Origin of the sequence: Hydrogenophaga sp. R2, from assembly GCF_049843595.1 — a bacterium.
GTDB lineage: Bacteria > Pseudomonadota > Gammaproteobacteria > Burkholderiales > Burkholderiaceae_C > Hydrogenophaga.
This window is the reverse complement of sequence record NZ_JBBHZN010000001.1, coordinates 839,537-897,207: the sequence shown is the minus strand read 5'-3', so window position 1 is coordinate 897,207 and position 57,671 is coordinate 839,537. Positions and strand designations below refer to the sequence as shown.

The following is a 57,671-nucleotide window of genomic DNA, read 5'->3' as shown; positions in this document are numbered from 1 at the left end:
ATGGCTGCCATGAACAGGAAGTAGGCCACCCAGGCCACGGTCAGGCGCGCCCACACCGGGGCGGGCAGGGTGAGCTGGCTGCCCAGCAGGATCTGCAGGAAGTTCTTTTTCCAGATCCACAGGGCGGCGGCCAGCACCACGGCCATGCTGGCGTACAGCACGGTGGGTTTCCATTTGATGAATCGCTCGTCCTGCAGGAAGAGGGTGAGGGCGCCGAACACCAGCACCAGCACCAGCGTGACCTTGTGCAGGGTCTGCAGCTTGCGGTCGATGAGCCAGATGAGCCCGGTCTGCACCACCGTGGCGGCCATGAGCACGGCCGTGGCCACGTAGATGCCCTGCCACTTGTAGGCGGCCACGAACAGGGCGATGGGGAAAAAGTCGATGAGGAAACGCATCGCCGGATTATCGGCCGCGCGGCCGACCCTGCCGGCGTCGGGGAACTGGCGGGGCGGTGGCCGGCTCCATCGGGCACTTTCACGGAGGAACCGAATGAACACCACCGAACAGCAAGCCATCCTCACCATTGCGCTGCTGGCCGCCTTTGCCGACGGCCAGAAGGCCGACAGCGAGCGCGACGCCATCCGCCAGATCGCCGATTCGCTCGGTCACGAGCCCGGCGGCGGCGCTCTGGCCCGGCTGTATCAGGATGTATTGCTGAAGCGGGCTTCGGTGGCCCAGGCGGCCGCGGCCCTGTCCGACCCGGCCCACCGGCAGCTGGCCTACGAGATGGCGGTGTGCGTCTGCGAGGCCGACGGCCAGCGCAGCGCGGCCGAAGCCGCCTTCCTGTCGGACCTCAAGGCGCAGCTGGTGCCGTCGGCCGATGCCGTGGCACCGTTCGAGCGCCAGGAGGCCGACCTGGTGCAGGCCGCGCGCGAGGTGGTGCCGGTGGCCGTGCCGGCCGCGGCTGCCTCGGCCGCGGCGTCCATCACCCCGGTGGTGTCGGTCGATGCCACGCGCGACGCCGCGCTGGACAAGTCCATCCTCAACCACGCGCTGCTGGCCGGCGCGCTGGAGCTGCTGCCGCAGTCGTGGGCCTCCATGGCCATCATCCCGGTGCAGATCAAGCTGGTGCACAGCATCGGCCAGGCCCATGGCGTGTCGCTGGACCAGGGGCACATCAAGGAATTTCTGGCGGCGGCCGGCGTGGGCATGACCTCGCAATACCTGGAGCAGTTCGGCCGCAAGCTGCTGGGGGGCCTGCTGGGCAAGGCGGCCGGGCGCACGACGGGCCGGGTGGGCGGTGCCGCCACCGGCATGGCATTCTCGTTTGCCACCACCTATGCGCTGGGCCAGGTGGCCCGGCGCTACTACGCCGGGGGGCGCACCATGAACACCGCCGTGCTGCGCGACACCTTTCAGGGCCTGATGGGCCCGGCGCGCGACCTGCAGACCCGCTACCTGCCGCAGATCCGCGAGAAGGCGGCCACGCTGGACGCCGGTCAGATCATGAACCTGGTGCGCAACCCGATCCGCTGAGGGCCGCGCGGGCTCAGCCCTTGGGCTGGTGGTCGATGGAGGCCGAGTTCATGCAGTAGCGCAGGCCGGTGGGCGCCGGGCCGTCTTCAAAGACATGGCCCAGGTGGGCGCCGCACTGGCTGCACACGGTTTCCACCCGCACCATGCCGTGGCTGCGGTCCACCAGCTCGGTGATGGCGCCGGGGATGGCCTTCCAGAAGCTGGGCCAGCCGCAGCCGGCGTCGAACTTGGTGCCGGCATCGAACAGGTGGTTGCCGCAGCAGATGCAGTGGTAGCTGCCGTCGGCCCAGACCTGCTCGTACTTGCCGGTGAAGGGCCGCTCGGTGTAGGCGCGGCGGGTGATCTCGAAGGCGCCGGGTTCGGCGCCCTTGGCGGCCAGCAGCTCGCGCCATTCGGCGTCGGATTTCTGGATGGGGAAGTCGGGGGTGTCCGGGTGTTTCATGGAAGCCTCTTGAGGTGTTCAGGACGAGCAGCTGATCTCGATGCCGGCGGCCCAGTCCGGGGGCAGGGCGGCCAGATCGTCCTCGCCTGCTCGTTCGTCGAACGGGGCCTGCAAAGCTTTCAGCAGCCGCTGCACTTCGCTGAAATCGCCCTCGCGGGCGCGGCGGATGGCCAGCTCGGCGAGGTGGTTGCGCAGCACGATGCGCGGGTTGGTGCGCCGCATCTGCTCGCGGGTGGCGGGTGCGTCGAAGCCGGGCTGGCCCGTGAGGCGCTCACGCCAGCGCAGCGCCCAGGCGTCGAAGGCCTCGCGCTGCAGGAACAGGTCGCGCACCGGCTCCAGCGGGCCGTCGGCGGCCCCGCTCAGGCGGCGGAACAGCACGGTGAAGTCGACCGCGTCTTTCGCCATGAGCTGCATCAGGTCTTCCACCAGGGTGTCGTCGCCCGGCTGCACCTCACTCAGGCCCAGCTTGGCGCCCATGCGCCGCTGCAGGGCGGCGGGGAACAGGGTCTTGTAGGGCTCCAGCGCGTCCAGCGCCTGCTGCTGGTCGTCCATGAGCGGCAGCAGCGCCTGGCCCAGGCAGAACAGGTTCCAGTAGGCGATGTTGGGCTGGCGGTGGTAGGCGTAGCGCCCGCCGGTGTCGCTGTGGTTGCAGATGTGGGCCGGGTTGAAGGCATCCAGGAACTGGAACGGGCCGTAGTCGATGGTCAGGCCCAGGATGCTCATGTTGTCGGTGTTCATCACCCCGTGGCAGAAGCCCACGGCCTGCCACTGCGCCAGCAGCTCGGCGGTCCGGGCGCTGACCGCCTCCAGCAGCGCGGCATAGGGGTTGCCGCCGGCCTGTCGGCAGGCCGGGTAGTGGTGGTCGATGACGAAATCGGCCAGTCGGCGCAGCTCGTCGATGCGGCCGGCCGCCGAGAAATGCTCGAAATGCCCGAAGCGGATGAAGCTGGGCGCCACGCGCGTCACCACGGCGGCGGTCTCCACCGTCTCGCGCACCACCGGGGCGGGGGACGCGGTCAGGGCCAGTGCCCGGCTGGTGGGAATGCCCAGGCCGTGCATGGCCTCGCTGCACAGGAATTCGCGGATGGAGCTGCGCAGCACGGCGCGCCCGTCGCCCATGCGGGAATAGGGCGTGAGGCCGGCGCCCTTGAGCTGGATTTCCTGCGGCCCGGCCGGGGTGTCGATCTCGCCCAGCCAGATGGCGCGGCCATCGCCCAGCTGGCCGGCCCAGTGGCCGAACTGGTGACCGCTGTAGACCGTGGCGATGGGCCGGCTGCCCGGCAGCAGCCGGTTGCCGGTGAACACCTCGGCCGCCTCGGCGCTGGCCATCCAGTCGGCCGGCAGGCCCAGGGTGGCGGCCACGTCGGCCGACCAGGCCACCCATTGCGGCTGCGGCAGGGGGGTGGGCGGGTTGTCGGTGAAGAAGGCTTCGCCCAGGGTGGCAAAGCGGTGGGTCCAGGCCAGGGCGGGCGTGGGGACGGGGGCGGTGGAGGCGGCAGTGGAGGCGGCGGGGGCCTCGGGGGTGGCGGGCAGGCTCATGGCCGGATTGTGCGGTCGGGCGCCAGACACGCCGGTGACAGGGTTTCCCCGCCCCGGTGCGGAAGCGGCTGGCTGCACGGTAGGATCACGTCAGCCCCCGGGGGTACCCGGCGACCATCCCGATACCGACACCAACAGGAGACCTCCCCATGCTGGGACAAATGCAAAGCCAGCCGCTGCTGATTTCGGCCCTGATCGTCCACGCCGAGCGCCACCACGCCAGCGGCGAGATCATCTCGCGCCGGGTCGAAGGCGACATCCACCGCAGCAACTGGGCCCAGGTGGCCCGCCGTGCCCGCCAGGTGGCGCGTGCCATCGACGCCACCGGCCTGCCGTTCGGCTCGCGCGTGGCCACGCTGGCCTGGAACGGCTACCGCCACCTGGAGCTGTACTTCGGCGTCAGCGGCACCGGCCGGGTGCTGCACACCCTCAACCCGCGCCTGCACCCCGAGCAGCTGGTGTGGATCGTCAACCATGCCGAAGACAGCGCCCTGTGCTTCGACATGACCTTCCTGCCGCTGGTGCAGGCGGTGGCCGCCAAGTGCCCCACGGTCAAGCACTGGGTGGCCCTGTGCGACGCCGACAAGCTGCCGGCCGACACCGGCATCCCGGGCCTGACGAGCTACGAGGCCTGGATCGGCGCCCAGAGCGACGCCGCCTACAACTGGCCCGAGTTCGACGAGAACAGCGCATCGAGCATGTGCTACACGAGCGGCACCACCGGCAACCCCAAGGCTGCGCTGTACTCGCACCGCTCCACGCTGCTGCACGCGTACGGCGCCGCACTGCCCGACGCCCTGGGCTGCTCGGCCCGCGACAGCATCCTGCCGGTGGTGCCCATGTTCCACGTCAATGCCTGGGGCCTGCCGTATTCGGCCGCAGCCGTGGGCTGCAAGCTCGTGTTCCCCGGCCCGGCCCTGGACGGCAAGTCGGTGTACGAGCTGATCGAGAACGAGAAGGTCACCATGGCCGCCGGCGTGCCCACCGTGTGGCAGATGCTGCTGGGCCACATGCAGCAGAACAACCTGCGCTTCTCCACGCTCAAGCGCACCGTCATCGGTGGCTCGGCCTGCCCGCCGGCCATGATCAATGCCTTCAACGACACCTACGGCGTCGAGGTGCTGCACGCCTGGGGCATGACCGAGATGTCGCCCCTGGGCACGGTCTGCACGCTCAAGAACGCGCAGACGGTGCTGCCGGCGGACGAGCAGCTCAAGGTGCGCCTGAAGCAGGGCCGCGTGGTCTACGGCGTGGACATGAAGATCGTCGACGACGAAGGCCGCGAACTGCCCTGGGACGGCAAGAGCTATGGCGACCTGCTGGTGCGCGGCCCCTGGATCATTGCCAGCTACTACAAGGGCGAGGGCGGTGACCCGCTGCGCTACGACGAGCATGGCAAGGGCTGGTTCCCCACCGGCGACGTGGCCACCATCGACCCCGACGGCTTCATGCAGATCACCGACCGCAGCAAGGACGTGATCAAGTCCGGCGGCGAGTGGATCAGCTCCATCGACGTGGAGAACATCGCCATGGCCCACCCGGCCGTGGCCATGGCAGCCTGCATCGGCATGCGCCACCCCAAGTGGGACGAGCGCCCGATCGTGGTGGTGGTGAAGAAGCCCGGTGCCGAGGTGAGCCGCGAGGAGCTGCTGGCCTTCTACGAAGGCAAGACCGCCAAGTGGCAGATCCCCGATGACGTGGTGTTCGTCGACGCCATCCCGCTGGGCGCCACCGGCAAGATGCAGAAGATGACGCTGCGCCAGCAGCTCAAGGACTACGTGCTGCCCACGGCCTGATCGCGGCCTGTCTGCGGCCTGTTCCACCGGCATGCTCCCCCCCGCCGCCCGCGTCGCGCCGCCCCTGACCGGGCGCCGCCGCTGGCTGGCGGCTGCCGCGCTGGGCGCAGCCGCCGTCGCCTTGCCCGGCTGCGTCCGCCGGCCCGACGTGGTGCGGCTGGCCTACATCGACCCCTTGTCCGGCCCGGCCGCCGACGTGGGCCGCAACGGCCTGCGCACCTGGCAGTTCCTGGCCGAGCGCCTGAATGCCGACGAGAACCCGGCCGGCCTGCGTTTCGAGGTGGCGGGGTTCGACAACAAGGGCTCGCCCCAGGAATCGCTGCATGCCTTGCGGGCGGCCATCGACCAGGGCTTCCGGGTGGTGCTGCAGGGCAACGGCTCGGGGGTGGCGGCCACCCTGGCATCGGCCATCGAGCGCCACAACGAACGTTTCCCGCGGCGCGGCGTGATCCTGCTGAACTACGCCGCCATGGACCCGGCGCTCACCCGCGAACGCTGCAGCTTCTGGCATTTCCGCATCGATGCGGACACCGCCATGAAGACCCAGGCCCTGGTGACCTACCTGGTGCAGGACACGCCGTGGCGCCGGGTGGCCCTGCTCAACCAGAACTATGCCCACGGCCAGCAGGTCTCGACCTGGTTCCGGCGCAAGGCCGAGGAGATGGGCGAGGGGCTGAGCGTGGTGTCGGACCACCTGCACCCGGCCTTCATCCTGCGCGACTTCGCGCCCTGGGTCCGGCGGGTCCGTGAATCCGGTGCCCAGGTGCTGGTCACCGGCAACTGGGGGGTGGACCTGCAGCGGCTGGTCGACAGCCTCAAGGACGAGGGCATCGACCTGCCGGTGTTCGGCTACTACACCCACCTGCCCGGCATTCCTGTCCGGCTGGCCGCGGCCGGGCGGCCCATGGCGGTGTTCCAGGTGGGCGCCAGCCACACCAACCAGCCGGGGCGGCTGGGGGAACTCATGCAGGCGTTTGCCCGGCGCTACCAGGAGGACCTGGTGGTCACCTCGGCCTACGACGGGCTGGTGATGCTGGCCCGCGCCATGGCACAGGTCGGCCGCAGCTCGGCCACCGACATCGCCCGCCAGATGAGCGGCATGGGCTTCGAGGGCTTCGACGGCCCGGTCACGCTGCGCTCGGCCGACCACCAGCTGCAGAAGGGCCTCTACATCAACCGCTGGCAACGCACCGATGCGGTGCATCCGGTGGGTGCCGAAGGCACCGATCACACCTTCGCGCCGGTGCGCCATTTCGATGGTGTGGCGGTGAGCCAGCCGGCGCAGTGCGGCATGGTCCGGCGCTGATCCGGCAGCCGTTGCAAACCCCCGGACATGCAGGTCAGTCTCCAGTGTGATAGGGGCTAGGTGCATTCCCTGAGGCTCCTGTCACGCGGGGCGGATACCCTGCCGACTCCACCCCACAACGACAGGAGACATCCCATGCATTTCGCCCTGAAGACCGTTGCTGCCGCCGGCATCGCTCTGACCATGGCCACCGCCTTTGCCCAGAAGGGCGAGACGGTGAAGATCGCGCTGATTGACCCGCAGACCGGCCTGATGGGTCCGGTGGGCCTGAACCAGCTGCGCAGCTGGCAGTTCTTTGCCGAGAAGTTCACCCAGTCCAACCCGGCCGGCGTGAAGTTCGAGGTGGTGGGCTTCGACAACAAGCTCAGCCCGGCCGAGAGCCTGAACAACTTCAAGGCCGCGCTCGACCAGGGCGTGCGTTACATCGCCCAGGGCAACGGTTCGTCCGTGGCCGGCGCGCTGATCGACGCCGTCAACAAGCACAACGAGCGCAACCCGGGCAAGGAGGTGGTGTTCCTGAACTATGCGGCGGTGGACCCCGACTTCACCAACAGCAAGTGCAGCTACTGGCACTTCCGCTTCGACGCCGACACCTCCATGAAGATGGAGGCCATCACCACCTTCATGAAGGACGTGCCGGACGTCAAGAAGGTCTACCTGCTCAACCAGAACTACTCGCACGGCCAGCAGGTGGCCAAGTTCGCCAAGGAGAACCTGGCCCGCAAGCGCCCGGACGTGCAGATCGTCGGTGAAGACCTGCACCCCCTGGCCCAGGTGCGCGACTTCGCGCCCTACATCGCCAAGATCAAGGCCTCGGGTGCCGATACCGTGATCACCGGCAACTGGGGTTCCGACCTGGCGCTCATGGTCAAGGCCGCCAACGAAGGCGGCTACACCGGCAAGTTCTTCACCTACTACACCGGCAAGTTCTTCACCTACTACACCGGCGTGACCGGCACCCCGTCTGCCCTGGGCACCGGCGGCGAAGGCCGCGTGTACCAGGTGGCCTACCAGCACTACAACATGGGCGGCCAGATGGGCCAGTGGATGGCCGAGTTCCAGAAGCGCTACAAGGACGACATGTACACCGGCGCCATCCCGCTGGCCTACCAGGCCGTGAGCGAGGCCATGGCCAAGGCCAAGTCGACCGATCCGGTGAAGGTGGCGGCCGCCATGGAAGGCATGAAGTTCAAGGGCTTCAACGGTGAAGTGGAAGTGCGCAAGCTCGACCACCAGCTGCAGCAGCCGCTGTTCGTGACGGTGTGGTCCAAGGTCGATGCCAAGAACCCCTACAGCCCGGAGAACACCGGCATGACGCTCAAGCCGGTGAAGGAATTCCCGGCCTTCATCGCCAGCACGCCCACCAGCTGCCAGATGAAGCGTCCCTGAAGCTGAGTCCACCCCCGCCGCGCTGCGCGCGACCCCCTCCAGGGGGCGGCGCGAGCGGGCCGGCGGAGCCGGACCCGCCGCGCCCTCGGGGCTGGCACCTTGCTCCGGCAGGATGGTGGGTGATCCTTCCATCCTGCTCCTTCTCTTCTCCCCACTTCTCTCTGCCTGAAAGGCCTCCATGGAGTTCTTCATCATCTCCATGCTCAACGGCGTCAGCTATGGGCTGCTGCTGTTCATGCTCAGCTCGGGTCTGACGCTGATCTTCAGCATGATGGGCGTGCTCAACTTTGCGCACGCCAGCTTCTACATGGTGGGTGCCTATCTGGGGTACACGCTGTCCAAGTGGGTGGGTTTCTGGCCCGCACTGGTGGTGGCTCCACTGGTGGTGGGGGCCCTGGGCGCGCTGTTCGAGCGGCTGACCCTGCGCAAGGTGCACAAGTTCGGGCATGTGCCGGAGCTGCTGGTGACCTTCGGCCTGTCCTACATCGCCCTGGAGGTGGTGCAGCTGATCTGGGGTCGCACGGCGGTGGAGTTTCCGCCGCCCGATCTGCTCAAGGGGCCGGCCTTCACGCTGGCCCATCTGGCCGATGATTCCCTGCGCTTCTTCTGGGGTGCCGCGCCCATGGAGGTGTGCGCCGCAGCGGGCACCATCTGTTCGCCGTTCCCGGCCACGCGCGGCTTCATGATGCTGGTGGCGCTGCTCATGCTGGTGGCCCTGTGGCTGCTGCTCACCCGCACCCGCATCGGCCTGGTGATCCAGGCGGCGCTGACCCACCCCGAGACGGTGGAGACCCTGGGCCACAACGTGCCCCGGGTGTTCATGCTGGTGTTCGGTGCCGGCACCGGTCTGGCCGGTCTGGCCGGCGTGATCGGTGGCAGCACCTTCGTCACCGAACCGGCCATGGCCGCCACGGTGGGCTCGGTGATCTTCGTGGTGGTGGTGGTGGGCGGCATGGGCTCGCTCTCGGGCGCGTTCCTGGCCTCGCTGCTGATCGGCGTGATCCAGACCTTTGCCGTGGCCATGGACCATTCGCTGGTCAGCGTGGCGCAGCAGATGGGCCTGCAGCTCTCCGAGGGGCTGCGCAACAACTCGGTGCTCAAGCTCACGCTGTCGCAGGTGGCGCCCATCCTGCCGTACCTGTTCCTGGTGCTCATCCTCATATTCCGACCCAAAGGCCTTCTGGGCACCCGCGAAGGCTGACCGACCATGAACACCACCGTGCGCCCGACCCCGGGCTTCAACCGCAACCGCTGGATCATCTGGTCCTCCTTCGCCCTGCTGCTGGCCGTGGCCCCGCTGCTGTTTGGCAGCAACCTGTCCATCACCATGCTCTCGCAGATGGGCATCGCCATCATTGCCTGCCTCTCCTACAACATCCTGCTGGGGCAGGGCGGCATGCTGAGCTTCGGCCATGCCGTCTACACCGGTCTGGGCTCCTACATGGCCATGCACGCGCTCAACGCGGCGGCGGGCGGGCAACTGTCCATTCCGGTCTCGCTGATCCCGCTGGTGGGGGGCGTTGCCGGGCTGTTCTTTGCCATGCTGTTCGGCTACGTGACCACCAAGAAGGCCGGCACGCCGTTTGCCATGATCACGCTGGGCATGGCCGAGCTGGTGTTCGCCATGTCGCTGATGTTCTCCGAGTTCTTCGGCGGCGAGGCCGGCGTGTCGGGCAACCGGGTGGTGGGCGAGGCCTTCTTCGGCATCACCTTCGGCCCGCCGCGGCAGGTGTACTACCTGATCGCGGTCTACACCTTCATCTGCGTGGGCCTGATGTACGCCTTCACCCGCACCCCGCTGGGCCGCATCCTGAACGCGGTGCGCGACAACCCGGAGCGCGTGGAGTTCATCGGCTACAACACCCAGAAGGTGCGTTACCTGGCCTTCATGATCGCCGGCTTCTTTGCCGGTGTGGCGGGTGGTCTGGCCACGCTGAACTTCGAGATCGTCACCGCCGAGGTGGTGGGCGCGGCGCGTTCCGGCGCCTACCTGCTGTTCACCTTCCTGGGCGGCGCGACCTTCTTCTTCGGCCCCATCATCGGCGGCGTGCTGATGGTGCTGGCGTCGGTGCTGCTGTCGGAGCTGACCAAGGCCTGGCTGCTGTACCTGGGCCTGATCTTCCTGTTCATGGTGATGTACGCACCCGGTGGCGTGGCCAGCCTGATCATGATGAACGTGCGGGTGGCCGCGCACGGCCTGCTGGGCCGGCTCTGGAGCAGCTACCTGGTGCTGGGTGTGCTGGGCCTGCTCATGCTGGCCGGCTTCGGCGCGCTGGTGGAAATGATGTACCACCTGCAGCTCAATGCCGGCACCGGCACCGCACTCAACTACCTGGGCCTGCCGCTGGATGCCGGCAGTGCGGCCAGCTGGATCGCGTCGACCGCCGTGGCCCTGGTGGCCCTGGGCCTGTTCGAGTGGGTGCGGCGGCGCTTCCTCAAGGTCTGGAACGAGGTGCAGGTCATCATCGAACAACGCACCGCCCCGAAGGAGGGCGCATGAACATGGCCACCAACGCAGCGGGCACCGTGCCCGCCGTCGAGCTGCGCGATCTGCGCAAGAGCTTCGGCAAGACCGACATCATCCGGGGCGCCAACCTGGTGGTGCAGCCCGGCGAACGGGTGGCCATCATCGGCCCCAACGGCGCCGGCAAGTCCACCCTGTTCAACCTGATCTCGGGCCGCTTCGGCCCCAGCAGCGGCGAGATCCTGCTCAACGGCCAGCGCATCGACGGCATGAAGCCGTTCGAGATCAACCGCCTGGGCCTCTCGCGCAGCTTCCAGATCACCAACATCTTCCCCAAGCTCAGCGTGTTCGAGAACCTGCGCTGCGGCGTGCTGTGGAGCCTGGGCTACCGCTACACGCTGTTCCGCTTTCTGGCCGGCCTGCACGATGCCAACGAGCGTGCCGAGCAACTCATGCGCGACATCCGGCTGGACCGCAAGCGCGACGTGCTGGCCATGAACCTCACCTATGCCGAGCAGCGCGCACTGGAGATCGGCATCACCATCGCGGGTGGCGCCCAGGTCATCCTGCTGGACGAGCCCACCGCCGGCATGAGCAAGAGCGAGACCTCGCGCTTCATCGAACTCATCCGCGAGGTGACCGTGGGCAAGACCCTGCTCACGGTGGAGCACGACATGGGTGTGGTGTTCGGGCTGGCTGACCGCATTGCGGTGGTGGTGTACGGCGAGGTGATCGCCTGCGACACGCCCGATGCCGTGCGGGCCAACCCCCGCGTGCAGGAGGCCTACCTGGGATCGGTGCTGGCCGACCAACAGGCCGCCGGCCACTGAACGGAGAACCCCATGCTCGACATCCAGGACCTCCACGCCTACTACGGCAAAAGCCATGTGCTGCATGGCGTGAACATGACCGTGCGCCCGGGCGAGATCGTCGCCCTGCTGGGGCGCAACGGTTCGGGCCGCTCCACCACCGCCAAGGCCATCATGGGCCTGGTGGAATGCCAGGGCCGCATCCGCTTCAAGGACCAGGACATCCTGGGCAGGAAGCCCTTCGAGATTGCCCACCTGGGCCTGGGCCACGTGCCCGAGAACCGCGACATCTTTCCCAAGCTCACGGTGCACCAGAACCTGCTGCTGGGCCAGAAGGGCAACGGCCGGGGCTCGCGCTGGGGCTTCGACGACATGTACGCCATGTTCCCGCGCCTGAAGGAGCGGCAGCACACCGAGGCCGGCGTGCTCTCGGGCGGCGAGCAGCAGATGCTCACCCTGTGCCGCACCCTCATGGGCGACCCCGACCTGATCATCATCGACGAGCCCACCGAGGGCCTGGCGCCCAAGATCGTGGAGCTGGTGGCCGAGTACCTGCAGCGCCTGAAGGCGCGCGGCATCTCGGTGCTGCTGATCGAGCAGAAGCTCACCATCGCCATGAGCATCTCCGACCGGGCGCTGGTCATGGGCCATGGCAGCATCGTGTTCGAGGGCACGCCCGACGATCTGCGCAACGATCCCGTCACGCGCAAAGAGTGGCTTGAGGTCTGACCCGCCCGCGACAGGGCCGGGTTGCGTTCGGCTGTTTCATTCCTAAAATCGCACGACCGTTCGTTTTTCTGCATCCGGTTTCCGCACACCACAGAGGAGCTTCCATGACCGCTCAGTACCAGGTCCACGGCGACGTGGCCGTCATCACGCTGAACAACCCGCCGGTCAACGGCCTGGGTCTGTCGACCCGCCAGGGCATCACCGACGGGCTGGCCCGTGCCGAGGCCGATGCGGCCGTGAAGGCGGTGGTCATCACCGGCGCCGGCAAGGCCTTCTCGGGCGGCGCCGACATCCGCGAGTTCGGCACGCCCAAGGCGCTGGCCGAACCCAACCTGCTGTCGGTCATCCTGGCGGTGGAGAACAGCCGCAAGCCGGTGGTGGCCGCCATCCACAGCGTGGCCATGGGCGGTGGTCTGGAACTGGCCCTGGGTGCGCATTACCGCATCGCCGCCCCCGGCTGCAACGTGGCCCTGCCCGAGGTCAAGCTGGGCCTGATCCCCGGTGCCGGCGGCACCCAGCGCCTGCCGCGCGCGGTGGGCGTGGAAGTGGCCCTGAACATGATCGTCAGCGGCGAACCGGTGAAGAGCGAGATGCTGGCCCAGATCCCCGGCCAGAAGCTGTTCGACAAGCTGGCCGCATCCGCCGAGTCGCTGATGGACGAAGCCCTGGCGCTGGCCCGCGAGGCCGCCGCCCGCCATGCCGACGGCAGCGCGCTGCCGCTGGTGCGCAACCTGCCGTGCAAGCACAAGGACGGCGACGCCTACTTCCAGTTCGCGCGCAACATGGTCAAGGGCATGGCCAGGAATTTCCCGGCCCCGGGCAAGTGCGTGGACGCGGTGGAAGCCGCCACGCAGAAAAAATTCAACGACGGCATGGCCTTCGAGCGCGAGATCTTCATCAACCTGATGTGGACGCCCGAGTGCCGCGCCCTGCGCCACCTGTTCACCGCCGAGCGCGCCGCCAGCAAGATCCCCGATGTGGCGGACGACACCCCGCAGCGCAAGATCGAGAAGGTCGCCGTCATCGGTGCCGGCACCATGGGTGGCGGCATCTCCATGAACTTCCTCAACGCCGGCATCCCGGTCACCATCCTGGAGACCAAACAGGAAGCCCTGGACCGTGGCGTGGGCGTGATGCGCGGCAATTACGAGGCCCAGGTCAAGAAGGGCAAGCTCAAGCAGGACAAGCTCGATGCCCGCATGGCGCTGCTCAAGACCACGCTCGACTACCAGGACATCGGCGATGCCGACCTGGTGATCGAGGCCGTGTTCGAGGACATGGGCGTGAAGGAGGCCGTGTTCAAGAAGCTCGATGAAGTGATGAAGCCCGGTGCCATCCTGGCCTCCAACACCTCCACGCTGGACGTCAACCAGATCGCCGCCTTCACGAAGCGTCCGCAGGACGTGGTGGGCCTGCACTTCTTCAGCCCGGCCAACGTCATGAAGCTGCTGGAGGTGGTGCGTGGCGACAAGACCGCCAAGGACGTCATGGCCACCGTGATGACCGTGGCCAAGAAGATCAAGAAGACCGCCGTGGTCTCCGGCGTGTGCGACGGCTTCATCGGCAACCGCATGATCGAGCAGTACGGCCGCCAGGGCGGATTCCTGCTGGACGAGGGCTGCACCCCGGCCCAGGTGGACCGCGCCATCGAGAAGTTCGGCTTCGCCATGGGCCCGTTCCGCATGGGCGACCTGGCCGGCAACGACATCGGCTGGGCCATCCGCAAGCGCCGCTATGTGGAAAAGCCGGACATGAAGTACAGCAAGACCGCCGACCTGCTGTGCGAGAGGGGCCGCTTCGGCCAGAAGGTGGGCAAGGGCTGGTACGACTATGTGCCGGGCAAGCGCGACGCCATCCCCAACGCCGAGGTCGAGCAGATGATTGCCGACCACCGCGCGGCCCTGGGCATCAAGCCGCGCAAGATCTCCGACGAGGAAATCGTGCAGCGCCTGGTGTTCTCGCTGGTGAACGAGGCCGCCCACATCCTGGAAGAGGGCATTGCCAACAAGGCCAGCGACATCGACGTGGTCTACATCTTCGGCTACGGCTTCCCGGTGCACCGTGGCGGCCCGCTGAAGTACGCCGACGAGGTCGGTCTGTTCAACGTGGTCCAGGCCATGAAGCGCTTCCAGCAGAACCCGCTGGACGACGCGAAGTTCTGGGAACCGGCACCGCTGCTGGCCCGCCTGGTCGCCGAAGGCAAGAACTTCAACGGCGCGAACTGAAGCCCGGAACCGAATCAGGAGATTTCACATGAGCAACGCCGTCATCGTTTCCACCGCCCGCACCCCCCTGGCCAAGAGCTGGAAGGGCGCCTTCAACATGACCCACGGCGCCACCCTGGGTGGCCATGCCGTGCGCCACGCCATCGAGCGTGCCGGCATCGACCCTGGCGCGGTCGAGGACGTCATCATGGGCTGCGCCAACCCCGAGGGCGCCACCGGCGCCAACATCGCGCGCCAGATCGCCCTCATGGCCGACCTGCCCATCACCGTGTCGGGCATGACCGTCAACCGCTTCTGCTCGTCCGGCCTGCAGACCATTGCCCTGGCCGCGCAGCGCGTGATCGCCGGTGAAGGCGACGTGTATGTGGCCGGTGGGGTGGAGAGCATCTCCTGCGTGCAGCAGGAAATGAACCAGCACATGCTGCGCGACCTGGCCCTGGACAAGAAGAAGCCGGCCATCTACTGGAACATGCTGCAGACCGCCGAACAGGTGGCCCAGCGCTACAACATCGGCCGCGACGTGATGGACGAGTACGGCGCCGCCAGCCAGCAGAAGGCCTGCAAGGCCCAGGCCGAAGGCCTGTTCGATGCCGAGATCGCCCCCATCACCGTGACCGCCGGCGTGGCCGACAAGGTCATGGGCCTCATGACCAAGCAGGTCACCGTGAGCAAGGACGAAGGCACCCGTGAAGGCACCACCAAGGAAGGCATTGCCGGCATCAAGCCCGCGATCCCGGGTGGTGTGGTCTCGGCCGGCAACGCCAGCCAATTCAGCGACGGCGCGGGCGCCTGCGTGGTGGTGAGCGAGCAGTACGCCAGCAGCCACAACCTCCAGCCGCTGGGCCGCTTCCTGGGCTTTGCGGTGGCCGGTTGCGAGCCCGACGAAATGGGCATCGGCCCGGTGTTTGCCGTGCCCAAGGTGCTCAAGAAGCTGGGCCTGACCGTCAATGACATCGACCTGTGGGAGCTCAACGAAGCCTTCGCGGTGCAGGTGCTCTACTGCCGCGACAAGCTGGGCATCCCGGCCGACCGCCTGAACGTGAACGGCGGCGCCATCGCCCTGGGCCACCCCTACGGCGTGTCGGGCCAGCGCCTGACCGGCCACGCCCTCATCGAAGGCAAGCGCCGTGGTGCCAAGCGCGTGTGCGTGACCATGTGCATCGGCGGCGGCATGGGCGCGGCCGGCGTGTTCGAAGTGCTCTGATCCCGTTCACCACCTGCCTGCCATGAGCCTGCGTCCCACCGTCGATTTCCTGCTGCACGACTGGCTCAACGTCGGTTCGCTGCAGCAGCGCGAGCGTTTTGCCGACCACAGCCGCGAGACCTTCGACGCGGTGCTCGACACCTGCGAGCGCATCGCCCGCGAAAAGTACGCGCCGTTCAACCGGCTGGTGGACACCCAGGAGCCGCACTTCGACGGCGAACGGGTGATCCTGCCGCAGGCCACGCACGACGCTCAGCGCGCCTATGCCGAGAGCGGCATGCTGAGCGCGGCGCAGGACTACGGGGTGGGCGGCATGCAGCTGCCCTACACGGTGGAGGCGGCTGCCAATGCCTTCTTTGCCATGGCCTCGGTCAGCATCGGCAGCGGCATGCTGACCACCGGCAATGCCAACCTGCTGATGGCCCACGGCACCGAGCTGCAGAAGCAGGTGTTCGCGCTCAACGAGTTCAGCGGCCGCTTCAGCGGCACCATGTGCCTGAGCGAGCCGCAGGCCGGCTCCAGCCTGAGCGACGTGGCCACCCGTGCCGTCCCCGACGGCGAGGGCTTCGAGGCCGATCCGCTGGGCCCGCGCTACCGGCTCAAGGGCAACAAGATGTGGATCAGCGCCGGCGAGCACGAGCTGACCGAAAACATCATCCACCTGGTGCTGGCCAAGATCCCCGGCCCGGACGGCAAGCTGCCGCCGGGGGTGAAGGGCATATCGCTGTTCATCGTGCCCAAGAAGCTGGTGGGCACGGACGGCCAGCTCACCGGCGCGCGCAACGATGTGGCGCTGGCCGGCCTCAACCACAAGTGCGGCTGGCGCGGCACCACCAACACGCTGCTGAACTTCGGTGAAGGCAAGTACCCGGTGGCGTCGCCGGGTTCGACCCAGGCCGAGGCAGGCGCCATCGGCTATCGGGTGGGCCAGCCTGGCGAAGGCCTGCGCTGCATGTTCCACATGATGAACGAGGCCCGCATCGGCGTGGGCATGGCCGCCACCATGCTGGGCATGGCCGGTTACCACGCCAGCCTCGACTACGCCAGGAACCGGCCGCAGGGCCGGCCCGTGGGCCCGGGCGGCAAGGACCCGGCGCAGCCGCAGATCCGCATCATCGAACACGCCGATGTGAAACGCATGCTGCTGGCCCAGAAGAGCTACTGCGAAGGCGCCCTGGCGCTGGAGCTGTACTGCGCCCGCCTGGTGGACGAGCAGCACACCGGCGGCCCGCAGGCCGCCGACGAGGCCCGCCTGCTGCTGGAGGTGCTGACCCCCATTGCCAAGAGCTGGCCCAGCGAATGGTGCCTGGAGGCCAACAGCCTGGCCATCCAGGTGCACGGCGGCTACGGCTACACCCGCGACTTCCCGGTGGAACAGTACTGGCGCGACAACCGCCTGAACATGATCCACGAAGGCACCCACGGCATCCAGGCCATGGACCTGCTGGCCCGCAAGGTGCTCATGGAAAACGGCCGTGGCCTGCAGCTGCTGGCCGGCCGCATCAACGCGACCATCGAGCGCGCGATCCAGGTGCCGGAACTCGCGGTGCATGCCAACGCGCTGGGTCAGGCGCTGGCCCAGGTGGGTGCCGCCACCAAGGCCGCCTGGGCCACCGGCAACCCCACCGACGCCCTGGCCAATGCCGTGCCCTACCTGCAGGCCTTCGGCCACACGGTGCTGGCCTGGATCTGGCTGGACGTGGCCCTCACGGCCCAGGCCGCCCCCGACAGCCCGGCCCGCACCGGCCGGCTGGCCGCCACGCGCTTCTTCTTCCATTACGAGCTGCCCAAGATCGGCGCCTGGCTGCAGGTGGTGAGCAGCCGTGACCAGACCTGCGCCGCGCTGCCCGAGGAGGCGTTCTGATGCTGCGCCACATCGTGATGTGGACGCTGAAGGACGAAGCCGAGGGCGCGGACCGCGCCACCAACGTGCAGCGCGCCCGCGAGCTGCTGCTGGGCTGCGCGGCCATCACGCCGGGCATCGTGCAGTTCTCGGTCGGCACCGCCACACCGGGCATGGATTGCACCGCCGACCTGGTGCTCGACAGCACATTCACCGACGCCGCCGCCCTGGCGGCCTACCAGAACCACCCGACCCACGTGGCCATCAAGCCGTTCATGAAAGCCGTGGTGCAGAGCCGCCACTGCATGGACTTCGATGTGCCCGACACGAACCACTGAAGGAGGAGACCCCATGACCCGTACCGTCACCCAACTGTTCGACCTGAAAGGCCGTACCGCGCTGGTCACCGGCGGCTCGCGCGGCCTGGGCCTGCAGATGGCCCATGCCCTGGGCGAGGCCGGCGCCCGCGTGCTGATCAGCTCGCGCAAGGCCGACGACCTGGAGGCGGCCACCGCCGAACTGCAGGCCGCCGGCATCGATGCCCGCTGGATCGCCGCCGACTGCTCCAAGGAAGACGACATCCGCCGCCTGGCGGCCGAGACGGCCCAGCGCCTGGGCGACGTGGACATCCTGGTGAACAACGCCGGTGCCGCCTGGGGCGCCCCGGCCGAAGACCACCCGGTCGAGGCCTGGGACAAGGTCATGAACCTGAACGTGCGCAGCTATTTCATCCTGAGCCAGCTCATTGCCAAGGGCAGCATGATTCCCCGGCGCACCGGCAGCATCATCAACACCGCCTCCATTGCCGGCCTGGGTGGCAACCCGCGCGACATGAAGACCATTGCCTACAACACCTCGAAGGGTGCGGTGATCAACTTCACCCGCGCGCTGGCGGCGGAGTGGGGCGCCCACGGCATCCGGGTGAACGCCATCTGCCCGGGCTTCTTCCCCAGCAAGATGACCGCCGGCACCCTGAAGGCCATGGGCGAGGAGCGCCTGGCCGCCCACGCGCCGCTGGGCCGTCTGGGCGACGACGAAGACCTCAAGGGCCTGACCCTGCTGTACGCCAGCGACGCCGGCAAGCACATCACCGGCCAGTGGCTGGCGGTGGATGGCGGTGTTTCCATCATCACGGGTGGGTGATCGCTTGGAATTTTCTGTCCGCATTCCCTTTGTCGAGCTGCTCGGCTTCGAGCTGCGCCGCATGGACGGTGGCGAGGCCGAGATCGCTTTCGATCCGGCCGCCGACCACCTCAATTCGTTCGACGTGATCCACGGCGGCGCCAGCATGACGTTGCTCGATGTGGTCATGGCCCATGCCGCGCGCTCGGTGCAGCCCGACATGGGCGCGGTCACCATCGAGATGAAGACCAGCTTCATGCGCGCCGCACAAGGCCCGGTGGTGGCCAAGGGCCGGCTGCTGCACCGCACCGCCACCATGGCCTTCACCGAAGGACAGGTGTTCAACGCCGCCGGGCAGCTGTGCTGCCACGCCACCGGCACCTTCAAGTTCGTGCCGCGCCTGCCCACCGGGCCGGCCAGCGCGAAAGAACTCAACCGGGTCAGGACCGACTGATCCGGTCCGCCCATTTCACCCTCACCGGAGAACCCTCATGCCCGCCAACCGCCAGATCCTGCTCGACAACCGCCCCCAGGGCGAGGCCACCGTCTCCAACTTCAAGCTGGTCACCACCGAGACCCCGGCACTCGCCGACGGCCAGGTGCTGGTGCGCCACCATTTCCTCAGCCTCGATCCCTACATGCGCGGCCGCATGAACGACAGCAAGAGCTACGCGGCCTCGCAGCCGCTGGGCGAAGTGATGATCGGCGGCACCGTGGGCGAGGTGGCCGAATCCAAGCACCCCAAGTACAAGGTGGGTGATCAGGTGGTGGGCATGGGCGGCTGGCAGGAATACAGCGTGGTCGATGCCAACCAGCCCGGCGCGCTGCGCAAGGTCGACACCACCCATGTGCCTCTGAGCCACTACCTGGGCGCGGTCGGCATGCCCGGCGTGACGGCCTGGTACGGCCTGGTGAAGATCATCGAGCCCAAGGCCGGCGAGACCGTGGTGGTGAGTGCCGCCACCGGTGCCGTGGGCAGCGCCTTTGCCGCGCTGGCCAAGGCCCGTGGCTGCCGCGTGGTCGGCATCGCCGGCGGCCCGGACAAGTGCGCCTACGCCGTGAACGAACTGCACTTCGATGCCTGCATCGACTACAAGCTGCACAAGGACATGTACTCGCTGGCCAAGGCCCTGAAGGAAGCCTGCCCGAACGGCATCGACGGCTACTTCGAGAACGTGGGCGGCATGGTGCTCGATGCCGTGCTGCTGCGCATGAACGCCTTCGGCCGCATCGCCGTGTGCGGCATGATCGCCGGCTACGACGGTGCTCCGCTGCCCCTGGCCAACCCGGCGCTGATCCTGGTCAACCGCCTGAAGGTGCAGGGCTTCATCGTGAGCGAGCACATGGAAGTCTGGCCCGAGGCCCTGACCGAACTCGGTACCCTGGTGGGCACCGGCCAGCTGCGCCCGCGCGAGACCGTGGCCCAGGGCATCGAGTCCGCTCCCGAGGCCTTCATGGGCCTGCTGCGGGGCCGCAACTTCGGCAAGCAGCTGGTCAAGCTGATCTGACACACCGGCCCCTGGCCGCCCGAGGAGCCCGCCATGACGGCCACGCACGAGGTCTTCAACCAGCCTGCGCCGCTGCAGGATGTGAACCTGTTCGACATCCAGAGGCCCCTGCAGGCGGCCCTCCAGCTGCACGCACCCGACCTCGACCTGGCCCCGTTGCAAGCGCTGGGCAGTCTGGCCGGCAGCGCCGGGATGCAGCAGCATGCCCGGCTGGCCAACACCCACACGCCGCAGCTGCACACCCACAGCCGCTTCGGTCACCGCATCGACGAGGTGGAGTTCCACCCCTCGTACCACGCGCTCATGGCGGCGGCCACCGGTGCCGGCCTGCACGGCAGCGCCTTCGGCGCCGAGGCCCGGGCCACCGGCCATGCGCACCTGCAGCGGGCCGCCGGCTTCATGCTCTTCACCGAGCTGGAGCCGTCCATCCTGTGCCCCATCAGCATGACCTACGCCGTCACGCCGGCCTTGCAGTCCAACGCGGCGGTCTATGCCGACTGGGCCCCGGGCCTGACCCGCCGTGCCTACGACCCGGCCCTCAAGCCCTGGCATGCCAAGGCCGGTCTGACCATGGGCATGGGCATGACCGAGAAGCAGGGCGGCTCGGACGTGCGGGCCAACACCACGCGGGCCGAGCCCGACGGGTCGGACGCCTGGGGTGAACGCTGGCGCATCACCGGCCACAAGTGGTTCTTTTCGGCCCCCATGTGCGACGCCTTCCTGGTGCTGGCCCAGACGCCGGGTGGGCTGTCGTGCTTCTTCCTGCCCCGCGTGCTGCCCGACTGGGCCGGTGGCGGGCTCAATGCGCTGCGCATCCAGCGCCTGAAGGACAAGCTGGGCAACCAGGCCAATGCCAGCTCCGAGGTGGAATTCCATGGCGCCACCGCCTGGCTGGTGGGCGAGGAGGGCCGGGGCATCCCGCAGATCCTGGCCATGGGCACCCTGACCCGGCTCGACTGTGCCCTGGGCACAGCCGGCCTGATGCGCCAGGCCCTCAGCCTGGCCCTGCACCACACCACGCAGCGCAAGGCCTTCGGCAAGTACTTGATCGACCAGCCGCTCATGAAGAATGTGCTGGCCGATCTGGCGCTCGAATCCGAAGCCGCCACGGCGCTGGCCCTGCGGCTGGCCCACAGCTTCGACCGGCCCGATGACGCGCACGAGTCGGTCATGGCCCGCCTGCTCACGCCGGTGGCCAAGTTCTGGGTCTGCAAGCGCGGCAGCCACTTCGCGCAGGAAGCCATGGAATGCCTGGGCGGCAACGGCTATGTGGAGGAGGGCGGTGAAGGCGTCATGGCCCGCATCTACCGCGAGATGCCGCTGAACTCCATCTGGGAAGGCGCCGGCAACATCATGGCGCTGGACCTGCTGCGCGCCCTGCGCAAGGCCGATGCCGCCGCCGCGCTGGCGCACGAGCTGTCGCCGGCCCGCGGCATGCACCCGGCACTGGACCGGCTCGCGGCCCAGCTGCCGCTGCGGGTGGAGGAAATGGCCACCGAGATGGAGGCCCGCCGGCTGGCGCAGGACGTGGCGCTGGCGGTGCAGGCGGCCCTGCTGGCCCGCACCGCGCCCCTGGCGGTGTTCTCGGCCTTCTGCGATTCGCGCATCGGCGGGCACTGGGGTTACAGCTTCGGTTCGCTGAACGCCGCTACCGATTTCGATGCCATCATCGACCGGGCCCGCCCCCACTGAACCCGCACCGGAGCACCCCATGGCCGACCTGATCCTGCACCACTACCCCACGTCGCCGTTTTCCGAGAAGGTGCGCCTGATCCTGGGCCACAAGGGCCTGGCCTGGAAGAGCGTGCACATCCCGCGCATCATGCCCAAGCCCGATGTGCTGGCGCTCACCGGTGGCTACCGCCGCACGCCGTTCCTGCAGATCGGTGCCGATGTCTATTGCGACACCGCGCTCATCGCCGAGGTGCTGGACCACCACCAGCCCGAGCCGCCGCTGTACCCGGCGCACGCGCGCGGCCTGTCCCGCGTGCTGGCCCAATGGGCTGATGGCACCCTGTTCTGGGCCGCCATGGGCCACAACCTCAGCCCCAAGGGCGCGGCCGCGCTGTTTGCCGGCCAGCCACCCGAGGCCGCTGCCGCCTTTGCCGCCGACCGGGGCGCCATGCGCACCAACATGACGGTGCTGCGCCCGACCGATGCCACCTCGGCCTACCGCAGCTACCTGCGGCGGCTCTCCAGCATGCTGGACGACCAGCCCTTCCTGCTGGGCGAGATCCCCTGCATCGCCGACTTCGCGGCCTACCACCCGCTGTGGTTCAGCCGCGTGGTCAACCCGGCCATGGCCGGCGTGCTCGACGCCACGCCCGACGTGCTGGAGTGGATGGACCGCATGGCGGCCATCGGCCATGGCCGGCCCGAGGTGATGAGCTCGGCCGACGCCATCGCGCTGGCCCGCAGCAGCACGCCTGCGGCCTTGACCGACGACATCTTCCAGGACGACCACGGCATCGCGCTGGGCAGCCGCGTGACGGTGGCGCCCGAGGCCTTCGGCACCGAACCCACCGAGGGCATCCTGCGTGCCGCCACCCGCACCCGCTACACGCTGGAGCGCACCGACGAGCGCGCTGGCACCGTGCATGTGCACTTCCCGCGCGTGGGTTTCGTGCTGAAGGAAGTGAAGGCTTGAGCCGTCCCGACCCTGCAGCGCTGGTCTGGCGCTGCCTGCCCTTCGACGCCCTGCAGGCCCACACGCTCTACGCCATCCTGCGGCTGCGCAGCGAGGTGTTCGTGGTGGAGCAGCGCTGTGTCTTTCAGGACATGGACGGGGCCGACGCCGACTGCATGCACCTGCTGGGCGAATCGCCCGACCCGGCCCATCCAGCCGGCCCGCCGCTGCTGCGTGCCTACGCGCGGCTGGTGCCGGCGGGGCGGAAGTTCGCTGAGGCCAGCATCGGCCGGGTGGTGAGCGACCCGGCGCTGCGCGGCACCGGCGTGGGCCATGCGCTCATGGCGCAGGCGGTGCAGACGCTGACATCGCTCTGGGGCCGCCAGCCCATCCGCATCGGCGCGCAGGCCCACCTGCAAGGCTTTTACCGCCGGCACGGCTTCGAGACCGCCAGCCCGGTGTACGACGAAGACGGCATCGACCATGTCGAGATGCTGCGCCCCTGACATCCCCCACACACCAGGAGACACACCATGATCCAGGACTTTGCCGGCCGCACGGCCGTTCTCACCGGCGCCGGTTCCGGCTTCGGCCTTGAATGCGCCCGCATCGGCGCCCAGCGCGGCATGAAGCTGGTGCTGGTGGACGTGCAGCAGGACGCGCTGGACCGCGCCACCGCCGAGCTCACGGCGGCGGGCGCCGAGGTGATGGCCCGCCGGGTCGATGTGTCCAGCGCGGCCGAGATGGAGGCCCTGGCGGCCGACGTGGTGCAGCGCTTCGGCGCCCCGCACTTCGTGTTCAACAACGCCGGCGTGGGCTCGGGCGGCCTGATCTGGGAAAACTCGGTGCGCGACTGGGAGTGGGTGCTGGGCGTGAACCTGTGGGGCGTGATCCATGGCGTGCGCCTGTTCACCCCGCACATGCTGGCCGCCGCCAAGGCCGACCCCACGTGGCGCGGGCACATCGTCAACACCGCCAGCATGGCCGGCCTGCTCACCCCGCCCAACATGGGCATCTACAACGTGAGCAAGCACGCCGTGGTGAGCCTGACCGAAACCCTCTACCAGGACCTGCGCCTGGTGTCCGACCAGGTGGGCGCCAGCGTGCTGTGCCCGTACTTCGTGCCCACCGGCATCAGCCAGAGCCACCGCAACCGGCCCGGCGACATGGCCAGCGAGAAGCCCACCCAGAGCCAGCTCATCGGCCAGGCCATGAGCGACAAGGCGGTGAGTTCGGGCAAGGTCACGGCGGCCGAGGTGGCGGCCATGGTGTTCGACGCCATCGCGGCCGACCGCTTCTACATCTTCAGCCACCCGCGTGCCCTGGGCAATGTGCGTGCGCGCATGGAGGGCATCGTGAACGCCACCAACCCGGCCGACCCGTTCCTGGAGCGGCCGGAGATCGGGGACCAGCTGCGGGCCGCGCTGCGCCAGGGCTGAGCCGGCGCCTCAGGGGCCGGCTGACACACCGCGCCAGCGCGGCGGCACCAGATCGCTCAGCGGCGTGGGTTCGCGCTGCCACGGGCTGGCCGACGCGGCCCGGGCCGTGCCCACGCCGGCGGTGCCGGGTTCGATCTGGCTGAGCTGGCGCATCCAGGCAAAGTCCACCTGACCGTCGGCCGTGGGGCGGGAGTAGATCAGCGCCAGCATCTGGCGCGCGGCCGTGTTGCCCTGCGCTTCGGCCTGGCGGTACAGGCGGATGGCCTCGGTGTAGTTGGCCGGCACGCCATTGCCCTGGTGAAAGCGCCGTGCCAGCGCATAGGCCTCGTCGGAGCCCACCGGCCGGCTGGGCATGACGATGGTGTTGTCCATGCCCAGCAGGGTGACGCCCTGGCCGGGCGGTGCGGGCTCGGCAGCCACCATGGGTGCAGGGCCGGCCCGCAGCCGGTCTTCGAGCACCCGCGCATTGGCAGCGGCCGAGGGCAGCGAAGGCGCCAGGGTCTTGAGTTGGGCCAGTGCGTCGCGTTCGCGCGGTCCGCTGGCCTGTTCCAGCGCCAGTTCCTGCCGCGCATGCAGGTTGCCGCCACGGGCAGCGCGTTGCAGCAGGTCGCGGGCGGCCGCTTCGGCCTGGGCGCCGCCCGTGCCGTCCAGCACGGGCGCCCGCTGGCGCTGCAGCCACTCCAGGTAGGCAGCACGGGCGGGGTCGACCCGGCGCAGCGCAGCCAGCGCCTCCCGTGCCTGCGCGGTATCGGGTGTGGAGCCGCAACCGTCGATGGCACACCAGGCCACACCGGCCGGCGCCAGCCGTGCCCCCAGCTGGCGCGCGCGGTCGAACCAGAAACGGGCCTGCGTGTCGTCGCGCGGCACGGAGGCACCGTGCAGGGACAACAGGCCCAGCGTCCAGGCGGCTTCGGCGGCGTCGGTGCGGGCTTTTCCGCGCAGGCTGGCCACCGGCATCGAGGCCAGGGTCTGCAGCCGCGCCAGCTCGGCAGAGAGGTCGGGACGCGCGCCTTGCTGCGGGCTGCCCAGGGCGGGTTCGCTGACCGGCGCCGGCTCGAACACCGGGGCCCCGGTGGCCCGGGTCTGGGCCTGCACCGGGCCAGCCACCCAGACCAGCGCCAGCAGCGAGCAGGCCAGCCAGGCGCGACGGCGTGCTGGCAGCAAGACCATCATCGGGCGGGTGCCTGGGCCGCCGGGGCGGGCGCTGGAGCCGGGGCAGCGGCGGGAGCGGCTGCAGGTGCCGGACGGCGCGGGCCGACCGTCCAGTTCACCCGGCCCAGGCTCACGCCATCGGCGCCCACCGCATCGGTGTAGGCCTTGGCCACCGCGTCCAGACCCCGGAACTCGGGCATGGGCCGCAGGGCGGCACCCTGCAGCGGCACGGGCAGCTTGCCGGTCACGTCTTCGCCGGTGGCAGCGCACAGCACGCCCTCCTGGCCGGGTGCGGTGGTGGCCAGCACGAAGCCGGGGTTGGGGCTCATCCAGTCGGGGATGCGCACCGCCTGGTTGCCGGGCACCACGGCCTGGGTGGCGATCGGGTTGGGGATGAGCCGCATCACATTGCCGGCGGCGTCCGACAGGTAGCAGGCCATGTGCGAGGCCTGCGACACGGTGGCCGACAGGAACACCTGTTCCCCCACCTCGAACACGGTGCGGCCCAGCAGCACGTTCTCGATCTGCAGGTCGATGGTGCGACCCGGTGTCTTTGCGCCATAGGCCAGGCCGGAGGAGGGGATCGGCAGCTCCGGATCGTTCACCGGCTGCACCGGCGTGGGGTCCTGGCTCATCCAGCCGTAGCGCGAGAGCTGGCCGTTGGCGTCCAGGGCCACGAAGTCGCGCAGGGCCCGTTCGTAGGTGGGGAAGTTGACGGTGCCGGTGACGACCATGCGGTGGTCGGCCTGGAAGCGGGCCAGCGCGCGGCGGAAGGCCAGGCTGTTGACCGGCGGGGTGGCTTCGCCGCCCGGCAGGTAGCCCTTGGCCACCAGCGATCGGCGCACCAGGCCCTGGTGCACCTTGTCGCCGCCTTCATCGAACCAGTCGCGCAGCTGGCGCTGGAAGTCGGGGTGGTTCTGCTCGAGCGTGAGGCACTGCCAGTACGGCACGCGGGCCCATTTGCCCACCAGCTCGATCATGGCCAGTTCCACCAGGGTGCGGATGGCCGCCCCGGTTCCCTGCGCATAGTCGCGCCCCACGTTGAACTGCAGGCCGTAGTCGCCGATGCGGCCGGCCACGTCCAGGCCCTGGCCGCCGGTGCCGATGATCACCTCGTTGGCCGAGTCCATGCCCGGAATCAGCGTGCGCGAGCGGAAGTCGCCCAGGTGCAGCTCCAGGCCCACCACGGTGACGTTGCGGTCGCGGCTGTAGCCAGTCTCCAGGCGCGAGGCCGAGGTGCCGGCGTCGAAGCGGTTGCTCAGCACGTTCTGGTCCACGAAGGCGACCGCGCCCGAGATGTACAGCGAGGGCCGCTGCAGCTGGATCTGGTTGTTGTTGAGCAGGATGGTGGTGAGGTTCTGCACCGTGTCCTGGCGGGCGATGTCGACCTCGTAGTCGACATAGCGGAAGGCATTGCTCAGGCGCGACATCTGCGAGAGCGCCGTGATGATCATCTCTTTGGTGGCCACCGGCACCCGCAGCGATGCATCCGGGATGAGCTTGCTGGTGACCAGCGTGGTGGTGATGTTGGCCTCGCGCAGCATCTGGTCCATGCACATCAGCGAGTCCGAGAAGCTGGAGACCGAGCGCACCGGGCGCACGGTGGGGCGCGAGGCCGCGTTGCCGTAGCTCTGGTACTGCGCATCCTTGCGCGCGTCCATGGGGGTGGCGCAGCCGGCCAGCACCAGCACGGTCGACAGACAGGCCATGCCGAGCCAGCGGCTCAAGGGGTGGCGGGGAGCGGGCGAGGCGAGGGCGGTCATGGCGGGGCTCAGTTGCAGATGTTCACCAGGTCGCCGCGCAGCACGACGATCTGGTCCTGGGCTTGCGGGCCGTAGCGGTTGAAGGCGGCGCCGGTGGTCTGGGTGGCGATTTCCTGGGTGCAGGTGCGCCGGAAGCCGTCGTTGGTGGCGGTGGTCACCACATCGGCGTCGGTGTAGATGCCGCTGGTGTTGGCCGACATGGCCTTGGCCGTGTAGCGCGAGACCTTGGCCCGCATCCACGCCGGCAGCTCGGTCGATTTGTCCAGGCCGGTGGACTTGGGCTGGTTGTTGATGGGCAGCCCGTTGGGCGCCACCTTCTTGGTCAGCACCAGCGGGTCCTCGCCGGGTGCGGACTGCGCCTGCGCGGGCCGCATCCACAAGGCGGACAGGGCCAGCAACAGCAACGCGACCAGCCAGCGGCGGTCGCGTGAGGAATGGGGGGTGCCTGTGGCCAGGCGGCTCGGGGCTGGGATCATGGCTGTCTCCAGGCTGTGTTCACAAGGGCCCCGGCCAGTGCCGGGTTCCGGCGTGCAGGGGATCACCCTGCACGGCCGGAGTCCGGTCAGTCTCAGTCGCAGGTGGAGCAGCTGGTGTTGGTGGACACGTTCTGCACGGCGGTGCTGCGGAAGCCGGCCTTGTTGATGATGGCCGAGTTGGCAGCCACGACGGCCTGGATGGACATGGCGTTGATCTCGACGTTGCCGACGTTCGAAGCCAGGTTCTGACGGGCTTCGCCACCCAGGGCGGCGTTCATGATCAGGCTGTTCTTGGCGCCGACCAGCTGCAGCTGGGCGCCGTCCACTTCGACGTTGCCGGCGTTGGTGGCGATGTTCTGCACGGCCTCGCCGCCGTAGGAGGCAGCGTTGATCACGGCGGTGTTCAGCAGCACGGTGGCCTGGATCGAGGGATCGTTGATCTGCGGGCCGCTGGCGGCCGGTGCCGGGCTGGGGGTCGAGGGGCGGTCGCCGCCACGGTCAGCGAAGGCGGCAGAAGCGGACAGGGCGAGGGCGATGATGGCGAGCTTTTTCATGGTGGACTCCTGGGTTGGTCTGGTCAGTGACCGGGTCGGGCACCATGCCCGTCCGGCAGACCTGTCAGCGCTGTTCCCCGATGTTCTGGTTGCGGCGACCTCGCTGACTGGCCTGGGAAGAAGTGTGACTTTCTGTTCATTTGTGACCAATCGTTGCAGTCGCGTAGTTCGATTGAACTATCCGGGCGCTCATCGGATGGATACTTACGGATGAACTGGTGCAAGCGACACGGGATGTGACTGCTCTCAAGTCGGAAGCAGATGGCGGGAAGATCTGCAGTAGTTACGAAGTGTAACTTTGCAATCATGATGAAACATATCTCTGCAAAATGCATGCTTCAGTACGAGCGTGATTCAAAAAATAACGCTCTGAGCCCTCAAAACTAGTCCCAACGTACGCATGAGGCGGCCATCGCCCATACCCCACCACAACGATCCGAGGAGACTCCCCATGCAACCCGCCGACGAAGCCGTCCTCCCGTCCACCAGCCCCCGCACCGCGGCATCCCCCTGGCCCGGTCACCTCGTGGGACAGACGGAGCGCCCGGTGCGTGTGCTGCTGGTCGATGACGATGCCCACCTGCGCCGGGTGGTGGCCGGCGAGCTGCTGGCCGACCACCGCATCGAGCTGGTGGGGCAGGCCCAAAGCCTGCGCGAGGCCCGGTTGATGGCAGCGCGGCATGCCTTCGACGTGCTGCTGGTCGACCTCAACCTGGGCGACGGCAGCGGCTTCAGCCTGATCGAACAGGTGCGGCAGAAGAACCCGCTGGTGGAGGTGGTGGTCATCTCGGCCCTGGCCGACGACCAGCACGCCCTGCATGCCTTCGAACTCGGCGCCATGGGCTACCTGATCAAGCACGACTGCTTCGGCAACTTTGCGCAGGCCGTGCTGCAGGTGGTCAACGGTGGGGCGGCCCTCACCCCCGCGCTGGCCCGGCGGCTCATCCAGCGCATGGATGCCAGGCCCGCAGGGCTGTCCGGGCAGCACGGCACCTGCGAGGCGCTGTCCGACCGGGAGCGCGAGGTGCTCAAGATGGTGGCGGCTGGTTACACCAACCCGGAGATCGGCGAGCACCTGGCCATCAGCGCGCTCACCGTCAATGCCCACATCCGCAACATCAACCGCAAGCTGCAGGTGCGCTCGCGGGCCCAGGCCGTCAGCCGGGCCATGGAGCGCGGACTGCTTTGATGCGGCTTCGCCTGCCCAGGGCCGGCTGGCCCGGCGCCCAGAGCTGGCTGCTGGCGCTGACCGCGCTGCTGGTGCTGCTGGCCAGCCTGCGGCTGGTGCAGTGGCGGTGGACCGTCACCTCGGGCCAGCTGGAGGAGGTGGTGCTGGACCTGGCACTGGCGTTCACCGCGATCGCCTGCCTGTCCGTCGGTGCCTTCACCCGTGGGCTGGAGCGCTGGGCGCCGACCGAAGACCGGGCCGATGTGCGCCGGCGCCTGATCGACCGCAGTTTTGCCGCCCTGTTGCTGGTGGTGCTGGCGTTCAGCCTGCTGTTGCGCTGGTGGCCGGTGGAGCCGGCCGTGCCGGCGCGGGTGGTGACGGCCCTGGCCTATCAGCTGCTGCAGCTGGCGGCCTGTCTGTTCCTGTTGTTGTCCACCCGCGTGCTGCTGCCGGGGGCCGTGGGCATGGCGGTGGGGCAGTGGGTGCTGGGCAGCGTGCTGGCCCTGCTGGGCTTGCTGGATGCCTCGGTGCACGACAACTGCCTGGCGGCCTGGCGCCTGACCAACGCCGTGCTGCTGGGCCTGCAGTTCGCCTTGCTGGCCCGCCATGTCTTCCGCAGCTTCGACCTGTCGGGCGGCCTGGTGCTGGTGGTGGGGCTGATCGGCCTGGGTGTGGCCTTGAACGATCTGCTGCACCCGGACCTGCTGCTGCTGCGCATCGGCCTGACCCACTGCATGCTGGGCGTGTGCATGTTCATGCTGTGGATGCTGATGACCGGGCGGGCCAAGCTGCCCCAGACGCCGCCGGTGGCCCCGGCCACGCCGGTGAACGAGCACCTGGTGGAGCAGGAGCGCAAGCGGCTGGCCCGCGAGCTGCACGACGGTGTGGGCGCCCATCTGGTCAACATCCTCTCCGGTCTGGACCGGTCCCGGCCCGAGCAGCAGGCCCTGGCCCGTGCGCTGGAGGAATGCCTGTTCGAGGTCAAGAACGTGGTCGACGTGATGGACGCCTCCAGCGAGTCGGTCATCGACGGGCTGGGGCAGCTGCGCTGGCGCCTGCGTCCCACGCTGGAGCGCATGGGCATCCAGCTGGACTGGTCGGTCGACATCGACGGCCCGCTGGCGGAGGTGCGCGGCGAGGTGCGCCACGAGGTGCTGCGCATCGCGCACGAGGCGCTGGCCAATGCCATCAAGCACGCCGCGGCCCGGCGCATCGAGCTGGTCTGCCGTTTTGACCAGGCCGCCCACGCCTTGCGGCTGGAGGTGCGGGACGACGGTCGCGGTTTCGTGACCACCCGCAGCGTGCTGCGGGGCAAGGGCGTGAGCGGCATGCGCCGGCGCGCGGCCGGCATCGGCGGGCGTCTGCGGCTGGCGGCCGATCCGGGCGCCGGAACCCGGGTGCTGCTAACCGTACCCGTGCGGCCGCCCGGCCACGGCTGAATTCCTATCTTCTTGTTACACGAGGGGCCCGAAAGGGCCCTTTTTTTCGTTGGTTGTAGTACCTGGGTGGTAGAGAAATTACATAACGTTACAAAAGCAACAATTGCAGATGTTCAGAGATGATTTGCTTCAACTAGGTCGGCTTAAGCGTTGATTCATTGAAGATTCCGGTTTGTACCAATGTATTCATGCGTGCAAAACGTCACTCGGACGAGGGGCGGATGAGTACCAAATGGGTAACCGATCTCGGTATTGCCGTAGTCCTTGGGTAGTAACGACACTGCGGCCCAACGCGAAACAAATAGACACAGAACCGTCTTCGCGTGTGTCCATCCCGTGCCCGAACCCACCCAGGAGTCCGCCATGTCCTTCCATCTGAACCTTGACGACATCACCCGCATCCTCTCGCACATCCAGATCGCGGAGCGGCATGTCGATTCGAACTACGGCGCCCTGACCGACGCCCAGGGCAACCCGCTGGGCAACCTGGTGCCGTTCGGCCTGCGCACGGTGAGCGGCCAGTACAACAACCTGGTTAACACCCAGTACGGCTCGTCCGACCAGATCATGCCGCGCCTGCTGACCCCGGATTTCGACCAGGCCGAGCTCAACCCCCGCACCGGCGCGCCCACCTCCTACCAGCAGACCTCCGGCAGCGTCTACGACTCGCAGCCGCGCGTCATCAGCAACCTGATCTCGGACCAGACCGACAACAACCCGGCGGCCATCATCGCCGCCTTCACCGCACTCGGCTCGGCCGACCCCTACGGTGACGCGCAGAAGTACATGGACGCCCGCGACGCCGCCGCCAACGCCGCCGCCGCCCTGCGCACCCTGCAGCAGTCGGTGGGCAGCACCGTGGACCTGGCCGCCCTGCAGGCCGCCGCCGATGCCGCCGCCAGCGCCGCGGCCCAGGCCACCGCCGACGCCACCACCGCCCGCAACACGGCCAACCAGCTGGCCGCCACCGCCACGGCCGAGTCCACCGACCTGGCCAGCGCCCAGGCCCGGGTGAACGCCGCCCGCACCGCAGAAGCCCAGGCCGATGCCGCATCCGATGCCGCCTTCAACGCCGACCGCGCTGCCGACGCCAGCGTCGTCACCCAGCAGGGCGTCTACAACACCGCCAACGTGCAGCGCTCCATCACGCTGGAGGCCTACATCGATGCCGCCGTGGCCGTGGGCAGCATCCAGGCCGACATTGCCGCCACGCAGCGCCATCTGGACTCGCTGCCGGAAGGCGATTCGCGCCGCCAGCCCCTGGAAGACCACCTGGCCGACATGCAGGAGGCGCTCACCATTGCCGAGGGCGAGCTGGCCACGGCCACGGCTGCCTTCGGCGCCGCCGCCGCCGCCGCCCAGGCGGCGTATGCCAGCCTGGTGACGGCCCAGGCCACTGCAGCCGCCACCCAGGCCGCCCTGGAGGCCGCGCTGCTCGCCGAAAGCGCCGCCAAGGCCGAGCTGGCCGCTGCCGAGGCCGCCCTGGTGACGGCCCAGTCGGAGCAGACCGCTGCCCAGACCGCCGCCACGCAGGCCGACGCTGCAGCCGACTCGGCTGAAGCCACCGCACAGACCCTGCAGGCCGCTGCCGACGCCGCCCAGACCGAACTGACCAACGCCGAAAACGCCGTGGAAGGCAGCGCCGACGCGCTGGCCGCCGCGCAGGCGCTGGCCGCCAGCACCCAGGCCGCCTTCGAAGCCCTGCCCGGGCAGCTGGGCCTGCAGTTCGACGTGGTGGCCAACAACACCGTCTTCAGCGACGAAGCGCCCATCCTCATCCCCAACGTCATGCCCGACCTGGGCGACACCGCTCCGTACAACAGCTTCCTGACCCTGTTCGGCCAGTTCTTCGACCACGGCCTGGACCTGGTCACCAAGGGCCAGAGCGGCACGGTCTACATCCCGATCCAGCCGGACGATCCGCTGTACGTGCCCGGCAGCCCGACCAACTTCATGGTGCTGACCCGCGCCACCAACCAGCCGGGCGCCGACGGCATCATCGGCACGGCCGACGACATCCGTGAGCACACCAACGAGACCACGCCCTGGATCGACCTGAACCAGGTCTACACCTCGCACGAGTCGCACCAGGTGTTCCTGCGCGAATACGTGCGTGTGCCGGACGCCACCAGCTCCACCGGCTTCAAGACCGTGGCCACCGGCCACATGCTCGAAGGCGCCAACGGCGGCCCGCCGACCTGGGCCGACATCAAGGCCCAGGCCAAGAACATGCTGGGCATCGAGCTGACCGACATGGACGTGCACCGTGTGCCCCTGGTGGCCGCCGACCTGTACGGCAACCTGATCACCGGCGCCAACGGCTATGCCCAGCTGGTCACCCAGGTGGACCCGAACAGCGACCTGCGTGGCACCTCCCAGGGCCTGACCCTCATCAGCGGCACCGCCGATGCACCGGTGGCGGCCTCGCAGGCCGTCGGCGCCGGCCGGGCCTTCCTGAACGACATTGCCCACAACGCCACCCCGGGCATGGTCGACCACGACCGCAACCCGGGCACCCCGATGATCGCCACCCAGGCCGACGCCGACAGCGTGGCCGGCAACCAGATCATCCCCAACCAGTTCGGCATCAACCTCACCTACGACAACGAACTGCTCAACGCCCACTACGTGGTGGGCGACGGCCGCGGCAACGAGAACATCGGCCTGACCGCCGTGCACCATGTGTTCCACAGCGAGCACAACAACCGCGTCGACCAGATCAAGGAAGAGATCCTCAAGAGCAACGACCTGGCCTTCATCAACGAGTGGCTGCACGTGGACGTGACCACGGTGCCCACCAGCATCGCCGGCCTGGTGTGGGACGGTGACCGCCTGTTCCAGGCCGCCCGCTTCAGCACCGAGATGGTCTACCAGCACCTGGTGTTCGAAGAGTTCGCCCGCCTGGTCTCGCCGGACGTGGACCCCTTCCTGTTCTCCAACACGGTGGACATCGATCCGTCCATCATGGCCGAGTTCGCCCACGTGGTGTACCGCTTCGGCCACTCCATGCTCAACGAGTCGGTGGACCGCATCGCCGCCGACGGCGTGACCAACGACCACATCGGCCTGATCGACGCCTTCCTGAACCCGGTCGAGTACCAGGCCAGCGGCGCTGATTCCGACATCGCGGCCGGTGCCATCCTGCGCGGCATGACCCGCCAGGTGGGCAACGAGATCGACGAGTTCCTGACCGAAGCCCTGCGCAACAACCTGGTCGGTCTGCCGCTGGACCTGGGCGCCATCAACATCGCCCGCGGCCGCGACACCGGCGTGCCCTCGCTCAACGAAGCCCGTCGCCAGTTCTTTGAAGCCACCAACGACACCATCCTCAAGCCCTACGACAGCTGGTACGACTTCGCCACCAACATCAAGCACCCGGCGTCCATCATCAACTTCATCGCGGCCTACGGCACGCACGCCACCATCCTGGCGGCCACCACGGTGGAAGAGAAGCGTGAAGCCGCCACCAAGATCGTGATGGGTGGCACCGGTGCACCGGCCGACCGCCTGGACTTCCTGAACGCCACCGGCGCCTATGCCGGTGGCAGCCTGGGCGGTCTGAACAATGTGGACTTCTGGATCGGTGGCCTGGCCGAGAAGAAGCTGGCCTTCAACGGCCTGCTGGGCACCACCTTCAACTTCGTGTTCGAAGTGCAGATGGAGAAGCTGCAGGACGGCGACCGCTTCTACTACCTCAGCCGCACCCAGGGCATGAACCTGCTCAACCAGCTGGAAGCCGATTCGTTTGCCGAGCTGGTGATGCGCAACACCGACCTGGGCGACCCCAACGCCACCGCGCTGCCCAGCTCGCTGTTCCTGACCCCCGACTACATCCTGGAGCTCAACCGCAAGCTGCAGAAGGTGGAAGACCCCACCCATGCCGACCCCATCCTGGGCCAGCTCGGCAAGCTGGTGATCCGCGAGGACCTGGACGGCGACAACATCGACGAGAACCTGCGCTACATGGGCGGTGACCACGTGGTCATCGGCGGCACCGAGAAGGACAACATCCTGATCGGTGGCGAAGGCGACGACACCATCTGGGGCAAGGCCGGCAACGACCGCATCGAAGGCGGCAAGGGCGTGGACCACCTGTTCGGCGGCGATGGCGACGACATCATCACCGACAGCGGCAACGACTCCGGCGCGGCCGACGTGATCCACGGCGATGCCGGCAACGATGTCATCAACGGCGGCAACGGCCTGGACCTGATCTTCGGTGGCAGCGGCAACGACTTCATCTTCGGCGGCGTGGACAGCAAGACTTACACCGCTGGCGAAGGCAACGACTTCGTGCGCGGTGCCGACGGCCTGAACTTCATCGCCGGCAACGAGGGCGACGATTGGCTGGAAGGCGGCGAGCGCTTCGACACCCTGGCCGGCGAGAACTCGGAGCTGTTCTTCAACAGCCCGATCATCGGCCACGACGTGCTCAACGGCCGTGGCAACGACAACGACTACGACGCCGAGTCGGGCGACGACATCATGTTCCAGGGCCTGGGCATCCAGCGCAACAACGGCATGGCCGGCTTCGACTGGGCCATCCACAAGGGCGAGGCGCAGGGCGCCGACTCCGACCTGGGCATCCCCATCTTCGTCAACCAGCAGGCCAACATCCTGCGTGACCGCTTCGACCTGGTCGAAGGCCTCTCCGGCTGGGTCCACAACGACAAGCTGACCGGCCGCGACGTGGTCATCGGCGCCTACGACGAGGAAGCACAGGCCGCTGCCCAGTTCGACGAGAACTCCAAGTTCGAGTCGTACTCCAACGCCCTGCTGCAACAGGGTGTGGAGCGTGTGTCCGGCCTGGGCGACCTGGTGGCCCACCTGGAGCGCGTCACGTTCAACGTGGCCGGCCAGACCCACACGGCCGTGGTGTTCGACGAGACCGCCGTGCAGCGCAACGGTGACGGCTCGGTCCGCACCATCTTCGACACCGCTGCCGACATCCTGCTGGGCGGTGGTGGTTCGGACACCATCCAGGGCAACGCCGGCAACGACATCATCGACGGCGACCGCTGGCTCAACGCCCGCATCGGCATCAAGGATGCGCAGGGCAACCTGATCGCCTGGACCGACGACATGTCCGGCAAGGTGTACGCCGCCTCGGTGGACCCGCAGAGCGCCGCCACCGCCACGCCGCTGTACAACGGCCGCACCCTGGACAGCCTGATGTTCGACCGCACCCTCAACCCGGGTCAGCTGTTCATCATCCGCGAGATCCTGGACGGTGACGCCAACAACACCGGTGTGGACGTGGCCGTGTTCCGTGGCAACTACGCCGAGTACGACATCGAGTGGAACGAAGACGGCTCGGCCACCGTGACGCACGCGCGCCCCAATGTGGACCTGCGTTTCGACGACGGCACCGACCGCGTGTTCAACATGGAGTTCCTGCAGTTCGCCGACCGCCGCATCAGCACCGCAGCGGCCGACATCATCGGCACCAACGCCGCCGACCTCCTGATCGGTGACGGCCGCGCCGACCGCATCTTCGGTCTGGGTGGCGCCGACATCCTGCAGGGCAACGGCGGCAACGACTACCTGGACGGCGGTGCCGGCAACGACACGCTGGAAGGTGGTGCCGGCAACGACACCATGCTGGGTGGCGCCGGCAACGACGTGTACATCGGCGTGGACGCCGGTGACACCATCACCGAGCTGGCCGGGCAGGGCACCGACCGGGTGGAGACCGCCCTGTCGGCCTACACCCTGGGTGCCAACCTGGAGAACCTGACCTACACCGGCACCGGCAACTTCGCCGGCACCGGCAACGCGCTGAACAACGCCATCATCGGTGGCGCCGGCAACGACGTGCTGGACGGCGGCCTGGGCACCGACACCCTGACCGGTGGTGCCGGCAACGACACCTACCGCCTGGACGTGGCCACCGACCGCGCGGTGGAACTGGCTGGCGGCGGCACCGACACCGTCATCTACAGCGGCTCCACCAACTACACGCTGGCGGCCAACGTGGAGAACCTGGTGTACACCGGCAACGCACCGGTGGTGCTGACCGGCAACGGCCTGGCCAACGAGATCACCGGTGGTGCCGGCGACGACGACGTCCTGGGCGGTGGCGGCAACGACACCCTGATCGGTGGCGGCGGCAGCGACGAGCTCAATGGTGGCGCCGGCAACGACACCCTGATCGGTGGCCAGGGCAACGATGTGCTGACCGGTGGCACCGGCAACGACATCTTCAGCTTCGGCAGCGGCTTCGGCAGCGACTTCATCCAGGACTTCGACGCCAACCCCACCGGTGGCCAGGACCTGATCGACCTCTCGGCCTTCGGCATCACGGCCGACCAGTTCGCCAACCGGGTGACCATCCAGGGCTTCGGCACCTCCATCACCCAGGTGACGGTGTCCGATGGTGTGGATGCCGGCGGCAATGCCGTGGTCGGCGGTCAGATCACCCTGGTGGGCATCCGCTCCACCAACGTGACCGCTGAAGACTTCCTGCTGTAAGCACAAGGCGCAACGTCATGGCATCCACCCCGACCCCCAGCAGCCGGCCGAGCGAAGGCCGTTGGGCAGGCCTGCGCCTGCCCAACGACGAGATCGGCCAGACCCTGCGCGAGTTTCGCCAGGCCTTCCGCAACGTGGGCATCTTCAGCGCCATCATCAACCTGATGATGCTGGTGCCGTCGCTGTACATGCTCCAGGTCTATGACCGGGTGCTGGCCAGCGGCAACAAGACCACGCTGCTGATGCTCACGCTGATGGTGGTCGGGGCCTTCGTGCTCATGCACGGACTGGAGCTGATCCGCAGCTTCCTGATGATCCGGGTGGGTGCCCAGCTTGACCTCAAGCTCAACCAGCGGGTCTACACCGCGTCGTTCGAGCAGAACCTCAAGCGGGCAGGGGGCAACGCGGGTCAGGCCCTCAACGACCTGAGCACGGTGCGCCAGTTCGTCACCGGCAACGGCCTGTTCGCCTTCTTCGACGCGCCCTGGTTCCCGGTGTACTTGGCCGTCATCTTCATGTTCGACTGGATCCTGGGCGTGTTCGCCGTGGCCGGCACCGCCGTGCTGGTGGCGCTGGCCTGGGCCAACGAGGTGGTGTCGCGCAAGCCCCTGGGCGAGGCCAACTCCTTGTCGGTCACCGCCGGCAACCTGGCCACCAACAACCTGCGCAACGCCGAGGTCATCGAGGCCATGGGCATGCTGCCCAACCTCATGACCCGCTGGCACCGGCTGCACCGCCGCTTCCTGAAGCTGCAGGGCGAGGCCAGCGAGAAGGCCGGCATGGTGTCGGCCCTGAGCAAGTTCGCCCGCATCACGCTGCAGTCGCTGATCCTGGGCCTGGGTGCGCTGCTGGCCCTGGATGGCCGCATCACCCCCGGCATGATGATCGTCGGCTCCATCCTCATGGGCCGTGCCCTGGCCCCGGTGGACCAGCTCATCAACATCTGGAAGGGCTGGTCGTCCACCCAGAGCGCCTACCGCCGCCTGGCCGAGCTGCTGAGCAACAACCCGCCCCGGGTGCGCGGCATGGCGCTGCCCCGTCCGCAGGGCCATCTGGCACTGGAGTCCGTCACCGCCATGCCCCCGGGCTCGCCGGTGCCTGCGCTGCGCAATGTGAACCTGCAGCTGCCGGCCGGCGAGGTGCTGGGCGTCATCGGCCCCAGCGGTTCCGGCAAGTCCACCCTGGCGCGCCTGCTGGTGGGTGTGTGGCCGGCCACGGCCGGCAAGGTCCGCCTGGACGGGTCGGACGTGTACCAGTGGAACAAGGACGAACTGGGCCCGCACCTGGGCTACCTGCCGCAGGACATCGAGCTGTTCGGCGGCACCGTGAGCGAGAACATCGCCCGCTTCGGCATGGTCGATGCCGACAAGGTGATCGCAGCGGCCAAGCTGGCCGGCGTGCACGACATGATCCTGCACTTCCCGCAGGGCTACGACACCGTGCTGGGCGACGGCGGCGCCGGCCTGTCCGGTGGCCAGAAGCAGCGCATCGGCCTGGCCCGCGCGCTCTACGACGACCCGTCGCTGATCGTGCTGGACGAGCCCAACTCCAACCTGGACGACAGCGGCGAGCAGGCCCTGCTGGCCGCCATCCAGCAACTGCGCCAGCGCGGTCGCACCATCGTGGTGGTGTCGCACCGCACCAGCATCCTGCAGGTCACCACCCGGCTGCTGCTGCTGCGCCAGGGCACGGTGCAGGCCTTCGGCCCGACCCGTGCGGTGCTGGCCGAGCTGGCCAAGGCCACGCAACCCCAGCTGGGTGCCCAGGCAGCGGCGGGTGCGGCGCGGCCGCAAGGCCCGGTGGCCGCACCGGTCACCGCACCGGATGCCACCGCCCCTGCCGCCGCCGTGGCCGACAAGCCCAAGACCCCGCGCACCCGCAAGCCCAAGGCGGCGGCCCCGGCCGACGGGTCTGCCCCGGCCCGCAAGCCGCGCGCCCGCAAGGCTGCCGCCCCCGCAGTCGATGCCGCCGCCGACACCACGCCTGACCGCACCTCTGAATCCACCACCGAATCCTCGGTGGCCTGAGTTCCCCCATCACCGTCTGACCCTTCCGTCCTCCGGAGCCTGCCATGACCACCCATCCCAAATCCGCCTACAACGTCGATCTGGACGTGTCCGACTACATGCCGCTGAAGACCGACTCGGTCAAGCACACCCGCCTGGGCTGGTGGATCGTGCTGGCCGGCCTGGGCAGCTTCATGGTGTGGGCCATCATGGCGCCGCTGGACAAGGGCGTGCCGGTGACCGGTTCGGTCACGGTGGCCGGCAACAAGAAGGCGGTGCAGCATCAGACCGGCGGCACGGTCGAAGCCATCCTGGTGCGTGAGGGCGACGAGGTGAAGGCCGGTCAGCCCCTGGTGCGCATGAACGCGGTGCAGGCCGGCGCCAACGCCGCCGTGATCCGTGTGCAGTACCACACCGCCCGCAGCACCGAGGCCCGCCTGCTGGCCGAGCGCGACAACAAGGCCGGTATCAGCTTTCCGGCCGACGTGGAAGCCGCCCGCAGCGATGCCCGCGTGGCCGCCACCATGGCGGTGCAGCAGCAGCTGTTCGCCTCGCGCCGTTCCTCGCTGCAGGCCGAACTGGCCGCACTGGACGAGCAGGTCGCCGGCATCGAGGCCTACAACAAAGGCCTGACCGAGGCCCGCATCGGCAAGCAGGAACAGCTCAAGTTCATGAAGGAGCAGCTCGACGGCATGCGCGATCTGGCCCGCGACGGCTTCATCCCCCGCAACCGCCTGCTCGATCTGGAGCGCACCTACGCGCAGCTGGCCTCGTCCATGTCGGAAGACCTGGGCAACATCGCCCGCGGCCAGCGCCAGATGAGCGAGCTCAAGCTGCGCCGCCTGCAGCGCGCCCAGGAATTCCAGATGGAGGTGCGCACCCAGCTGGCCGAAGTGCAGAAAGAGGCCGAAGCCCTGCGCAACCAGCTGGCCGGCCTGGACCACGAACTCGCCAACGCCGTGGTCAAGGCGCCGGTGGACGGCACGGTGGCCGACGTGAGCATCTTCACCGAAGGCGGCGTGGTGGCCCCGGGCTTCCGCATGATGGACGTGGTGCCGGCCAACGAGCCCCTGATCGTCGAGGGCCAGCTGCCGGTGCACCTGGTCGACTCGGTGCAGCCGGGCCTGCCGGTGGAGCTGATCTTCTCGGCCTTCAACCAGAACACCACCCCGCGCATCCCGGGTGTGGTGACCCAGGTGTCGGCCGACAAGCTGGTGGACGAGAAGACCGGCATGCCCTACTACCGCATGCGCGGCGAAGTCACCGCTGAAGGCCGTGCCGAGCTGGCCAAGCTGCCGGTGCGACCCGGCATGCCGGTGGAGCTGTTCGTCAAGACCGGCGAGCGCACCCTGGCCAACTACCTGATCCGTCCGATCAAGGACAACTTCAAGATGGCGCTGACCGAAGAATGACCGCCATCCCGATCGCATCGGCATCCAGACGAGCACAGAACACAGAGGGAGGCGGCATGCGCAAGGGCCGTTGGAACGAGAAGGCACAGGGCATGGTGGTGCCGGCACTGACCGTGGGACTCACGCTGGCACTGGCCCTGTTCATGACCGGGGCGGCGAGGGCGGCAGACCCCGCCCTGGACCTGATGCAGGCCTACGAGGCGGCCCGCAAGAACGACCCGGCGTTCAAGGGAGCCGTGGCCGAGCGCGATGCCGGGCGGGAGTTCGAGGTCATCGGCCGGGCCCGCATGCTGCCGAGCATCAACGCGGTCAACACCACCAACCGCAACAATGCCAAGGTCTCGACGGCCGGCGGCCCGACCCAGGACCGCGGCCAGTACAGCAGCAGCAGCACCAGCCTGCAGCTGCGCCAGCCGATCTACAACCGGGACGCCTGGGCCGCCAGCGCCCAGGGGCAGGCCCGCACGGCCGCCAGCGATGCGGCCTTCCGCGCCCGCGACCAGGAGCTGATCGTCCGGGTGTTCGATGTGTATGCCAAGGCCGTCGTGGCCCAGGAGCAGGTGGACCTGGTGCAGGCCCAGCTCAAGGCCCTGGACGAGCAGCTGCGCGCCAACGAACAGCGTTTCACGCGGGGTGAAGGCACCCGCACCGATGTGCTGGAAACCGGCGCCAAGCGCGCCCTGGTGCAGGCCCGGCTGATCGAGGCCCAGGATGCGGACCAGAACGCCCGCAACGCACTGCAGGCCGTCATCGGCATGCCGGTGCAGCGCGTGGGCCGGCTCAAGGTGGCCGGGCGCGCGGTCAGCGCCGAGATGGAATCGCTGGACGCCTGGCGCGAGCGCGTGAACGCCAGCAACGGCGAGGTGGAGAGCCTGAAGCAGGCGGTGGAAGTGGCCCGCCAGGAGCTGCGCAAGGCCGAGGGAGGCCACCACCCCAAGCTCGATCTGGTCATGTCCACCGGGCGCACGCAGTCCGACACCACCGCCACCTTCCAGCAGACCTCGCGCAACCGCAGCGTCGGCCTGGAACTGACGGTGCCGATCTACGCCGGCGGCGCCATCTCGGCCCAGGCGCGGCAGGCCGCAGCCCAGCTGGCCAAGGCCGAGGCCGATCTGGAGGCCCGCGTGGGCGAGCTGATGGTGGAACTGCACCGCCAGTACGCCCTGCAGCGCAACAGCACCAGCCGGATCGCAGCGCTGCAGTCGGCGGTGGAGAGCAGCTCGGTGCTGATCGAGGCCACCCGCAAGAGCGTGGTCGGCGGCGAGCGGACCAACATCGACGTGCTCGAGGCTCAGGAACGCCTGGCCCAGGCCGAACGCGACCTGATCGAGGCCCGCAACCAGCAGCTGCTGGCCGGCCTGCGGCTGCGCAGCCTGGCCGGTGTGCTGCAGGAAGCCGACCTGCAGACCGTGGCGCGGGAGTTCGACGCCCGGAAGTAATACTTTTCCAGCGAAAAACCGGGAAAACGCGTGCGGTTTTTCGCTGATTGATGACTTCTGTGTGCTGTTGCTGACATATCTGGTTACAGCCACTGGCATTTTCAGACACTTCGAGATACCTTCACGGGTACCCGTTCAGATCAGGTTCATTTAAGGAACCGGTCCGGACGTCCAGCAGCCGTCGCGCATCCCCGCGCCGGCTTGTTCGGGGGGAGATCCTGTGAAGAGCGCCACGCCAGTCCGCGACACCATCGACAACCTGTTCGGTGTGACCACCCGGTCCACCCAGAACACCGAAACCCGCCACTCGCACGCGTCGATGTGGCCGGACTTCCTCACGACCGAGCCGGGCCGGCTGGTGCGTGTGATCCTGATCGACGACGACCCGCACATCCGCTGCGTGATCGCCGGTGAGCTGGTGTCCGACATGCGCATCGACCTGGTGGGCCAGGCCGACTGCGCCCGCAGCGGCAAGCGGCTGATTTCCAGCACCGAGTTCGACGTGATGATCGTCGACCTCAACCTGGGCGACGGTTCCGGCTTCGAGCTGATCGAGCACATGAAGCGCGTGCGCAACCATGCCGAGGCCATCGTGGTCTCCATCATGGACGACGAGCAGCGCGCCATCCGCGCCTTCGAGCTGGGTGCCACCGGCTACCTGGTCAAGAACTCCTGGTTCGGCAGCTTTGCCCAGGCCGTCCTGCAGGTGTGCAACGGCGGGGCGTCCATCACCCCGAACCTGGCGCGCCGACTGCTGCAGAAGTTCGAGACGCCGGTCTCGGGTGTCGGCCTGACGGCCCGTGCCCCCGCCCCGGCGAGTGCGGCACCGGCATCCGCCGGTCACACCCTGTCGGAGCGGGAGTGCGAGGTGCTGCGCCTGGTGGCCCTGGGCCACACCAGCCCCGAGATCGCGCAACAGCTCAGCCTGAGCGTGCAGACGGTCAACACCCACATCCGCAACATCTACCGCAAGCTGCAGGTGAAGTCGCGGGCCCAGGCGGTCTCCATGGCCGCGCACCAGCGCATCATCTGACCCCCGGTCGCCGACGCGGCTGACTGCACTGCCCTGACATTCCCATGGACCCGGTAGCCCATCAGTTCGGACCCCTGGCCGGACTGGTGGCCATCTTTCTGACCGTATCGGTGCTGGCGGTGGCCGGCCGCCAGCGCGAGCAGCGCGGGCTGGACCTGGTCATGGCGCTGGGCCTGCTGGCCTGGATGGTGTTCCTGGTGTGGCAGCCGCGCTTTGCGCCGTCGCCACCGGGGCCGGTGGACGAATTCGTCGAGCACATGGGCTTCCAGCTGTGCGTGTCGGCCGCCTGCGGCCTGGCGCTGACCGGTGCCCGGGTGCAGGGTCATCTGCCCTGGCTGGTCTGGACCTACCAGCTGGTGGGGGGTGGTGGCGTGCTGCTCGTGTGGACCATCAGCGGCATCCCGTACTGGTTCGATTTCTGGGAGGCCACCAACTGGATCGTGGTGGGCGGGGTGCTGGCGGTGCTGGCCCAGCACTGGGCCCGGCGCCGAGAGCAGCGCACCATGGGCATCCTGGTGCTGTCGGTGGTGCTGCTGGTGTACGGGCTGCTGTCGGATGTGTGGCACCACCCGACCTCGCGCGTGGCCATTGCCGGCATGTTCATCTACCCGGCGGCGCTGGTGGGGCTGTGGTCGCTGGTGTCGGCGCAGGTGCGGGCCGACATGGCGGCCTACCGCAACGGCCAGCGCGAACAGCAACGTCAGCGCATCGCGCAGGACGTGCACGACGGCGTGGGGTCGCAGCTGGTGGCCATCCTGTCGTCGCTCGATCTGCGCCAGCCCGACCAGAAGGCCCTGGCGATTGCGCTGGAGCAGTGCCTGCTCGATCTGAAGATCACCGTGGACAGCCTGCAGCAGGAAACCCCGAGCCTGCTCGACGGCCTGGCCATGCTGCGTTATCGCATCCAGCCCAGCCTGTCCCGGCTGGGTGTGGAGCTGTCGTGGCAGCTGCAGGACCACGAGGCCATCCGCCGGCTGCCACCATTGCGGGTGACGCACAGCCTGCGCATCGTGCAGGAAGCGGTGGCCAACGTGCTGCGGCATTCGGACGCCGACCGCATGACGGTGATCTGCCGCTACCTGCCGGACCCGCACGAGGTGGAGCTGGTGGTGCAGGACGACGGCTGTGGCCTGCCGCTGGCGTCCGACGAGCGCGGCCGGGTGGGGCGGGGGCTGACCGGCATGCGCCGCCGCGCGCAGGAGGCCGGCCTGCGGCTGGACATCCGCAGCCAGCCCACGCTGGGCACCACGGTGGAGCTGCGCATTCCCGGGCCGGACCGCCCCCACGAACCCGCCCAACCCGAGCGCCTGGGCTACGCATCGGTCTGAGCGGGGCCGTGAGGCCAGCGGGTGGCCCTATGGCAAACTGCGCGGTTTTTTGCGGGCGACTGCCCGAGCGACCGGAACACCGAGCATGCAGAACATCGTGGCGCAGATCGCGCAGGAAATCCGCGTACAGATCCACCAGGTGCAGGCGGCCGTCGACCTGCTCGATGGCGGTGCGACCGTGCCCTTCATTGCCCGTTACCGCAAGGAAGCCACCGGCGGGCTGGATGATGTGCAGCTGCGTGAGCTGGAGTACCGGCTGGGCTACCTGCGTGAGCTGACCGAGCGCCGCGAGGCCATCCTGCGCAGCATCGGCGAGCAGGGCAAGCTCACGCCCGAACTGCAGGCCGCCATCGAGGCCGCCGCCACCAAGCAGGAACTCGAAGACCTGTACCTGCCCTACAAGCCACGCCGCCGCACCAAGGGCATGATCGCCCGCGAGGCCGGCATCGAACCCCTGGCCGACGCCCTGTGGGCCGACCCCACGATCGATCCCGCCACCGCCGCCGCCCCCTACGTCAAGGCCGAGAAAGGCGAGGACGGCTCCGACTTCACCACCACCGCCGCCGTGCTGGACGGCGTGCGCGACATCCTCAGCGAACGCTGGGCCGAAGACGCCGCCCTGGTGCAGAACCTGCGCGAATGGCTGTGGCAGGAGGGGCTCTTCACCAGCAAGCTGGTGGCCGGCAAGGACGAGAACCAGCCCGACGTGGCCAAGTTCCGCGACTACTTCGACTACAGCGAGCCCATCGGCAAGGTGCCCTCGCACCGCGCGCTGGCGGTGTTCCGTGGCCGCCAGCTGGAACTGCTGGATGCCAAGCTCGTGCTGCCGGGCGCGGTGGAGCCCGGCGTGCCCAGCCTGGCCGAGGGCCGCATTGCCCTGCACCTGGGCTGGCGCCACCAGGGCAGGGCGGCCGACGACCTGCTGCGCAAATGCGTGGCCTGGACCTGGCGCGTCAAGCTCAGCCTGTCCAGCGAACGCGACCTGTTCACCCGCCTGCGCGAGAACGCCGAGGCCGTGGCCATCAAGGTGTTTGCTGACAACCTGCGCGACCTGCTGCTGGCGGCCCCGGCCGGGCCCAAGGTGGTGATGGGCCTGGACCCCGGCATCCGCACCGGCGTGAAGGTGGCCGTGGTGGACGCCACCGGCAAGCTGGTGGACACCGCCACCGTCTACCCGCACGAGCCCCGGCGCGACTGGGACGGCTCGCTGCATGTGCTGGGCCAGCTGTGCCAGAAGCACGGCGTGCAGCTGATCGCCATCGGCAACGGCACCGCCAGCCGCGAAACCGACAAGCTGGCGGCCGACCTGATCAAGCGCCACCCCGGCATCCTGAAGGTGGTGGTGAGCGAGGCCGGTGCCTCGGTGTATTCCGCCAGCGAATTCGCCAGCCAGGAAATGCCCGATGTGGACGTGAGCCTGCGGGGCGCGGCCAGCATTGCGCGGCGCCTGCAGGACCCGCTGGCCGAGCTGGTGAAGATCGACCCCAAGAGCATCGGCGTGGGCCAGTACCAGCACGACGTCAACCAGAGCGAGCTGGCCCGCACGCTGGACGCGGTGGTGGAGGACTGCGTGAACGGCGTGGGGGTGGACCTCAACACCGCCAGCGTGCCGCTGCTCTCCCGCGTGTCCGGTCTGTCGGGTGCGGTGGCCAAGGCCGTGGTGCGCTGGCGCGATGCCCACGGCGCCTTCCGCAACCGCCAGCAGCTGCTGGACGTGGCCGGCCTGGGCGCCAAGACCTTCGAGCAGAGCGCCGGCTTCCTGCGCATCCGCGGCGGCGACAACCCCCTGGACATGACCGGCGTGCACCCGGAGTCCTACCCCGTGGTGCAGGCCATCGTCACCCGCGCGGGCCAGCCGGTGGAGCAGATCATGGGCCGGACCGAGGCGCTGCGCGCCCTCAAGCCGGAGCAGTTCGTGCAGGACGGGGTGGGCCTGATGACGGTGCGCGACATCCTGGTGGAGCTGGAAAAGCCCGGTCGCGATCCGCGCCCGGACTTTCAGGTGGCCCGTTTCAATGAAGGGGTGGAGGACATCAAGGACCTGCGCGAGGGCATGGTGCTGGAGGGCACCGTCAGCAACGTGGCCCAGTTCGGCGCCTTTGTGGACCTGGGGGTCCACCAGGACGGGCTGGTGCACGTGAGCCAGCTCAGCCACAAGTTCGTCAACGACGCCCGCGAGGTGGTGAAGACCGGCGACATCGTCAAGGTCAAGGTGGTCGAGGTGGATGTGGCCCGTCAACGCATCGGCCTGACCATGAAGCTCGACGCCCCGACCGGCCGGCGCGACAGCGCCCCGCGCGACAACCGTTTCGAACCGCCCCGGGGCCCGCGCGGCGGCGCCCGGCAGGAGGCGGCTGCACCGTCGGCCATGGCGAGTGCCTTCGCCCGGTTGCAGGGGCAACAGAAACGCTGAATCGGGCCCCGGCGGGCTCAAGTCGGGCCGGCAGATGCCGATACATTTCGTAGCAGCTACCCCCACACCCCGCCCGCCCACCGACGACCCACTTCAACGGCTGCACCATGGAACTCGACGCGCTCCTGAACTATCCCCGGGCTTTGCCGGCCATGTCACGCACCGTGACCGACCTGCTGACCGAGATGAACAAGGAAGACCCCAGCCCCAAGCGGGTGGCCGAGCTGGTGGGGCAGGACCCGTCGCTCACCACCCGGGTGCTGCGGCTGTCCAATTCCGCCTTTTTCCGCTCCAGCCGGCGCATCGGCAATGCCCAGGAGGCCGTGGCCCTGCTGGGCATGACCCATGTGCGTTCGCTGGTGATGGCCGCCGCCCTGGGGGCCAGCTTCAAGGACGTGCCCGGGGTCAATCTGGCCCAGTTCTGGCGTTACAGCCTGCGGGTGGCCGAAATCTCGAAATCGCTGGCCGGGGTGCTGCGCCAGAACGAATCCAACGCCTACACCGCCGGGCTGATCCACTGCATCGGTGACCTGGTGATGCACATCGCCATGCCCGACGAGGTCGGCCCGCTGGACATGGTGGTGCCGCCGCTGGACCTGCAGCGCGCCGGCGCCGAGCGGGTGCGTTTCGGCTACACCTATGCCGAGGTGGGCGCCGGCATGGTGGAGCGCTGGCACTTTCCGGCCGAGATCGTCAGTGCCCTGCGCTTCCAGGCAGAACCCTTCGAAGGCGACAACTACGACACGCTGGGCGGCATCCTGCACCTGGCTTCCTGGCGTGCGCGGGCCGAAGAGATCCAGATGGACGACGCCGGTCTGGTGGCCACCTTCCCCGATCTGGTGGGCCTGACCCTGGGTCTGGACCTGGAAAGCGTGCTGGGCAAGGACCCGGAGGAGTGGTCCTTCAGCCAGGCGCTATCGGCCTTCATCGATTGACCCTGCTGGCCGCTCGGGGCCGCTCAAGTCGGGACCGCAAACGCCGATAGCCTGAACATCAGACGCCGGCATTCCACTCCTACAGGCAGGTCCAGATGCACCTCGACAAACTCCTCAAACAGCCCAACGCGCTGCCCTCGGCGCCCAAGGTCGTGCGCAAGCTGATCGAATCCTTCGATCAGGACGAGGTGGACCCGATGCGCATCGCCTCGCTGATCGAGGACGATCCGGTGCTCACCGCCCGCCTGCTCAAGACCGCCAACTCGGCCTTCTTCGGGCTGAGCCGCAATGTCACCAACGCCCGTGAGGCCATGAGCGTGCTCGGGCTGATCAAGGTCCGCGCCCTGGTGATCGCGGCCTCGCTGGGCGAGGGCTTCCATGCGGTGGCCGGGGTCAATCTCAACCAGTTCTGGCGCTACAGCCTCAACACGGCCAACCTGTCGCGCTACATTGCGCTGCCGATCCGCATCGACGAAAACACCGCCTTCACCTCCGGCCTCATCCACGGCATCGGCGAGCTGGTCATGCACGCCGGCATGCCCGAGGCCATGATCGAGCTCGACCGCAATGTGCCGCTGCTCGACCTCAAGCGTTCCAAGGCCGAGCGGGGCCTGTTCGGCTACAGCTACGCCGAGGTGGGCGCCGCGCTGGCCAAGGAATGGAATTTCCCCAAGCGCATGATCGACGCCATCCACCACCAGACGGCGCCGTTCGAGAACGATGTCTACGAGCCCATCGCGGGCGTGGTGCACATCGGCTCCTGGCGCGCCCGGGCCGAAGAACAGTCCATGCGCAGCGAACTGCTGATCAACACCTACCCCGATCCGGTGGGACTGGTGCTGGGCATCGACCCGGACACGGTGGTGGCCGAGGAGATCCCCTCGATCTCGCGCCATGCCGATCTGGTGGGCGGCTCGGACGACGAGGACATCTGAGGCGCCAGGGCCCGTGCCGGTCAACCGGCACAATCGCGGCATGCAAGCGCTGCGACTTTATGCCGGCCCGGCGGCACTCCGGCACATCCAGGCCCACGGCCTGAACCCATCGGACATCGGCGCCATTCCGGCCGCAGCCGGTGGCCCCAAGGGCCTGGTCCTGCTCGGACTGGACCGCTTCATCTTCGGCGAATGGCTGGCTCCCAGCACCCACCGCATCGATCTGATCGGCGCCTCCATCGGCGCCTGGCGCATGGCCACGGCCTGCCTGTCCGATCCGGTGGCGGCCTTCCGCCGGCTCGAGCACGACTACATCCACCAGCATTACGAAGTGCCGCCGGGCCGCAGCCGGCCACCGGCGCGCCAGGTCAGTGAATCGTTCCGGGCCAGCCTCGACCTGTTCTATGGCGGACGCGTGGACGAAGTCCTGGCCCATCCCCGCTGGCGCCTGCACATCGTCACCTCCCGGGGCAAGGGCCTGCTGTCGCGCGACGGGCGTGTGCGCACCCCGGTGGGCTACGCGGCGGCCTATGTGGCCAACATGGCCGGGCGCAAGCACCTGGGCCGCTGGCTGGATCGGGTGGTGTTCTCCAGCGGCGACGTCCAGCTGCCGTTCGCCACCCACGATCTGCCCACGTCGTCGGTGCCGCTGAGTGGCCACAACTTCATGCAGGCGCTGCAGGCCAGCTGCTCCATTCCGTTCGTGCTGGAGCCGGTGTCGGGCATACCCGGCGCGCCCGCCGGCGCCTACTGGGACGGCGGCATCACCGACTACCACCTGCATCTGCACTACCAGCTGCCGCCCGCATCCCCCATCGTGCTGTACCCGCACTTCCAGCCATCGGTGATCCCCGGCTGGCTGGACAAGGCGCTGCGCCGCCGGCATGGCGCCACGGCGGCGCTGGAGCACATGCTGGTGCTGGCCCCGTCACCGCAATGGGTGCAGCGGCTGCCCGGCGGCAAGCTGCCCGACCGCACCGACTTCACCCGCTACGGTCCCGACCTGGCGGGCCGGGTGGCCGCCTGGAAGGCCGCCACCGCCGCGAGCCAGCAGCTGGTGGACGAATGGCAGGTGTGGCTGGCCCGACCCGATCCCTCGGTCGTCCGTCCGCTGTGATCGAGGGCGGGATAATCGGGGGCATGCCCCGCTACGTCACCGCCGCCCTGTACCTGTTCACCGATCTGCCCGACCACGCCGAGCTGCGTGAGCCGCTGCTGCGGGTGTGCGAGGCCAACGGGGTGCGCGGCACGCTGTTGCTGGCGGGCGAAGGCATCAACGGCACCATTGCCAGCCTGGACGAAGGCCCGGAGCGGGGCGTGCACGCGGTGCTGGCCCACCTGAAGGCCGACAGCCGGCTGGCGCGTCTGCAGTGCAAATGGTCCTGGAGCGACAAGCCACCGTTCCACCGGATGAAGGTGCGTATCAAGAAGGAGATCGTCACGCTGCGGGTGCCCGGACTCGATCCGAACAGCACCGTGGGCACCTATGTGAAACCGTCCGACTGGAATGCGCTGATCAGCGATCCGGAGGTGCTGCTCATCGACACCCGCAACGACTACGAGGTGGCCATCGGCACCTTCGAGAAGGCGGTCAACCCGGGCATCCGCAGCTTCACCGAGTTGCCGGGCTGGCTGGAGCAACAGCCAGCCCTGCAGGGTGATGCGGGTCGCAAGACCAAGGTGGCCATGTTCTGCACCGGCGGCATCCGCTGCGAAAAATCGACGGCGCTGCTGAAGATGCGGGGGTTTGAAGAGGTCTACCACCTGGAAGGCGGCATCCTGAAGTACCTGGAAGAAGTGCCCGCCGGACAGAGCCGCTGGAAGGGGGAGTGCTTCGTCTTCGACGAGCGGGTCAGCGTGGGGCACGGCCTGGTGCAGGGTCCGCACGAACTGTGCCGTTCGTGCCGCTGGCCGCTGACGCCCGAAGATCGAACGTCACCGTTGTTCGTCAGAGGGGTCAGCTGCCCCCAGTGCCACGACCGGCGAACCCCGGAAGAGAAAGCCCACCTGGCCGAGCGGCAGCGCCAGGTGGAACTCGCGGAAGCCCGGGGCACGACCCACGTCGGCCACGTCCCGGATCCGCACTGACCTCAGCAGCGCAGCAGCGGTGCGATCTCGCCTGCGGCCTGCAAGGCCAGTTCCACCGGCGAACCGCCCTCGGCCGTACCGATGAACTCCTCGCTGGCCAGCTGCAGCTGCCAGTCGAACCGGTAGACATCGTTGTCCAGCCGCAGCCGGCTGGTCACGATGCCGGCCGCTTCCCCCCGTGTGGAGCCGGCATCGAGCCGCACCGTGCCCGACGCCAGCGGGTTCTCGGTGGCATCCGGGGTGGCGGCATCGAGCTGGAACACGGCGATGCCCCGGCTGCGCAACACATGCGCGGCCACCGGCAGCAAGCCGGTCTTGACCCAGGACAGGGATTCCTGATCGGCGGGGGGTTCGGTCGGCAGCCAGATGACCTGGGGACCGCCCTCGGCGTTGTCGGCCGTGGCATCGGCACCCAGCTCGGGGTGCGCACCTTCGCGCTTGACGGGCAGGCCGACCCGGTAACCCACACGGTGCACCGTCTTGATCACACGGGCGGCCTGTCCGTTGTCGCCCAGGGCCTTGCGGACCTTCATGATGCATTGGGCAATCACCGAGTCGCACACGAAGTGGTTGAACCAGACCTTCTCCAGCAGCTCGCCTTTGGTGACCACCCGGCCTTCCTGGTGGAGCAGGTAGGCCAGCAGGTCGAAGGCCCTGCGCTCCAGCCGGATGAGTTCCCCGTGGCGGGTGGCCTCGCGGGTGTCGCAGCGCACGGTGAACTCGCCGAAGTGGAAGACGGCGCGGGATTGGGACGAAAAGGCTGGCGAAAGGTTGACGTCTGAATCGTCGTTCATGGGGCCTCCGGCTGGATGAGCGGTTGGAACGGACCTGTCGGTTGTGTTGGCATGTGCCTGATAGGTCACGCAAACACAACGCAAATAAAATTAAAGCATTACAGTTTTTTCAGGTCTGACCGGTCCCTGTCAGACCTGACAGGTCTCACCGTTCCGTCACGCGCAGCAGCCGCAGGTCGTCAAAGAGAGGTGGCCAGCATCTGTTCGTAATCGTCCCTGGAGGCCAGCCGCGGGTTGGTCTTGTGGCAGTGGTCGGCCAGGGCGCCATCGATGATCCGGGCGAAATGGGCGTGCTCGACCCCCATGGCCGCCAGCCCCGAGGGCAGGCCCAGACGCGCATTCATGTCGGCGATCGCCGGTCCGATGTCGCTGCCCGATGCCAGGCCCATGGCCTGTGCCATGCGGTCGAGGCGTTTCTCGGCCTGCACCGACGGCGCGGCGGCATTGAAGCCCACCACCGCCGGCAGGAACACCGCGTTGAGGGTGCCGTGGTGCAGGCGCGGGTTCACGCCGCCCAGGCTGTGGCTGAGGCTGTGCACGCAGCCCAGTCCCTTCTGGAAGGCCATGGCGCCCTGCATGGAGGCGCTCATCATCTGGAGCCGCGCGTCGCGGTCCTGGCCGTTGCGGGTGGCGCGCTCGATGTGGGCCCAGCCCCGGGCCAGCCCGTCCAGGGCGATGCCGTCGGCCGGCGGATTGAACGCAGCCGCCATGAAGGTTTCCATGCAGTGGGCAATGGCGTCCATGCCGGTGGCGGCTGTGAGGGAGGGCGGCAGGCCCAGGGTGAGATCGGGGTCGAGCAGGGCGGTGCGGGGCACCAGGTGCCAGCTGTGGAAACCGAGCTTGCGGCCGTCGTCGACGATGACGATGGCGCCGCGCGCGACCTCGCTGCCGGTGCCGGCGGTGGTGGGGATGGCAATCAGCGGCGGGACCGCGGTGGTGATCAAGGGCGAGCCGCCTTCGATGGTGGCGTAGGTCTTGAGCGGACCGGGATGGGTGGCCGCGATCGCCACGCCCTTGGCGCAGTCGATGGCACTGCCGCCACCCAGGGCGATCAGGCCGTCGCAGCCCTGCTGGCGGTAGAGGTCGGCGGCGGCGCGCACGGCGGCTTCGGTGGGGTTGGACGGGGTCTGGTCGAACACCGGCACGGCGGCATCGCCGAGGGCGGCCAGCGCCTTGTCCAGCAGCCCGGCCTGGCGGATGCCGGCGTCGGTGACCACCAGCGGGCGGGTGATGCCGCAGCGTTCGCATTCGGACCGCAGCTGGGCGAGCGCGCCGAAGTCGATGAGGATGTTTGTCACGTACAGGATCTGGGCCACGCTGGGTCTCCGGTTATGGTCATGGGTGGCGAAAACTATACGGAGGCGGACCGCCGGTGCGGTCCCCGATAGGACACACCGTCCATGGCCCACCACCCTCATCACCCGTCTCATCACCCCCATGCACATCACGCCCATGCGCATCCGGTGGCCGATCGCCACCGCCTGACCCCGGCCATGCGCGGCGTGCTGGACCGCATCGACCGCGCGGGTCATCCGCCCATGCACACGCTCGCCCCGGACCAGGCCCGGGCCGCCTACGAGGCCGGTGCGGGTGTGCTTGATGTGCCGGCGGTGCCGCTGGCCCGGGTCGAGGCGCTGTCCATTCCATGCCGTGACGGGCACCGGCTGAATGCCCGGCTGTTCTCGCCATCGCCGGACCCCGGCCTGCCGGTGCTGCTGTACCTGCATGGCGGCGGTTTCACGGTGGGCAGCGTGGCCACCCATGAGCCGCTGTGCCGGCAGCTGGCCGCGCTCGCCGGCTGCGCCGTGGTGTCGGTGGACTACCGGCTGGCGCCGCAGTGGAAGTTCCCGACCGCGGTGCACGATGCCTGGGACAGCCTGCAGTGGCTGCACCGCGAGGCACCGGCGCTGGGGCTGGATCCGGCCCGCATCGCGGTGGGGGGCGACAGTGCCGGAGGCACCTTGTCGCTGGTCACGGCGCTCACCGCCCGCGATGCCGGCCTGCCGCTCTCCATCCAGCTGCTGTTCTACCCGGGCTGTGCCGGCCACCAGAACACGCGCAGCCACCACGAATTCGCGCACGGCTTTCTGCTGGAGAAGGCGCACATCGACTATTTCTTCGGGCACTACCTGCGCGGCCCGGCCGACCGGGACGACTGGCGCTTCGCCCCGCTGGATGGCGTGGACGACACCGGCCACCCGGTGGACCTGGACGGCGTGGCGCCCGCCTGGATCGGGCTGGCCGAGTGCGATCCGCTCACCGACGAGGGCATCGCCATGGCCGACCGCCTGCGCATGGCCGGCGTGGCGGTGGACCTGGAGATCTACCCGGGCATGGTCCACGGCTTCATCCAGTTCGGGCGTGCGGTGCCCCAGGCCCTGGCGGCGCATCGCCACGCGGCCCAGGCCCTGAAACAGGCTTTTCAATCCCCTTGACCGGAGCACCCCATGCCTCTGCAGCGATCCGATTTCCGCTTCTTTCACCGCCTGCGTGTGCGCTGGGCCGAGGTGGACATGCAGCGCATCGTCTTCAATGCCCACTACCTGATGTACTTCGACACCGCCATCTCCGACTACTGGCGGGCGCTGGCGCTGCCCTACACCGAGGCCATGGAGCAGCTCGAAGGCGACCTGTACGTGGTGAAGGCGACCATCGAATTCCATGCCTCGGCCACGCTGGACGACCAGATCGACGTGGCCATGCGCTGCACCCGCATCGGCAGTTCGTCCATCACCTTCAGCGGGGCCATCTTCCGGGGCGACCAGCACCTGATCAGCAGCGAGATCGTCTATGTGTTTGCCGACCCCGCCACGCAGAAGTCACGCCCGGTGCCCCAGGCGCTGCGCGACATCCTGCTGGGCTATGAGGCCGGCGAGCCGGTGGCAAATCTGGCCGTGGGCGGCTGGGGGGAGCTGCAACACGGCGCCTTGGCACTGCGGTCCCGGGTGTTCATCGAGGAGCAGGGCATCGACCCGGCGATCGAGCTCGATGCGCTGGATGCCGACGCGGTGCACGCGGTGCTGACCAACCGCCTGGGTCAGCCGGTGGCCACCGGACGGCTGCTGGTGCACGAGCCCGGTGTCGGCCGGATCGGCCGCATGGCGGTGCACCGGGTGCTGCGGGGCGGGCGTTTCGGGCAGCAGGTGCTGGATGCGCTGATCGCCGCGGCCCGCGCACGGGGCGACCGCCAGGTGCTGCTGCACGCGCAGCGCAGTGCCGAGGGCTTCTACCGGCGCCTGGGTTTCCAGGTGCAGGGCGAGCCGTTCGAAGAAGCCGGCATCGCCCATATCGAGATGGTCAGGTCGCTCTGATCCGGTCGATCTGCTCGCAGCGGTGTTGCTGCGGGTCGAGCTGCGGCCGGTGATCACCGGGCGGGTGTTGCCATTCGTCCAGGCGGGCGGCATGGCCCTCGGCGTGGCGCCAGATGCGCAGCAGCGTGGTGCTGCGGGTTCCGTAGCCGCAGCCCGGCATGCGCACGAACGGGCTGGAGAGCGCCCGCTCCATCTCCAGCGGCACGCCGGTGCGGGGCAGGGCATGGTCCGGGGCCGCCTGGTGGTCGGTCAGGGTGCCCATCAGGCCGGCATGCGTCGGGGTGCCTTCGGACGCCTGCAGGGCATTGCACAGCTGGAGGGTCTTGGGCCAGGGCGTGTTCAGGCTGGCATTGGACAGGCCGTAGAGGCCCGGACCCAGCGCTCGGTCGAAGCGTCGGGGCGTCTGCTCCGCGTGCGGGTTGGCCGGATCGCGGTTGCTGACCCAATGCCATCGACCACGAGCCGGATCTCCCGGATCTGCCAGATCGCCCAGCACCAGGTTGAATCCGCCGTATTGCTCGGGCGCCAGCGACTGCACGAAGGCGGTCGGGTCGTCGCGGCCGGACAGCCAGCGCGACACCAGTTCACCCCGGCTGCGTCGGCCGCGCTCGGGCGTGGCTTGCCGCACGTTGGTGAGCCAGGCCACGCGACCGGTCGGCCCCAGCCCCAGCCAGGTGCCGCCGTCGCGCAGGTCGCGCCCGGCCAGCACCTCGGCGCCGTCATCGGTGCGCCAGCGGTGCAGCGGCTCGGTGGGGCGATCGAACGATTCGTCCCGGTTGGACGCCAGCCACAGCGGCAGGTCAGGGCGCAGGCCGATGGCAAACGCGATCAGGCACATGCCGGGGGCTCAGATGTCTTCCAGCAGGGGGTAGGGCAGGGGCAGCAGGCTCAGCGGCTGGCCGTCGACCAGCAGCGTGCCGCCGGCCATGGCGCTGGTCTGCAGGGATGCGATGGCGTCGAAGCCGCCGTCCGGGTGGGGCGCGGCCTGGGCGATGAGCCCGCACGGCTGCGAGGGGTCGCTGTCGTGGAACACCTCCTGGCCGGCGGCCAGGGGCACGGCGGCATGCACCAGCGCACCGCGCCGCTTGAGCGTGCCGCGGAACTGGCTGCGGGCCACGACCTCCTGGCCCGGGTAGCAGCCCTTCTTGAAGTTCACGCCGCCCACCGACTCGTAGTTGAGCATCTGCGGCACGAAGGCCTCGAACACCGGCTGGCTGAGCGTGGCCACGCCGCTGCGCACCTCCAGCCATGCCCACAGGGCCGGGTCCAGCGCAGGCACGTCGGCCCGTGCGCTGCCGGCCGGCGCCACCTGCAGGGCGCGGCCCATGCCCTCAGCCGGGTACAGGCGCACGGTGCTGGTGTCGTCCTGCCTCAGGTGACTCCAGGGCGTGGCGGGCAGGCCGGTCGGCACCGCATCGCCGCTCAGCCCCTGCAGCTCGAAGTCCGCCGTGGCGTCGCTGAGCCTGACCTTCGCGCGCAGCACGAACATCGACAGGCGCTTGAGCGTGGCGGGCAGCAGATCGCGCGAGCAGACCAGCAGGATGTCGTCATGGGCGCGCTTGAAGCCCACAAAGCTGGCCTGCATGCGGCCCTTGGCCGAACAGAAGGCGGCCAGACGGGCCTCCGACAGGCCCAGCAGCGAAAAGTCCTGGGTCAGTTGCCCGTGCAGGAAGGCGGCGGCATCGTCGCCGTGGGCCCGGATGATGCCCAGGTGGTCGAGCGGGGTGCGTCCGTGGAAGGTCATGGGGGAAGGCGTGGTGTGGCGCGCCAGCAGGCGCGAAGCCCTGGATTATCATGGCCGTCCACCCCGGGCGACGTCCCGCCCCGCCATCCCCCTGACGCCGTCTCGCCCGTGTTCGGACTCCTCAAACGCCTCTTTGTGTTCGCCCTGCTGGCGCTGGTTGCCGCCGCCGGCCTGGCCTGGTGGTGGCTGGACCGGCCCTTGCCGCTGGGTGCCGAAGCGCCCTTGCTGGTCGAGGTCCCTGCCGGATCGTCGGCCCGTGGCGTGGCCCAGCGGCTGAGCAAGGCCGGTGTTCAGGTGCCGCCACTGGCGCTGGAGGCCTGGTTTCGCGCCTCGGGTCAGGCCCAGGACATCAAGGCCGGCGTGTACGAAGTGCCGGCGGGCTTCACGCCGAAGGACCTGCTGCGCCGGCTGGTGTCGGGCGAGCAGGCGCTGTTCAGCGTGTCCATCATCGAAGGCTGGACCTACCGGCAGGTGCTGGACCTGCTGCGCCGCCATCCCGACCTCACGCCCGATCTGCAGGGCCTGAGCGACGCCCAGGTCATGAACCTGATCGGCAAGCCCGGCGTGCACCCCGAGGGCCGGTTCTTCCCCGACACCTACCGCGTGGCGCGCCGGTCGCCGGCATCCAGCGTGCTGCGGCAGGCAGCGGCGGCCATGGACGAGCAGCTGGCCCAGGCCTGGGCCCAACGCTCCCCGGATTCGCCGCTGCGCACGCCGGAGCAGGCGCTCATCCTGGCCAGCATCGTCGAGAAGGAAACCGGCCTGGCCAGCGACCGGCCGGAGATCGCCGGCGTTTTCAGCAACCGGCTGCGCATCGGCATGCGGCTGCAGACCGATCCCACCATCATCTACGGGCTGGGCGAGCGCTTCGACGGCAACCTGCGCCGGGTGCACCTGGAAACCGACGGCCCGTACAACACCTACACCCGAACCGGGCTGCCACCCACGCCCATTGCGCTGCCCGGACAGGCCTCGTTGCGCGCGGCGGTGCAGCCCAAGCCCACCAGCGCGCTGTACTTCGTGGCCCGTGGCGACGGCTCCAGCCAGTTCAGCGCCACCCTGGACGAGCACAACGCGGCGGTGCGGCGCTACATCCTCAACCGCTGAAAGCACTGGCGACCATGCAGTCCGGTCTGTTCATCACGTTCGAAGGCATCGACGGTGCCGGCAAGTCCACCCACATCGGCGCGGTGGCCGACGCATTCCGGCGCCACGGCCGTACCGTGCGCCTGACCCGCGAGCCCGGCGGCACGCCGCTGGCCGAAAAGCTGCGTGAACTGGTGCTCAACG

Annotated in this window: 47 protein-coding genes (2 of these 47 running past the window's edge); 36 read left to right on the top strand and 11 right to left on the bottom strand. The window is 68.7% G+C overall.

The genetic code is table 11. The annotated features are described in order from the left end of the window. Positions 1 to 398, bottom strand: partial view of a septation protein A gene (locus WD026_RS04315; RefSeq protein ID WP_425722412.1) — the 5' portion only. The gene continues 145 nt to the left of window position 1, outside the view; the window shows 398 of its 543 coding nt (coding positions 1-398); it begins with the start codon at positions 396 to 398; its stop codon lies off the left edge, out of view. A gap of 94 nt (positions 399 to 492) precedes the next feature. Here WD026_RS04315 and WD026_RS04310 point away from each other — a divergent pair, with 94 nt between their 5' ends. Next, positions 493 to 1,479, top strand: coding sequence for a YcjF family protein (locus tag WD026_RS04310; protein ID WP_425722411.1), 987 nt, complete (start codon positions 493 to 495; stop codon positions 1,477 to 1,479). 13 nt (positions 1,480 to 1,492) lie between these two features. Here the strand turns inward: WD026_RS04310 and msrB are convergent, their stop codons facing one another. Together msrB and WD026_RS04300 are read right to left on the bottom strand one after the other, a co-directional pair. Beyond that, positions 1,493 to 1,921 carry a peptide-methionine (R)-S-oxide reductase MsrB gene (gene msrB / locus WD026_RS04305; RefSeq protein ID WP_425722410.1) on the bottom strand — a complete coding sequence of 143 codons (429 nt, stop codon included), beginning with the start codon at positions 1,919 to 1,921 and terminating at the stop codon, positions 1,493 to 1,495. Positions 1,922 to 1,939: 18 nt separating this feature from the next. Beyond that, positions 1,940 to 3,460 (bottom strand): protein adenylyltransferase SelO, encoded by a 1,521-nt coding sequence (locus WD026_RS04300; protein ID WP_425722409.1) that lies wholly within the window; start codon positions 3,458 to 3,460, stop codon positions 1,940 to 1,942. 149 nt (positions 3,461 to 3,609) lie between these two features. Between WD026_RS04300 and WD026_RS04295 the strand changes: the two genes are divergently transcribed. From WD026_RS04295 to WD026_RS04210, 18 genes are all read left to right on the top strand, one after another. After that, complete coding sequence (locus WD026_RS04295; RefSeq protein ID WP_425722408.1) at positions 3,610 to 5,256, top strand: 3-(methylthio)propionyl-CoA ligase; 1,647 nt, start codon at positions 3,610 to 3,612, stop codon at positions 5,254 to 5,256. A gap of 31 nt (positions 5,257 to 5,287) precedes the next feature. After that, positions 5,288 to 6,562, top strand: a complete 1,275-nt coding sequence (locus WD026_RS04290) for an ABC transporter substrate-binding protein (RefSeq protein WP_425722407.1) — start codon at positions 5,288 to 5,290, stop codon at positions 6,560 to 6,562. 135 nt (positions 6,563 to 6,697) lie between these two features. Continuing rightward, the gene (locus WD026_RS04285) at positions 6,698 to 7,951 is read left to right on the top strand and encodes a branched-chain amino acid ABC transporter substrate-binding protein (RefSeq protein ID WP_425722406.1); all 1,254 of its coding nucleotides are present in this window, start codon (positions 6,698 to 6,700) and stop codon (positions 7,949 to 7,951) included. Between the two features lie 178 nt (positions 7,952 to 8,129). Then, positions 8,130 to 9,152 (top strand): branched-chain amino acid ABC transporter permease, encoded by a 1,023-nt coding sequence (locus WD026_RS04280; RefSeq protein WP_425722405.1) that lies wholly within the window; start codon positions 8,130 to 8,132, stop codon positions 9,150 to 9,152. 6 nt (positions 9,153 to 9,158) lie between these two features. After that, positions 9,159 to 10,451 (top strand): branched-chain amino acid ABC transporter permease, encoded by a 1,293-nt coding sequence (locus WD026_RS04275; RefSeq protein ID WP_425722404.1) that lies wholly within the window; start codon positions 9,159 to 9,161, stop codon positions 10,449 to 10,451. Positions 10,452 to 10,453: 2 nt separating this feature from the next. Then, positions 10,454 to 11,245, top strand: coding sequence for an ABC transporter ATP-binding protein (locus WD026_RS04270; RefSeq protein ID WP_425723200.1), 792 nt, complete (start codon positions 10,454 to 10,456; stop codon positions 11,243 to 11,245). A gap of 12 nt (positions 11,246 to 11,257) precedes the next feature. Next, positions 11,258 to 11,953, top strand: a complete 696-nt coding sequence (locus WD026_RS04265; RefSeq protein WP_425722403.1) for an ABC transporter ATP-binding protein — start codon at positions 11,258 to 11,260, stop codon at positions 11,951 to 11,953. Between the two features lie 104 nt (positions 11,954 to 12,057). Next, on the top strand, positions 12,058 to 14,178 hold the full coding sequence (locus WD026_RS04260) for a 3-hydroxyacyl-CoA dehydrogenase NAD-binding domain-containing protein (protein WP_425722402.1): 2,121 nt from the start codon (positions 12,058 to 12,060) through the stop codon (positions 14,176 to 14,178). 28 nt (positions 14,179 to 14,206) lie between these two features. Beyond that, positions 14,207 to 15,382 (top strand): acetyl-CoA C-acyltransferase, encoded by a 1,176-nt coding sequence (locus WD026_RS04255; RefSeq protein WP_425722401.1) that lies wholly within the window; start codon positions 14,207 to 14,209, stop codon positions 15,380 to 15,382. Between the two features lie 22 nt (positions 15,383 to 15,404). Next, positions 15,405 to 17,246 (top strand): acyl-CoA dehydrogenase, encoded by a 1,842-nt coding sequence (locus tag WD026_RS04250; RefSeq protein WP_425722400.1) that lies wholly within the window; start codon positions 15,405 to 15,407, stop codon positions 17,244 to 17,246. After that, entirely contained in the window at positions 17,246 to 17,563 is a 318-nt protein-coding gene (locus tag WD026_RS04245) for a Dabb family protein (RefSeq protein ID WP_425722399.1), read from the top strand. The genes WD026_RS04250 and WD026_RS04245 overlap by 1 nt, the downstream gene beginning before the upstream one ends. Before the next feature lie 13 nt (positions 17,564 to 17,576). After that, on the top strand, positions 17,577 to 18,368 hold the full coding sequence (locus WD026_RS04240; RefSeq protein ID WP_425722398.1) for an SDR family oxidoreductase: 792 nt from the start codon (positions 17,577 to 17,579) through the stop codon (positions 18,366 to 18,368). Beyond that, complete coding sequence (locus WD026_RS04235) at positions 18,337 to 18,801, top strand: PaaI family thioesterase (protein ID WP_425722397.1); 465 nt, start codon at positions 18,337 to 18,339, stop codon at positions 18,799 to 18,801. Before WD026_RS04240 ends, WD026_RS04235 begins: the two co-directional genes overlap by 32 nt. A 37-nt stretch (positions 18,802 to 18,838) precedes the next feature. Next, complete coding sequence (locus WD026_RS04230; RefSeq protein ID WP_425722396.1) at positions 18,839 to 19,855, top strand: NADP-dependent oxidoreductase; 1,017 nt, start codon at positions 18,839 to 18,841, stop codon at positions 19,853 to 19,855. A 33-nt stretch (positions 19,856 to 19,888) separates the two neighbouring features. Next, positions 19,889 to 21,547, top strand: coding sequence for an isovaleryl-CoA dehydrogenase (locus tag WD026_RS04225; protein ID WP_425722395.1), 1,659 nt, complete (start codon positions 19,889 to 19,891; stop codon positions 21,545 to 21,547). Between the two features lie 19 nt (positions 21,548 to 21,566). Then, positions 21,567 to 22,502 carry a glutathione S-transferase family protein gene (locus WD026_RS04220; RefSeq protein WP_425722394.1) on the top strand — a complete coding sequence of 312 codons (936 nt, stop codon included), beginning with the start codon at positions 21,567 to 21,569 and terminating at the stop codon, positions 22,500 to 22,502. Beyond that, positions 22,499 to 22,987, top strand: a complete 489-nt coding sequence (locus WD026_RS04215) for a GNAT family N-acetyltransferase (RefSeq protein ID WP_425722393.1) — start codon at positions 22,499 to 22,501, stop codon at positions 22,985 to 22,987. Before WD026_RS04220 ends, WD026_RS04215 begins: the two co-directional genes overlap by 4 nt. A gap of 27 nt (positions 22,988 to 23,014) precedes the next feature. Next, positions 23,015 to 23,920 carry an SDR family oxidoreductase gene (locus tag WD026_RS04210; protein WP_425722392.1) on the top strand — a complete coding sequence of 302 codons (906 nt, stop codon included), beginning with the start codon at positions 23,015 to 23,017 and terminating at the stop codon, positions 23,918 to 23,920. Positions 23,921 to 23,929: 9 nt separating this feature from the next. Here the strand turns inward: WD026_RS04210 and WD026_RS04205 are convergent, their stop codons facing one another. The 4 genes from WD026_RS04205 to WD026_RS04190 form a co-directional block, all read right to left on the bottom strand. Further along, positions 23,930 to 25,084, bottom strand: coding sequence for an SEL1-like repeat protein (locus WD026_RS04205; protein WP_425722391.1), 1,155 nt, complete (start codon positions 25,082 to 25,084; stop codon positions 23,930 to 23,932). A gap of 5 nt (positions 25,085 to 25,089) precedes the next feature. After that, a complete protein-coding gene (locus WD026_RS04200; RefSeq protein WP_425722390.1) occupies positions 25,090 to 26,835 on the bottom strand; it encodes a DUF4384 domain-containing protein in 1,746 nt (581 codons plus the stop codon). Between the two features lie 8 nt (positions 26,836 to 26,843). Continuing rightward, complete coding sequence (locus WD026_RS04195) at positions 26,844 to 27,311, bottom strand: hypothetical protein (protein ID WP_425722389.1); 468 nt, start codon at positions 27,309 to 27,311, stop codon at positions 26,844 to 26,846. A gap of 92 nt (positions 27,312 to 27,403) precedes the next feature. Continuing rightward, a complete protein-coding gene (locus WD026_RS04190) occupies positions 27,404 to 27,865 on the bottom strand; it encodes a hypothetical protein (RefSeq protein WP_425722388.1) in 462 nt (153 codons plus the stop codon). 451 nt (positions 27,866 to 28,316) lie between these two features. Between WD026_RS04190 and WD026_RS04185 the strand changes: the two genes are divergently transcribed. The 13 genes from WD026_RS04185 (at position 28,317) to WD026_RS04125 (ending at position 50,532) form a co-directional block, all read left to right on the top strand. After that, the gene (locus tag WD026_RS04185; protein WP_425722387.1) at positions 28,317 to 29,054 is read left to right on the top strand and encodes a LuxR C-terminal-related transcriptional regulator; all 738 of its coding nucleotides are present in this window, start codon (positions 28,317 to 28,319) and stop codon (positions 29,052 to 29,054) included. Beyond that, complete coding sequence (locus WD026_RS04180) at positions 29,054 to 30,472, top strand: sensor histidine kinase (RefSeq protein WP_425722386.1); 1,419 nt, start codon at positions 29,054 to 29,056, stop codon at positions 30,470 to 30,472. The genes WD026_RS04185 and WD026_RS04180 overlap by 1 nt, the downstream gene beginning before the upstream one ends. A 363-nt stretch (positions 30,473 to 30,835) precedes the next feature. Further along, the gene (locus tag WD026_RS04175; RefSeq protein ID WP_425722385.1) at positions 30,836 to 36,943 is read left to right on the top strand and encodes a peroxidase family protein; all 6,108 of its coding nucleotides are present in this window, start codon (positions 30,836 to 30,838) and stop codon (positions 36,941 to 36,943) included. A 17-nt stretch (positions 36,944 to 36,960) separates the two neighbouring features. After that, positions 36,961 to 38,970 carry a type I secretion system permease/ATPase gene (locus WD026_RS04170; protein WP_425722384.1) on the top strand — a complete coding sequence of 670 codons (2,010 nt, stop codon included), beginning with the start codon at positions 36,961 to 36,963 and terminating at the stop codon, positions 38,968 to 38,970. 44 nt (positions 38,971 to 39,014) lie between these two features. Further along, positions 39,015 to 40,361 (top strand): HlyD family type I secretion periplasmic adaptor subunit, encoded by a 1,347-nt coding sequence (locus WD026_RS04165; RefSeq protein ID WP_425722383.1) that lies wholly within the window; start codon positions 39,015 to 39,017, stop codon positions 40,359 to 40,361. Positions 40,362 to 40,417: 56 nt separating this feature from the next. Beyond that, on the top strand, positions 40,418 to 41,800 hold the full coding sequence (locus WD026_RS04160) for a TolC family outer membrane protein (protein ID WP_425722382.1): 1,383 nt from the start codon (positions 40,418 to 40,420) through the stop codon (positions 41,798 to 41,800). Between the two features lie 319 nt (positions 41,801 to 42,119). Then, a complete protein-coding gene (locus WD026_RS04155; protein ID WP_425723199.1) occupies positions 42,120 to 42,833 on the top strand; it encodes a LuxR C-terminal-related transcriptional regulator in 714 nt (237 codons plus the stop codon). 44 nt (positions 42,834 to 42,877) lie between these two features. Beyond that, complete coding sequence (locus WD026_RS04150; protein WP_425722381.1) at positions 42,878 to 44,161, top strand: sensor histidine kinase; 1,284 nt, start codon at positions 42,878 to 42,880, stop codon at positions 44,159 to 44,161. An 85-nt stretch (positions 44,162 to 44,246) separates the two neighbouring features. Then, the gene (locus WD026_RS04145; protein ID WP_425722380.1) at positions 44,247 to 46,574 is read left to right on the top strand and encodes a Tex family protein; all 2,328 of its coding nucleotides are present in this window, start codon (positions 44,247 to 44,249) and stop codon (positions 46,572 to 46,574) included. 152 nt (positions 46,575 to 46,726) lie between these two features. Then, positions 46,727 to 47,509 (top strand): HDOD domain-containing protein, encoded by a 783-nt coding sequence (locus tag WD026_RS04140; RefSeq protein WP_425722379.1) that lies wholly within the window; start codon positions 46,727 to 46,729, stop codon positions 47,507 to 47,509. 95 nt (positions 47,510 to 47,604) lie between these two features. After that, positions 47,605 to 48,444, top strand: coding sequence for an HDOD domain-containing protein (locus tag WD026_RS04135; protein ID WP_425722378.1), 840 nt, complete (start codon positions 47,605 to 47,607; stop codon positions 48,442 to 48,444). 40 nt (positions 48,445 to 48,484) lie between these two features. After that, positions 48,485 to 49,561, top strand: coding sequence for a phospholipase (locus WD026_RS04130; protein ID WP_425722377.1), 1,077 nt, complete (start codon positions 48,485 to 48,487; stop codon positions 49,559 to 49,561). A 23-nt stretch (positions 49,562 to 49,584) separates the two neighbouring features. Next, positions 49,585 to 50,532 (top strand): rhodanese-related sulfurtransferase, encoded by a 948-nt coding sequence (locus tag WD026_RS04125; protein WP_425722376.1) that lies wholly within the window; start codon positions 49,585 to 49,587, stop codon positions 50,530 to 50,532. A gap of 2 nt (positions 50,533 to 50,534) precedes the next feature. On the opposite strand, the gene WD026_RS04120 is transcribed toward WD026_RS04125, so the two are convergent. Both WD026_RS04120 and WD026_RS04115 read right to left on the bottom strand, forming a co-directional pair. Then, positions 50,535 to 51,326, bottom strand: coding sequence for a winged helix-turn-helix domain-containing protein (locus WD026_RS04120; protein WP_425722375.1), 792 nt, complete (start codon positions 51,324 to 51,326; stop codon positions 50,535 to 50,537). A 179-nt stretch (positions 51,327 to 51,505) separates the two neighbouring features. Beyond that, entirely contained in the window at positions 51,506 to 52,642 is a 1,137-nt protein-coding gene (locus WD026_RS04115) for an iron-containing alcohol dehydrogenase (RefSeq protein ID WP_425722374.1), read from the bottom strand. A 177-nt stretch (positions 52,643 to 52,819) separates the two neighbouring features. Here WD026_RS04115 and WD026_RS04110 point away from each other — a divergent pair, with 177 nt between their 5' ends. Continuing rightward, positions 52,820 to 53,761 (top strand): alpha/beta hydrolase, encoded by a 942-nt coding sequence (locus WD026_RS04110; protein WP_425723198.1) that lies wholly within the window; start codon positions 52,820 to 52,822, stop codon positions 53,759 to 53,761. A gap of 12 nt (positions 53,762 to 53,773) precedes the next feature. After that, on the top strand, positions 53,774 to 54,637 hold the full coding sequence (locus WD026_RS04105; protein ID WP_425722373.1) for a YbgC/FadM family acyl-CoA thioesterase: 864 nt from the start codon (positions 53,774 to 53,776) through the stop codon (positions 54,635 to 54,637). Here the strand turns inward: WD026_RS04105 and WD026_RS04100 are convergent. After that, positions 54,624 to 55,475 (bottom strand): NRDE family protein, encoded by an 852-nt coding sequence (locus WD026_RS04100; protein ID WP_425722372.1) that lies wholly within the window; start codon positions 55,473 to 55,475, stop codon positions 54,624 to 54,626. The genes WD026_RS04105 and WD026_RS04100 overlap by 14 nt on opposite strands. A 9-nt stretch (positions 55,476 to 55,484) precedes the next feature. Then, positions 55,485 to 56,381 carry a YgfZ/GcvT domain-containing protein gene (locus WD026_RS04095; protein ID WP_425722371.1) on the bottom strand — a complete coding sequence of 299 codons (897 nt, stop codon included), beginning with the start codon at positions 56,379 to 56,381 and terminating at the stop codon, positions 55,485 to 55,487. A gap of 108 nt (positions 56,382 to 56,489) precedes the next feature. Here WD026_RS04095 and mltG point away from each other — a divergent pair, with 108 nt between their 5' ends. Both mltG and tmk read left to right on the top strand, forming a co-directional pair. After that, complete coding sequence (mltG, locus tag WD026_RS04090) at positions 56,490 to 57,488, top strand: endolytic transglycosylase MltG (protein ID WP_425722370.1); 999 nt, start codon at positions 56,490 to 56,492, stop codon at positions 57,486 to 57,488. A gap of 14 nt (positions 57,489 to 57,502) precedes the next feature. Beyond that, positions 57,503 to 57,671, top strand: partial view of a dTMP kinase gene (gene tmk, locus WD026_RS04085; protein WP_425722369.1) — the 5' portion only. 479 nt of this gene lie beyond the right edge of the window; only the first 169 of its 648 coding nucleotides appear in the window; its start codon is at positions 57,503 to 57,505; its stop codon lies off the right edge, out of view.

Bases quoted from the DNA above. Each gene is read 5' to 3' on its own strand.
- WD026_RS04310 (WP_425722411.1), top strand. From the start codon at position 493: ATGAACACCACCGAACAGCAAGCCATCCTCACCATTGCGCTGCTGGCC.
- msrB (WP_425722410.1), bottom strand. From the start codon at position 1,921: ATGAAACACCCGGACACCCCCGACTTCCCCATCCAGAAATCCGACGCC.
- WD026_RS04300 (WP_425722409.1), bottom strand. From the start codon at position 3,460: ATGAGCCTGCCCGCCACCCCCGAGGCCCCCGCCGCCTCCACTGCCGCC.
- WD026_RS04295 (WP_425722408.1), top strand. From the start codon at position 3,610: ATGCTGGGACAAATGCAAAGCCAGCCGCTGCTGATTTCGGCCCTGATC.
- WD026_RS04290 (WP_425722407.1), top strand. From the start codon at position 5,288: ATGCTCCCCCCCGCCGCCCGCGTCGCGCCGCCCCTGACCGGGCGCCGC.
- WD026_RS04285 (WP_425722406.1), top strand. From the start codon at position 6,698: ATGCATTTCGCCCTGAAGACCGTTGCTGCCGCCGGCATCGCTCTGACC.
- WD026_RS04280 (WP_425722405.1), top strand. From the start codon at position 8,130: ATGGAGTTCTTCATCATCTCCATGCTCAACGGCGTCAGCTATGGGCTG.
- WD026_RS04275 (WP_425722404.1), top strand. From the start codon at position 9,159: ATGAACACCACCGTGCGCCCGACCCCGGGCTTCAACCGCAACCGCTGG.
- WD026_RS04270 (WP_425723200.1), top strand. From the start codon at position 10,454: ATGGCCACCAACGCAGCGGGCACCGTGCCCGCCGTCGAGCTGCGCGAT.
- WD026_RS04265 (WP_425722403.1), top strand. From the start codon at position 11,258: ATGCTCGACATCCAGGACCTCCACGCCTACTACGGCAAAAGCCATGTG.
- WD026_RS04260 (WP_425722402.1), top strand. From the start codon at position 12,058: ATGACCGCTCAGTACCAGGTCCACGGCGACGTGGCCGTCATCACGCTG.
- WD026_RS04255 (WP_425722401.1), top strand. From the start codon at position 14,207: ATGAGCAACGCCGTCATCGTTTCCACCGCCCGCACCCCCCTGGCCAAG.
- WD026_RS04250 (WP_425722400.1), top strand. From the start codon at position 15,405: ATGAGCCTGCGTCCCACCGTCGATTTCCTGCTGCACGACTGGCTCAAC.
- WD026_RS04245 (WP_425722399.1), top strand. From the start codon at position 17,246: ATGCTGCGCCACATCGTGATGTGGACGCTGAAGGACGAAGCCGAGGGC.
- WD026_RS04240 (WP_425722398.1), top strand. From the start codon at position 17,577: ATGACCCGTACCGTCACCCAACTGTTCGACCTGAAAGGCCGTACCGCG.
- WD026_RS04235 (WP_425722397.1), top strand. From the start codon at position 18,337: ATGGCGGTGTTTCCATCATCACGGGTGGGTGATCGCTTGGAATTTTCT.
- WD026_RS04230 (WP_425722396.1), top strand. From the start codon at position 18,839: ATGCCCGCCAACCGCCAGATCCTGCTCGACAACCGCCCCCAGGGCGAG.
- WD026_RS04225 (WP_425722395.1), top strand. From the start codon at position 19,889: ATGACGGCCACGCACGAGGTCTTCAACCAGCCTGCGCCGCTGCAGGAT.
- WD026_RS04220 (WP_425722394.1), top strand. From the start codon at position 21,567: ATGGCCGACCTGATCCTGCACCACTACCCCACGTCGCCGTTTTCCGAG.
- WD026_RS04210 (WP_425722392.1), top strand. From the start codon at position 23,015: ATGATCCAGGACTTTGCCGGCCGCACGGCCGTTCTCACCGGCGCCGGT.
- WD026_RS04200 (WP_425722390.1), bottom strand. From the start codon at position 26,835: ATGACCGCCCTCGCCTCGCCCGCTCCCCGCCACCCCTTGAGCCGCTGG.
- WD026_RS04195 (WP_425722389.1), bottom strand. From the start codon at position 27,311: ATGATCCCAGCCCCGAGCCGCCTGGCCACAGGCACCCCCCATTCCTCA.
- WD026_RS04190 (WP_425722388.1), bottom strand. From the start codon at position 27,865: ATGAAAAAGCTCGCCATCATCGCCCTCGCCCTGTCCGCTTCTGCCGCC.
- WD026_RS04185 (WP_425722387.1), top strand. From the start codon at position 28,317: ATGCAACCCGCCGACGAAGCCGTCCTCCCGTCCACCAGCCCCCGCACC.
- WD026_RS04180 (WP_425722386.1), top strand. From the start codon at position 29,054: ATGCGGCTTCGCCTGCCCAGGGCCGGCTGGCCCGGCGCCCAGAGCTGG.
- WD026_RS04175 (WP_425722385.1), top strand. From the start codon at position 30,836: ATGTCCTTCCATCTGAACCTTGACGACATCACCCGCATCCTCTCGCAC.
- WD026_RS04170 (WP_425722384.1), top strand. From the start codon at position 36,961: ATGGCATCCACCCCGACCCCCAGCAGCCGGCCGAGCGAAGGCCGTTGG.
- WD026_RS04165 (WP_425722383.1), top strand. From the start codon at position 39,015: ATGACCACCCATCCCAAATCCGCCTACAACGTCGATCTGGACGTGTCC.
- WD026_RS04160 (WP_425722382.1), top strand. From the start codon at position 40,418: ATGCGCAAGGGCCGTTGGAACGAGAAGGCACAGGGCATGGTGGTGCCG.
- WD026_RS04155 (WP_425723199.1), top strand. From the start codon at position 42,120: ATGTGGCCGGACTTCCTCACGACCGAGCCGGGCCGGCTGGTGCGTGTG.
- WD026_RS04150 (WP_425722381.1), top strand. From the start codon at position 42,878: ATGGACCCGGTAGCCCATCAGTTCGGACCCCTGGCCGGACTGGTGGCC.
- WD026_RS04145 (WP_425722380.1), top strand. From the start codon at position 44,247: ATGCAGAACATCGTGGCGCAGATCGCGCAGGAAATCCGCGTACAGATC.
- WD026_RS04140 (WP_425722379.1), top strand. From the start codon at position 46,727: ATGTCACGCACCGTGACCGACCTGCTGACCGAGATGAACAAGGAAGAC.
- WD026_RS04135 (WP_425722378.1), top strand. From the start codon at position 47,605: ATGCACCTCGACAAACTCCTCAAACAGCCCAACGCGCTGCCCTCGGCG.
- WD026_RS04130 (WP_425722377.1), top strand. From the start codon at position 48,485: ATGCAAGCGCTGCGACTTTATGCCGGCCCGGCGGCACTCCGGCACATC.
- WD026_RS04125 (WP_425722376.1), top strand. From the start codon at position 49,585: ATGCCCCGCTACGTCACCGCCGCCCTGTACCTGTTCACCGATCTGCCC.
- WD026_RS04120 (WP_425722375.1), bottom strand. From the start codon at position 51,326: ATGAACGACGATTCAGACGTCAACCTTTCGCCAGCCTTTTCGTCCCAA.
- WD026_RS04110 (WP_425723198.1), top strand. From the start codon at position 52,820: ATGCGCGGCGTGCTGGACCGCATCGACCGCGCGGGTCATCCGCCCATG.
- WD026_RS04105 (WP_425722373.1), top strand. From the start codon at position 53,774: ATGCCTCTGCAGCGATCCGATTTCCGCTTCTTTCACCGCCTGCGTGTG.
- WD026_RS04100 (WP_425722372.1), bottom strand. From the start codon at position 55,475: ATGTGCCTGATCGCGTTTGCCATCGGCCTGCGCCCTGACCTGCCGCTG.
- WD026_RS04095 (WP_425722371.1), bottom strand. From the start codon at position 56,381: ATGACCTTCCACGGACGCACCCCGCTCGACCACCTGGGCATCATCCGG.